Source organism: Acetobacter estunensis (assembly GCF_011516945.1).
GTDB classification, from domain to species: Bacteria; Pseudomonadota; Alphaproteobacteria; order Acetobacterales; family Acetobacteraceae; genus Acetobacter; species Acetobacter estunensis.
The window spans coordinates 1-57,109 of record NZ_WOTH01000008.1 but is presented as its reverse complement, the minus strand read 5'-3'; the positions used below and the strand labels follow the sequence as shown (position 1 = coordinate 57,109).

General features: G+C 59.6%; 54 protein-coding genes, 1 pseudogene and 1 riboswitch (1 of these 56 cut by a window edge). Of the genes and pseudogenes, 22 read left to right on the top strand and 33 right to left on the bottom strand.

The window, feature by feature from the left end; translation table 11 throughout:
• Window positions 1-162, bottom strand: the 5' end (the start) of a protein-coding gene (locus GOB87_RS05840) for a Ppx/GppA family phosphatase (protein WP_166313741.1). 1,347 nt of this gene lie to the left of the window's left edge; the window shows 162 of its 1,509 coding nt (coding positions 1-162); its start codon is at window positions 160-162; the stop codon falls past the left edge of the window.
• Between the two features lie 221 nt (window positions 163-383).
• Between GOB87_RS05840 and GOB87_RS05835 the strand changes: the two genes are divergently transcribed.
• The gene (locus tag GOB87_RS05835; protein WP_206752343.1) at window positions 384-581 is read left to right on the top strand and encodes an NAD(P)-binding domain-containing protein; all 198 of its coding nucleotides are present in this window, start codon (window positions 384-386) and stop codon (window positions 579-581) included.
• 163 nt (window positions 582-744) lie between these two features.
• On the opposite strand, the gene fghA is transcribed toward GOB87_RS05835, so the two are convergent.
• The 3 genes from fghA to GOB87_RS05820 all read right to left on the bottom strand — a co-directional run bounded on the left by fghA (window position 745) and on the right by GOB87_RS05820 (window position 3,312).
• On the bottom strand, window positions 745-1,593 hold the full coding sequence (fghA, locus tag GOB87_RS05830; RefSeq protein ID WP_166313737.1) for an S-formylglutathione hydrolase: 849 nt from the start codon (window positions 1,591-1,593) through the stop codon (window positions 745-747).
• 29 nt (window positions 1,594-1,622) lie between these two features.
• Entirely contained in the window at window positions 1,623-2,735 is a 1,113-nt protein-coding gene (locus tag GOB87_RS05825) for an S-(hydroxymethyl)glutathione dehydrogenase/class III alcohol dehydrogenase (protein WP_166313735.1), read from the bottom strand.
• A 226-nt stretch (window positions 2,736-2,961) separates the two neighbouring features.
• Window positions 2,962-3,312: a RidA family protein gene (locus GOB87_RS05820; RefSeq protein WP_166313733.1), complete on the bottom strand. Its 351-nt coding sequence runs from the start codon at window positions 3,310-3,312 to the stop codon at window positions 2,962-2,964.
• A 681-nt stretch (window positions 3,313-3,993) separates the two neighbouring features.
• Between GOB87_RS05820 and GOB87_RS05815 the strand changes: the two genes are divergently transcribed.
• The gene (locus tag GOB87_RS05815) at window positions 3,994-5,646 is read left to right on the top strand and encodes a carbohydrate porin (protein WP_166313731.1); all 1,653 of its coding nucleotides are present in this window, start codon (window positions 3,994-3,996) and stop codon (window positions 5,644-5,646) included.
• Window positions 5,647-5,691: 45 nt separating this feature from the next.
• Here the strand turns inward: GOB87_RS05815 and nadC are convergent, their stop codons facing one another.
• The 4 genes from nadC to GOB87_RS05795 all read right to left on the bottom strand — a co-directional run bounded on the left by nadC (window position 5,692) and on the right by GOB87_RS05795 (window position 9,534).
• A complete protein-coding gene (nadC, locus tag GOB87_RS05810) occupies window positions 5,692-6,552 on the bottom strand; it encodes a carboxylating nicotinate-nucleotide diphosphorylase (RefSeq protein WP_166313729.1) in 861 nt (286 codons plus the stop codon).
• A 21-nt stretch (window positions 6,553-6,573) separates the two neighbouring features.
• A complete protein-coding gene (gene nadA / locus GOB87_RS05805; protein ID WP_166313727.1) occupies window positions 6,574-7,554 on the bottom strand; it encodes a quinolinate synthase NadA in 981 nt (326 codons plus the stop codon).
• A 92-nt stretch (window positions 7,555-7,646) separates the two neighbouring features.
• Entirely contained in the window at window positions 7,647-8,567 is a 921-nt protein-coding gene (locus tag GOB87_RS05800; protein WP_166313725.1) for an NUDIX hydrolase, read from the bottom strand.
• A gap of 193 nt (window positions 8,568-8,760) precedes the next feature.
• Entirely contained in the window at window positions 8,761-9,534 is a 774-nt protein-coding gene (locus GOB87_RS05795; RefSeq protein WP_166313723.1) for an SDR family oxidoreductase, read from the bottom strand.
• Between the two features lie 114 nt (window positions 9,535-9,648).
• Between GOB87_RS05795 and GOB87_RS05790 the strand changes: the two genes are divergently transcribed.
• The gene (locus tag GOB87_RS05790; RefSeq protein ID WP_166313721.1) at window positions 9,649-10,566 is read left to right on the top strand and encodes a LysR family transcriptional regulator; all 918 of its coding nucleotides are present in this window, start codon (window positions 9,649-9,651) and stop codon (window positions 10,564-10,566) included.
• Here the strand turns inward: GOB87_RS05790 and GOB87_RS05785 are convergent.
• A complete protein-coding gene (locus tag GOB87_RS05785) occupies window positions 10,526-12,331 on the bottom strand; it encodes a putative bifunctional diguanylate cyclase/phosphodiesterase (protein WP_166313719.1) in 1,806 nt (601 codons plus the stop codon). The genes GOB87_RS05790 and GOB87_RS05785 overlap by 41 nt on opposite strands.
• A 71-nt stretch (window positions 12,332-12,402) precedes the next feature.
• The gene (locus GOB87_RS05780; RefSeq protein WP_166313717.1) at window positions 12,403-13,071 is read right to left on the bottom strand and encodes a glutathione S-transferase family protein; all 669 of its coding nucleotides are present in this window, start codon (window positions 13,069-13,071) and stop codon (window positions 12,403-12,405) included.
• A 130-nt stretch (window positions 13,072-13,201) separates the two neighbouring features.
• Between GOB87_RS05780 and GOB87_RS05775 the strand changes: the two genes are divergently transcribed.
• The 5 genes from GOB87_RS05775 to GOB87_RS05755 all read left to right on the top strand — a co-directional run bounded on the left by GOB87_RS05775 (window position 13,202) and on the right by GOB87_RS05755 (window position 19,081).
• Window positions 13,202-15,349, top strand: a complete 2,148-nt coding sequence (locus tag GOB87_RS05775; RefSeq protein ID WP_166313715.1) for an FUSC family protein — start codon at window positions 13,202-13,204, stop codon at window positions 15,347-15,349.
• Window positions 15,350-15,464: 115 nt separating this feature from the next.
• Window positions 15,465-16,847: a GGDEF domain-containing protein gene (locus GOB87_RS05770; protein ID WP_166313713.1), complete on the top strand. Its 1,383-nt coding sequence runs from the start codon at window positions 15,465-15,467 to the stop codon at window positions 16,845-16,847.
• A 90-nt stretch (window positions 16,848-16,937) separates the two neighbouring features.
• Complete coding sequence (panB, locus tag GOB87_RS05765) at window positions 16,938-17,783, top strand: 3-methyl-2-oxobutanoate hydroxymethyltransferase (protein WP_166313833.1); 846 nt, start codon at window positions 16,938-16,940, stop codon at window positions 17,781-17,783.
• Window positions 17,784-17,787: 4 nt separating this feature from the next.
• Window positions 17,788-18,624 carry a pantoate--beta-alanine ligase gene (gene panC / locus GOB87_RS05760; protein WP_166313711.1) on the top strand — a complete coding sequence of 279 codons (837 nt, stop codon included), beginning with the start codon at window positions 17,788-17,790 and terminating at the stop codon, window positions 18,622-18,624.
• A gap of 133 nt (window positions 18,625-18,757) precedes the next feature.
• Window positions 18,758-19,081, top strand: coding sequence for an EF-hand domain-containing protein (locus GOB87_RS05755; protein WP_166313709.1), 324 nt, complete (start codon window positions 18,758-18,760; stop codon window positions 19,079-19,081).
• A 17-nt stretch (window positions 19,082-19,098) separates the two neighbouring features.
• On the opposite strand, the gene GOB87_RS05750 is transcribed toward GOB87_RS05755, so the two are convergent.
• Both GOB87_RS05750 and GOB87_RS05745 read right to left on the bottom strand, forming a co-directional pair.
• Entirely contained in the window at window positions 19,099-19,980 is an 882-nt protein-coding gene (locus GOB87_RS05750) for an SDR family oxidoreductase (protein WP_166313707.1), read from the bottom strand.
• A 5-nt stretch (window positions 19,981-19,985) separates the two neighbouring features.
• Window positions 19,986-21,509: a 3-demethylubiquinone-9 3-methyltransferase gene (locus GOB87_RS05745; protein WP_166313705.1), complete on the bottom strand. Its 1,524-nt coding sequence runs from the start codon at window positions 21,507-21,509 to the stop codon at window positions 19,986-19,988.
• A 267-nt stretch (window positions 21,510-21,776) separates the two neighbouring features.
• Here GOB87_RS05745 and rplM point away from each other — a divergent pair, with 267 nt between their 5' ends.
• From rplM to GOB87_RS05720, 5 genes are all read left to right on the top strand, one after another.
• Complete coding sequence (rplM, locus tag GOB87_RS05740; protein ID WP_166313703.1) at window positions 21,777-22,256, top strand: 50S ribosomal protein L13; 480 nt, start codon at window positions 21,777-21,779, stop codon at window positions 22,254-22,256.
• A gap of 5 nt (window positions 22,257-22,261) precedes the next feature.
• Window positions 22,262-22,753: a 30S ribosomal protein S9 gene (gene rpsI / locus GOB87_RS05735; RefSeq protein WP_166313701.1), complete on the top strand. Its 492-nt coding sequence runs from the start codon at window positions 22,262-22,264 to the stop codon at window positions 22,751-22,753.
• A gap of 87 nt (window positions 22,754-22,840) precedes the next feature.
• Complete coding sequence (locus GOB87_RS05730) at window positions 22,841-24,043, top strand: BaiN/RdsA family NAD(P)/FAD-dependent oxidoreductase (protein ID WP_166313699.1); 1,203 nt, start codon at window positions 22,841-22,843, stop codon at window positions 24,041-24,043.
• A 60-nt stretch (window positions 24,044-24,103) separates the two neighbouring features.
• A complete protein-coding gene (locus GOB87_RS05725; protein ID WP_166313697.1) occupies window positions 24,104-24,370 on the top strand; it encodes a hypothetical protein in 267 nt (88 codons plus the stop codon).
• A gap of 140 nt (window positions 24,371-24,510) precedes the next feature.
• On the top strand, window positions 24,511-24,921 hold the full coding sequence (locus GOB87_RS05720) for a hypothetical protein (RefSeq protein WP_166313695.1): 411 nt from the start codon (window positions 24,511-24,513) through the stop codon (window positions 24,919-24,921).
• Between the two features lie 207 nt (window positions 24,922-25,128).
• Here GOB87_RS05720 and GOB87_RS05715 read toward each other — a convergent pair whose 3' ends face one another.
• Both GOB87_RS05715 and GOB87_RS17110 read right to left on the bottom strand, forming a co-directional pair.
• Window positions 25,129-26,277, bottom strand: a complete 1,149-nt coding sequence (locus tag GOB87_RS05715) for a hypothetical protein (RefSeq protein ID WP_242006185.1) — start codon at window positions 26,275-26,277, stop codon at window positions 25,129-25,131.
• Between the two features lie 96 nt (window positions 26,278-26,373).
• Window positions 26,374-26,466, bottom strand: a pseudogene (locus GOB87_RS17110) (zinc-ribbon domain-containing protein); the annotation flags it as partial.
• Window positions 26,467-26,694: 228 nt separating this feature from the next.
• Here GOB87_RS17110 and GOB87_RS05710 point away from each other — a divergent pair.
• The 3 genes from GOB87_RS05710 to GOB87_RS05700 are packed head-to-tail and all read left to right on the top strand — an operon-like array spanning window position 26,695 to window position 28,902.
• A complete protein-coding gene (locus GOB87_RS05710; RefSeq protein WP_166313691.1) occupies window positions 26,695-27,369 on the top strand; it encodes a cell division ATP-binding protein FtsE in 675 nt (224 codons plus the stop codon).
• Complete coding sequence (locus GOB87_RS05705) at window positions 27,362-28,312, top strand: cell division protein FtsX (RefSeq protein WP_166313689.1); 951 nt, start codon at window positions 27,362-27,364, stop codon at window positions 28,310-28,312. Before GOB87_RS05710 ends, GOB87_RS05705 begins: the two co-directional genes overlap by 8 nt.
• Before the next feature lie 38 nt (window positions 28,313-28,350).
• Complete coding sequence (locus GOB87_RS05700) at window positions 28,351-28,902, top strand: YdcF family protein (RefSeq protein ID WP_166313687.1); 552 nt, start codon at window positions 28,351-28,353, stop codon at window positions 28,900-28,902.
• Window positions 28,903-28,907: 5 nt separating this feature from the next.
• Here the strand turns inward: GOB87_RS05700 and GOB87_RS05695 are convergent, their stop codons facing one another.
• The 3 genes from GOB87_RS05695 to GOB87_RS05685 all read right to left on the bottom strand — a co-directional run bounded on the left by GOB87_RS05695 (window position 28,908) and on the right by GOB87_RS05685 (window position 31,025).
• Window positions 28,908-29,690, bottom strand: coding sequence for an acetoin reductase (locus tag GOB87_RS05695; RefSeq protein ID WP_166313685.1), 783 nt, complete (start codon window positions 29,688-29,690; stop codon window positions 28,908-28,910).
• A 78-nt stretch (window positions 29,691-29,768) separates the two neighbouring features.
• A complete protein-coding gene (locus GOB87_RS05690) occupies window positions 29,769-30,299 on the bottom strand; it encodes a hypothetical protein (RefSeq protein ID WP_166313683.1) in 531 nt (176 codons plus the stop codon).
• 6 nt (window positions 30,300-30,305) lie between these two features.
• Window positions 30,306-31,025 carry a class I SAM-dependent methyltransferase gene (locus GOB87_RS05685; RefSeq protein WP_242006184.1) on the bottom strand — a complete coding sequence of 240 codons (720 nt, stop codon included), beginning with the start codon at window positions 31,023-31,025 and terminating at the stop codon, window positions 30,306-30,308.
• A gap of 45 nt (window positions 31,026-31,070) precedes the next feature.
• Between GOB87_RS05685 and gloB the strand changes: the two genes are divergently transcribed.
• A complete protein-coding gene (gloB, locus tag GOB87_RS05680) occupies window positions 31,071-31,799 on the top strand; it encodes a hydroxyacylglutathione hydrolase (protein WP_166313679.1) in 729 nt (242 codons plus the stop codon).
• Between the two features lie 2 nt (window positions 31,800-31,801).
• Here gloB and GOB87_RS05675 read toward each other — a convergent pair whose 3' ends face one another.
• Together GOB87_RS05675 and GOB87_RS05670 are read right to left on the bottom strand one after the other, a co-directional pair.
• Window positions 31,802-32,857 (bottom strand): DUF2125 domain-containing protein, encoded by a 1,056-nt coding sequence (locus GOB87_RS05675; RefSeq protein WP_166313677.1) that lies wholly within the window; start codon window positions 32,855-32,857, stop codon window positions 31,802-31,804.
• Window positions 32,858-33,276: 419 nt separating this feature from the next.
• A complete protein-coding gene (locus GOB87_RS05670; RefSeq protein WP_166313675.1) occupies window positions 33,277-33,981 on the bottom strand; it encodes a lysophospholipid acyltransferase family protein in 705 nt (234 codons plus the stop codon).
• Window positions 33,982-34,130: 149 nt separating this feature from the next.
• Between GOB87_RS05670 and GOB87_RS05665 the strand changes: the two genes are divergently transcribed.
• Together GOB87_RS05665 and GOB87_RS05660 are read left to right on the top strand one after the other, a co-directional pair.
• A complete protein-coding gene (locus GOB87_RS05665; RefSeq protein WP_166313673.1) occupies window positions 34,131-34,826 on the top strand; it encodes a phosphatidylserine decarboxylase in 696 nt (231 codons plus the stop codon).
• Between the two features lie 32 nt (window positions 34,827-34,858).
• Complete coding sequence (locus GOB87_RS05660; protein WP_166313671.1) at window positions 34,859-35,734, top strand: CDP-alcohol phosphatidyltransferase family protein; 876 nt, start codon at window positions 34,859-34,861, stop codon at window positions 35,732-35,734.
• 9 nt (window positions 35,735-35,743) lie between these two features.
• Here the strand turns inward: GOB87_RS05660 and GOB87_RS05655 are convergent, their stop codons facing one another.
• The 7 genes from GOB87_RS05655 to parC form a co-directional block, all read right to left on the bottom strand.
• Window positions 35,744-36,244 carry an NADH-quinone oxidoreductase subunit B family protein gene (locus GOB87_RS05655; RefSeq protein WP_166313669.1) on the bottom strand — a complete coding sequence of 167 codons (501 nt, stop codon included), beginning with the start codon at window positions 36,242-36,244 and terminating at the stop codon, window positions 35,744-35,746.
• Window positions 36,245-36,295: 51 nt separating this feature from the next.
• Window positions 36,296-37,921 carry an NADH-quinone oxidoreductase subunit D-related protein gene (locus GOB87_RS05650; RefSeq protein ID WP_166313667.1) on the bottom strand — a complete coding sequence of 542 codons (1,626 nt, stop codon included), beginning with the start codon at window positions 37,919-37,921 and terminating at the stop codon, window positions 36,296-36,298.
• Entirely contained in the window at window positions 37,918-39,057 is a 1,140-nt protein-coding gene (locus GOB87_RS05645; protein ID WP_166313665.1) for a hypothetical protein, read from the bottom strand. The genes GOB87_RS05650 and GOB87_RS05645 overlap by 4 nt, the downstream gene beginning before the upstream one ends.
• Before the next feature lie 5 nt (window positions 39,058-39,062).
• The gene (locus GOB87_RS05640) at window positions 39,063-39,680 is read right to left on the bottom strand and encodes a hypothetical protein (protein ID WP_166313663.1); all 618 of its coding nucleotides are present in this window, start codon (window positions 39,678-39,680) and stop codon (window positions 39,063-39,065) included.
• On the bottom strand, window positions 39,677-40,672 hold the full coding sequence (locus tag GOB87_RS05635; RefSeq protein ID WP_166313661.1) for a hypothetical protein: 996 nt from the start codon (window positions 40,670-40,672) through the stop codon (window positions 39,677-39,679). Before GOB87_RS05635 ends, GOB87_RS05640 begins: the two co-directional genes overlap by 4 nt.
• On the bottom strand, window positions 40,660-42,309 hold the full coding sequence (locus tag GOB87_RS05630) for a hypothetical protein (protein WP_166313659.1): 1,650 nt from the start codon (window positions 42,307-42,309) through the stop codon (window positions 40,660-40,662). The genes GOB87_RS05635 and GOB87_RS05630 overlap by 13 nt, the downstream gene beginning before the upstream one ends.
• Window positions 42,310-42,478: 169 nt before the next feature.
• Entirely contained in the window at window positions 42,479-44,698 is a 2,220-nt protein-coding gene (gene parC, locus GOB87_RS05625) for a DNA topoisomerase IV subunit A (protein WP_166313657.1), read from the bottom strand.
• A 46-nt stretch (window positions 44,699-44,744) separates the two neighbouring features.
• On the opposite strand from parC, the gene GOB87_RS05620 reads away from it, so the two are divergent.
• The gene (locus GOB87_RS05620; RefSeq protein WP_242006183.1) at window positions 44,745-45,197 is read left to right on the top strand and encodes a hypothetical protein; all 453 of its coding nucleotides are present in this window, start codon (window positions 44,745-44,747) and stop codon (window positions 45,195-45,197) included.
• Window positions 45,198-45,227: 30 nt separating this feature from the next.
• Here GOB87_RS05620 and GOB87_RS05615 read toward each other — a convergent pair whose 3' ends face one another.
• Complete coding sequence (locus tag GOB87_RS05615; protein ID WP_166313655.1) at window positions 45,228-46,112, bottom strand: LysR family transcriptional regulator; 885 nt, start codon at window positions 46,110-46,112, stop codon at window positions 45,228-45,230.
• 98 nt (window positions 46,113-46,210) lie between these two features.
• Between GOB87_RS05615 and GOB87_RS05610 the strand changes: the two genes are divergently transcribed.
• Complete coding sequence (locus tag GOB87_RS05610; RefSeq protein ID WP_166313653.1) at window positions 46,211-47,290, top strand: YeiH family protein; 1,080 nt, start codon at window positions 46,211-46,213, stop codon at window positions 47,288-47,290.
• Window positions 47,291-47,488: 198 nt separating this feature from the next.
• The gene (locus GOB87_RS05605) at window positions 47,489-48,238 is read left to right on the top strand and encodes a 2-keto-4-pentenoate hydratase (protein ID WP_166313651.1); all 750 of its coding nucleotides are present in this window, start codon (window positions 47,489-47,491) and stop codon (window positions 48,236-48,238) included.
• Here GOB87_RS05605 and recO read toward each other — a convergent pair.
• From recO to dnaE, 6 genes are all read right to left on the bottom strand, one after another.
• A complete protein-coding gene (gene recO / locus GOB87_RS05600) occupies window positions 48,221-48,988 on the bottom strand; it encodes a DNA repair protein RecO (protein ID WP_166313829.1) in 768 nt (255 codons plus the stop codon). The genes GOB87_RS05605 and recO overlap by 18 nt on opposite strands.
• 39 nt (window positions 48,989-49,027) lie before the next feature.
• Window positions 49,028-49,933, bottom strand: a complete 906-nt coding sequence (gene tsf / locus GOB87_RS05595; protein WP_166313649.1) for a translation elongation factor Ts — start codon at window positions 49,931-49,933, stop codon at window positions 49,028-49,030.
• Between the two features lie 123 nt (window positions 49,934-50,056).
• On the bottom strand, window positions 50,057-50,854 hold the full coding sequence (rpsB, locus tag GOB87_RS05590; protein WP_166313647.1) for a 30S ribosomal protein S2: 798 nt from the start codon (window positions 50,852-50,854) through the stop codon (window positions 50,057-50,059).
• A gap of 208 nt (window positions 50,855-51,062) precedes the next feature.
• Window positions 51,063-52,199: a Rieske 2Fe-2S domain-containing protein gene (locus tag GOB87_RS05585; RefSeq protein ID WP_373320754.1), complete on the bottom strand. Its 1,137-nt coding sequence runs from the start codon at window positions 52,197-52,199 to the stop codon at window positions 51,063-51,065.
• Window positions 52,200-52,430: 231 nt separating this feature from the next.
• Window positions 52,431-52,709, bottom strand: a complete 279-nt coding sequence (locus GOB87_RS05580; RefSeq protein WP_166313645.1) for a hypothetical protein — start codon at window positions 52,707-52,709, stop codon at window positions 52,431-52,433.
• 74 nt (window positions 52,710-52,783) lie between these two features.
• The gene (gene dnaE / locus GOB87_RS05575) at window positions 52,784-56,203 is read right to left on the bottom strand and encodes a DNA polymerase III subunit alpha (protein WP_166313643.1); all 3,420 of its coding nucleotides are present in this window, start codon (window positions 56,201-56,203) and stop codon (window positions 52,784-52,786) included.
• A 283-nt stretch (window positions 56,204-56,486) separates the two neighbouring features.
• Window positions 56,487-56,696, top strand: a riboswitch (cobalamin riboswitch).
• Window positions 56,697-57,109: the final 413 nt, after the last annotated feature.

The following is a 57,109-nucleotide window of genomic DNA, read 5'->3' as shown; positions in this document are numbered from 1 at the left end:
GTTCAGACGACCGGTGGCCGTCAGCCCACGTCCCAGCCGCAGGACGGCCTTTTCATTGAAAATGGGTACCGGATTGCGGGATATCCCATCGAACACAACCATTCGGACGGAATTGGAACCCAGATCGACAACGGCAGAACGGGCCGGAACGTCAGCCTGCATGCAGGTTCTCCTCGGGACGGATCAATCCTGATGCACGTGGAGAATGGTGCATCCGGCGACAACCATTCCGTTTCACGCCCACCCGGAGCAATCGTGGTCCCGCCCCTATAGCGGATCGAAACCGGGAAGCCCACCGACATTCCACACTCAAGTCCGCAGCCCTGTCACTTCATGTCGTAAGAGCCTACGAGCGTATCCTACACAGAGGAGATAAACAGGCTATGCACGTTATACTTGGCGCCACTGGTCATGTTGGCAGCATGGTCGCTACTGCCCTTCTGCAAGCGGATCGCAAGGTTGGCGTCATAACGCGCGACCCGACCAAAGCTGCGGCATGGCGCGAAGGTCTTTACACACCTATTCAGACATCCCGTTGCCGTGCAGGACATGCCCAGAAAGTCGTGGCTCGGACACTATAGGCAGACGGGCTTTTCAGAAGAAGTTGCCCGTTCCTATGCCCGCATGACTGGTCTTTTTATAGACGGACGCTATGAACAACCTGCCCATCCCTGCAAAGGCCAGAACAGTCTTGCCGCCTATTTCCAGAACTCTTTTGCAAACTACTGAAGACTTTGCGGCAGCCTACTTTTTCAACAACTCAGCATGATGGTTCATATGGTCTTCAATAAAAGACTGAATGAACCAGTACGAATGATCGTACCCCGCCTGCCGCCGCAGAGTGAGCTTCTGTCCCGCCGCCTTGGCCGCTTCTTCCAGATGATGCGGCTGAAGTTCCCGTTCGAGAAACTGATCGGCCTCACCCTGATCGACAAGAATGGTGGTCGGATGAACGTGACCCGCCCGCAAAAGTTCTGTAGCATCATAGGCCGCCCAACTTGCGCGATCCGATCCGAGATAAGCTGTAAACGCCTTTTCTCCCCACGGCACGGCACTCGGATGAACGATGGGCGCGAACGCTGAAACGGACTTCCATTTCTCAGGCTCACGCAAGGCATGAACAAGCGCGCCGTGCCCCCCCATGGAATGTCCCATGATCCCCTGGCGCGCCTCATCTACCGCGAAATGACGTCCCACCAACTTGGGCAGTTCCGAGCCAACGAACGTCCCCATGCGGTAATGCGCCCGCCATGGCGCTTGCGTTGCATCGAGATAGAAACCCGCTCCGACACCCAGATCCCAGCCATCCGTCTCGCCCGGCACATTGGCGCCACGAGGTGACGTGTCACATGCCACCAACGCGATTCCATGTTGCGCGGCGAACCGCACGGCGTTGGCCTTGATGAGGAATGTTTCCTGCGTGCAGGTCAGACCCGCCAGCAGATAGAGTACGGGCACCGGCTTTTCCTTCGATGCCCCATGAGGAATGAACGCCCCGAAGGTCGTCGGAAGCCCAAGAGCCTCCGACTGTACCGTGTAGAACCCGAGTTCGCCGCCGCAGCATATATGCCGCGATGCTATGGTGAGGCTCATGCGTTCCTCCTCTTGCTGCATCCTGCCGCTCAGTATTCCACGACGGTGCGGATGCTCTCGCCTCGGGACATCATATCGAAGCCCTCGTTGATTCGCTCGAGCGGCAGCTTGTGCGTGATCAGATCATCGATATTGATCCGGTTTTCCATGTACCAGTCAACGATCTTGGGCACATCCGTGCGTCCGCGCGCGCCACCGAAAGCCGAGCCGATCCATCGACGTCCCGTCACAAGCTGGAACGGCCGCGTGCTGATTTCCTGCCCCGCTCCGGCAACCCCGATGACAGTGGAGACGCCCCAACCACGATGGGCACATTCAAGCGCCTGACGCATCAGAGTCGTGTTGCCAACACACTCAAATGTGTAGTCTGCGCCACCGTCCGTCAGTTCGATGATACGTCCCACCACGTCACCATCCGGCAAATCCTTGGGGTTGACGAAATGCGTCATGCCGAACTTGCGCGCCATTTCCTCACGCGCCGGGTTGATATCGACGCCAATGATTTTCTCCGCGCCCACGAGCTTCGCACCCTGAATGACATTCAGACCGATGCCACCCAAACCGAACACCGCGACCGTGGAGTTCGGCTCAACCTTGGCCGTGAAGATCACCGCGCCAATACCTGTGGTGACGCCGCAACCGATGTAGCAAACCTTGTCGAACGGCGCGTCCTCACGGATTTTCGCGAGCGCGATCTCGGGCAGGACCGTGAAGTTCGAGAATGTAGAGCAGCCCATATAGTGATGGATCGGCTGCCCCTTGAAGGAGAAGCGCGATGTGCCATCGGGCATCAGCCCCTTACCCTGCGTGGCGCGGATGGAGGTGCAAAGATTGGTTTTCCGCGACAGGCAGGACTTACACTCCCGGCATTCGGGCGTGTAGAGCGGGATGACGTGATCGCCGGGCTTGAGATGCTTCACGCCCGCGCCGACTTCACGCACGATGCCCGCACCTTCATGACCAAGAATGGCAGGGAACAGCCCCTCAGGGTCCGCGCCGGAAAGTGTGAATTTGTCAGTGTGACACAGGCCGGTCGCCTTGATCTCGACGAGAACCTCTCCCTCGCGGGGGCCTTCAAGCTGGACGCGCTCGATTTCCAGAGGTTTGCCGGCCTCGAACGCTACCGCCGCAATCGTCTCCATCTCGTCTTTCCCTCACATGAAAAGTGCGTTCTCCTGAGGGGACAACGCCACACATCCCATGACCACTGACAGGAAATGACAAAAGATTCTTGTCGTTTTCCGTCACCCACCCGGCATGGCAACGCCGTGCCCCGCCGTTAAATCTTTCTGAAACGACGACGCACGGAAAATAGTTCTCCGATCAGGCTGTCTCCGCCTCCATGCAGGAGGCAGAGACAGCCACGGATCACTTCGTGGTGATCAGCATGATCTCGACGAGCATGCGCGGATCGGCCATTTTTGCCTCCACACAGGCACGAGCCGGTGCGCCGTTTTCCGGAAGCCACGCGCTCCAGACTTCATTCAGCGCCCCACGGTCGTCGATGTTCTTCAGCCAGATCTGGGCCTGAAGAATGCGGGTCTTCTCCGTGCCGTGTTCCTCAAGAAGTTCATCGAACTGGGCGAGAATGTCCTTTGTCTGCCCGGTTACATCCAAGGACAGATCGCGGGCCACCATGCCCTGCGTAAATACGAAACCATGATATTCCACGGCCTTCGAAAGCACCGGATTGGGTTCGGTGCGGATGATCTTGCTCATGCGTTCGGCTCTCTCACTGTGTTGCGACCGATGGACTCTCTACCAAACTTGGCGTCGTCCTCCCATGGGGAAGCTTAACAAGGTATGAGCGCACACCAAAGCGCCGACAAAATATTCTGGATCTGGAAAAACAACAGCACCCTATACTCTTTCATGAAAATACAATTGAAACAAAAAATACAAACTCTCCCCAATCATGCAGACAGCCTTATTACATATTTGCATTTCAAATATACATCATATTTAAAATGCAAATTTTAATTTTCATAAACGCAATTGCATTGAAAACTAAACGTAAATGAATTTACGTATAAAATTTCCAAAACAAACACCATTATTTTTTCAATATACGTAATTTTTTATGAAATTAATACATGAAACTTTATACTGAAATGCAAATTTCATCAAATTTCTTGACGCGATATGTGCTCAAGGATTACACAATCAAATGCCTTCATTTCAAGAGACCGAAAAAAGCCTCAGGTCAGCACACGCTCTGTGCGTAACGATACATCGCACCATCTATCTTCCGGACCGCAACGACGATAGACAATTTTCTGTTCTGCCTGCAGGAAGGAACAGACCAGACCACCAGAGTCCGGACGAACCAAAGAAGATGAATAAAAACAATAACAATACTCTTCCGATGTACGATTTTTCCACGGCAAGGACACGGCACTGATGAAGAGCTTTTCTTTTCGTGACGCGTCTCCAAGCCTTGACGGCATACGACGCTCCCGAGCGGCTTCTGTCCTGCCACCCGGCTTGCGGACCACTACCTGCGCTACGCTTTTCGCGCTGGCCTGTATTGGTGGCAGCGAACAGGCACAGGCCGCCGCATCAGAGACCGATGATGGCGTCGTGCATCTCGCTCCCGCACCCGGAGCACCACAGGCCGCCAAGGGCACACACATCAACAAGACATCTCCCCGGCGCTCCAGCGATTCGGACGATGAATATGTGTCGGAACCGGCCATGCTGGATGAAGAGCAGCCGATTGAGCCGCTCTATCACGCCATTCCCGGATTTCTTGAGTCGCCTTATGGACCGCCTTCCTTCGGCTCGCCCTATGGCACACATCACCTTCTGGGTGACTGGGGTGGCATTCAGCCATGGCTGCAGAAACGCGGGCTGTATCTGGCGATCAATGACTACGAAAGTCTCTCCGGTAACCCGATTGGCGGCAAGACGCATGCCGTAACGGATGCTGGTCAGACCGGCGTGACGCTCGATGTTGACTGGCACAAGCTCCTTGACGGCGGTGAATGGTCGAAAAACCTGTGGCTGCACATGCTGGCCGTAAATGGGCACGGACGGAATCTCAGTGCACTCATGGGCGACAATGCCAATCAGGTGCAGCAGATCTATGGTGCACGTGGCAATGTGGTGGCGCATCTGGTCTGGATGTATTTTGAAAAGTCGTGGCTGGACAACCGGATCGACTGGTCCGTGGGCGTCATGCCCCCCGGGACGTTCTTCAACAACTCACCCTGGGGTTGCGCCTTCATGAATGTGTGGATGTGCGGCAACACCACTCCGACGAAATATGTTGCCGGTGGCCGTGACTGGCCATCAGGCAATATCGGCACCGTGCTGCGCGTGATGCCCCGTCGCGATTTCTACATCATGGGCGGTCTTTTTGCCGTGTCGCCACATTCCTACAACGGTGGCATTTCCGGCTGGGCACTGGCGCAGGATGGGCTGGGCAAGTTGTCCGGTCATCTTGAATTTGGATGGATTCCCGAGTTTGGTCCCAATCACCTGATTGGCCACTACAAGGTTGGCGCGCTGTACGACAACTCGAAATACAATGACCTGTATTCCGATATTCATGGACACCCATGGGTCGTCACCGGCCTGCCCGCCCGTAAGCAGAGCGGCCAGACCTCCATGTGGGCGATGGTCGATCAGATGTTCATCCGTCACGGCGAAGGCCCGATGAACGGCCTGATGCTCGGCTTGCAGTACAGTTACGCCTCAGGCCAAACGTCCGCTATGAAGCAACGCTTTGCCGTGTCTGTTCTCGACACCGGTTATTACTGGAACCGGCCTCATGACATGTTTGGCTTCACCTTCCAGTGGGCGGATTTCAGTAAGTCGGCCATCCGTCAGCAGAGAGCTTCTCTCGCTTACGACCTGCCATTTCAGGGAGCCAATTTTGGCGTGCCTTACGGTGTGCAGTCACACGAGAACATCTACGAGTTCTTCTACACAGCCCAGATCGTGCCGGGTCTCTCGATCCAGCCGGACTTCCAATACATAAACAGGCTTGGTGGAACGAAGGTGTTCAAGGACGCTGCCGTCTTCAGCATGGCTTTCAGCGCCACCCTCTGATCTTTTCCCTATTTCCACTTTATTCTTTATGGAAATAGGGAAATTTCAACTTTCCACGATATCCAGACCAATATCCAGCGCCGTCACGTTCTGCGTGAGCCAACCCAGCGAGATCACATCCACACCTGTTTCCGTCACTGCGCGGACTGTGTGAGGCGTGATCCCGCCGGACGCTTCCGTGATGGCCCGCCCACCGATCAGTTGCACGGCTTCGCGAAGGTGTTCGACCGTCATGTTGTCGAGCAGAAACGCATCCACGCCACCATGCGCCAAAGCCACTTCAAGCTGCTCCAGCGTGTCCACCTCCAATTCCACCTTCATCAGATGTCCCGCGCGCAGACGAGCAGCATTCACTGCCGCGACGACGCTGCCGCCACACAAGGCGATGTGGTTGTCCTTGATGAGAATGGCATCATCCAGCCGATAGCGGTGATTGGAGCCGCCTCCTGCCAACACAGCATATTTCTGTGCCGCGCGCAGTCCGGGCAAAGTCTTTCGCGTGCAGCACACCTGCACACCTGTCCCTTCCACCAGATCGACAATGCTGCGCGTGGTCGATGCAATTCCACTGAGATGGCATAAAAGGTTAAGCGCCGTGCGCTCACCGCCCAGAACCGCGCGAGCCGGTCCCTGCACGATCGCCAGCACATCCCCCGCCTCGATCCTGTCACCATCTTTGATCCCGATCTCAAAACGCACGAAGGGATTGAGCAACACAAATGCCAGACGAGCGGCAGACAGCCCAGCAACCATTCCCGCCTGCCGGGCGACAAACCGCGCTTCCACGGCCCTGTCAGCGCATCCCAACGCCTCTGTCGTGACGTCCCCGCCGATGCCAAAATCCTCCAGCAACGCACGACGAACGATCGGCTCCCACATGACATCGGGAAGATAAGGCACTCTCATCTCCGTTCTCCTTCCCTGCATTCAGACAGCCAGCATTCGCTCGACAGATCGACGGGCTGGTGCTTGCAATTCAGCCGGGATCAGGACCTCGGTCTGAAGTGTCTCCAGCGCCGCGCGGATACGGGAAAGCGTGATGCGTTTCATGTGCGGACACAGATTGCACGGACGCACAAAGCGCGTTTCCGGATAGAGCGCGCTCAGATTGTCGCTCATGGAACATTCTGTTACCAATAGGACTTTTTCCGGACGCTTCTCCGCCACATATGCAATCATCTGCGCGGTCGATCCTGAGAAATCCGCTTCCGCCACCACCTCAGGAGGGCATTCGGGGTGCGCGATGACTCTCACCCCGCGATGAAGGCGACGATATTGCCGGATTTCATCCGGTGTGAAGCGCTCATGCACTTCACAACGCGCGGGCCAAGTAATCATCTCGATCCCTGTCTCGGCCTCGATATTACGGGCCAGAAATTCATCGGGAATCATAATCACACGCGGGACACCGAGACTTTCCACAACTCTGCGCGCATTTCCAGACGTGCAGCAGATGTCACTTTCGGCTTTCACCGCCGCCGTACTGTTGACATACGTCACGACGGGCACGCCGGGCCACGCCGCTTTCAATGCCCGCACATTCTCCGCTGTGATGCCTTCGGCCAGCGAACACCCCGCCCGCGCATCGGGAATGAGGACAGTCCTGTCCGGGTTGAGCAGCTTCACTGTCTCGGCCATGAAGTGGACACCCGCCATGACAATGACCTCGGCATCCAGCCCCCTCGCCTCCCGCGCCAGAGCGAGACTGTCACCACGAATATCCGCCACACCATGGAATATTTCCGGCGTCTGGTAATTATGCGCGAGGATCACGGCATTACGCTCACGCTTGAGACGCAGGATCGCCTCGACCTCCTCGGCAAACATCCGCTCCCAGTCCGCACGGGCCATCAGGCCGGCAACCGGTGCAAAGAGTGTGTCCCGCGATGGCAGTTCGAGCGTGGCCATAAGTGAAGTCCTCTATATGCTCATTTTGAGCATATAGAGGACACGCAACCGAATACAAGCCACTCTCACCCCACGTCCGCGTGAGGCTCCCTTCAGATCAATGAGGGCAAAGGCAGACGCGCTCCCGTCAGGTAGCACTCCTGTACATGATCGCGCCGGAAACGATACAATCGCGCGGGCCGACCGTGACCATTGGAATCCAGCGAGTCCGTTTCCTCCACCAGTTGCTGCCCCAGCAGCAACCGCCGGAAGTTCTGTTTGTGCATCGGACGTCCCGCCAGTGCCTCCACGGCCTGCTGCACGGCAAAAAGCGTGAACCGTTCGGGAAGAAGATCGAACACGGCAGGCGTGTAGCGTATTTTTGCCCGAATACGCGAAAGCGCCGTGGCGAGGATACGCCGCTGATCGTGCTCCATAGCTCTACCGATCGCATTCTCCCCCACTCCGTCAGGTGATTCCGGCACAAGCCCCGCCTGCCACATCAGTTCATAGCGCTGGAGTACGAGTTCGTCGTTCCATTCATGCCCTTCCAGACCGAACGCCACAGCGCATCGCGTCCTCTGCGTGGCATCGTTCAATGCCCACGCCATCATGCGACGCGCGATGCTGCCCACCTGATGTGCCTCCCCCTCCTTCCGTCGATCTTCCCATGGAAAATATTCATATATGGACAGCCAGTTTCGCGGATCGACAGAGGGATGCAGCAACGCCAGATAGGAAATCCGCACAAGCCGCGTGATGTCCCCGACGGAAAGTGTATCGGCAAATGTGTAGAGTTGCTCCGTATGACCCAGCCGATAACCGGTCAGGCTCTCCACCCAATGTCGCATACCGCGCTGAAGGGAAGCATGATCCGTTCGCAACGATCCAGACGGAAGCGCCTCTCCCGCGCGCACAGTCAGAACGCCGGGGGTGAGTTCGCCTTCTCCTATTGCTTCCAGATCGAATACCACCGCCACAAGCTCCGCATTGCACAGGCTTGGGGCTTCTGGAGCGAGGCACTTGCTGCTCATCTGCGCGTTGCGTCCAACCGGTTGGAACGCGTGATCTGCTTCACAGGTAACACAACGGCAAAACCGGTCACATCGACACGAAATCCATCACACTCATGGAAAGAAAGATGCGTGACGGTCGGCTCTCGGGTCATTCATAGGTCCTGATGAAAACGGATCTGGCCCGGACGGATCGGACCAGATCGAAATGACTTTATTTCGTTGTATAGCCGCCATTCACCAGAATCGTCTGCCCCGTCATCCACCAACCTTCGGACACGAGCAGACGCACAAACGGCACCACATCCTCAATATCCGTCAGCCCCGTCTTGCTGAATGCCGAAAGTGCGGCAGCCGTCTTGTGATAGGCCACGGCCTCCGGCGCTTCCTGACCGTAAAAGAACGGCGTGTCCATCGGTCCCGGACCAATGGCGTTCACAGAAATGCCACGCGCACCGAACTCCTTGGATGCAGCGCGAGTAAAATGTTCGACGGCCGCCTTTGATCCAGCATAAGTCGAGTAAAACGGCGTATAGGCACCGAGCAGCGACGTGACCAGCGTCAGCAGCTTGCCATTGTCGTTGAGATGACGGCCCGCTTCCTTGATGAAGAAAAACGCAGCTTTTGCGTTCACATCCATCATGCTGTCGAACTCAGCTTCCTCAGTTTCGAGGATCGGCTTTTTCAGCACCTTGCCCACGGTGTTGATGGCGATATCGGGTTTACCAACAGACGCAATGCACTCTTCGAACAGTTTCGCGTTTGCTGCGGCCGTTGTCAGGTCTCCCTGAAAGGCTGCGGCCTTCACACCCTGTTTTGTAAGTTCTGCAACAAGAGCCTTCGCGTCAGGAGCCGTCGCATCGCTGTTGTAATGAATAGCAATCCCCGCCACGCCATGCGCCGCAAGATCACGTGCGATCACTCCCCCAAGGTTCTTAGCACCACCTGCGATAAGAGCCGTTTTTCCTTTCAGACTATGATCCACCATGTGCCGTCTCCCTGATTGATCTGGATAACCGCACCCTAGCGTTCGACAACTCTCGAAAAATCATCCATTTCTTGACAACATTGGTCGTGAATTACGAACAATTGGAGCATTGCCATGGACCGGATTGATCTTTTTCGCGTGTTCCTGCGTGTGGCGGAAACCTCCAGCTTTTCACAGGCGGCCATATCCCTGAACCTGCCCCGTTCCTCCGTTTCCACCGCCATACAGGAACTGGAAGCACGGGTGGGCGCGCGGCTTTTTGCCCGTACAACGCGCAAGGTTGCCCTCACAACGGATGGGCGACTGTTTCACGGTCATGCGCTCCGTGTCGTGAGCGATATGGAGGAAGCCGAAGGGCTGTTTCGGCACACCCCTGAAGACGCACGGGGTTTGATACGGGTGGACATGCCCGGACGCATCGGACGCCTGATCGTGGCCCCGGCCCTCCCCGGCTTTCTCGACCGCCATCCGGGGATCGATGTCATGCTCGGCGTGACCGACCGGGCGATGGATCTGGTTGAAAAAGGGGTAGACTGCGCCCTGCGCGTCGGCGCTCTTGCCGATTCACGGCTGATCGGACGCCTGATCGGACGACTTGAGATCATCAACGTCGCCAGTCCGTCCTATCTTGCACGGCACGGAACGCCAATGTCTCCACAGGATCTGAGCGAGCATTTCGCCGTGCCTTATGCTTCCCCCACCACCGGGCGCATCGAAGACTGGGAATGGGAAGAAGATGGCGCGGTGCGCACACAAACCTTACGCAGTCGCGTAAGGGTCAACAGTGCGGAAGCCCAGATTGCCTGCTGCGTGGCGGGATTGGGCCTGATCCAGATTCCCGCCTACGATGTAAGACCACAGCTTGAACGTGGTGAACTTGTGGAAATACTTCCCGATTGGCGGGCCGAGTCACTTCCGCTCACCCTGCTCTATCCTGAACGACGCCATGCCTCCGTACGACTGCGGGTTTTCACGGACTGGCTGGTGCCACTTATTGCCCACCATATTCGGCACCCACCTCCCTTCGTTTAGGAAGGAGCCCCCGCTTCGTCGCGCGCGACTGCCTAAAATCCTGCAATACGAGGCAAGCCTGCCTCACGGCCTCAGGCACCCGCGCCGCCGGCACAGGACGCGCAAACAAAAAGCCCTGACATTCCGTGCAACCCAGATCGTCCAGCACTCTCAACTGATCGACCGTTTCCACCCCTTCCGCCACAACAGAAAGATGAATCCCCTGCGCAAGACCGATAAGGCCAGAGGTAATGGCCAGATCGCGCGCATCGTCCTTGATATTGGCAATAAAACTACGATCGATCTTGATATGGCTCAGCGGCAGTTCGCGCAGGTGGCTGATGGAAGCGTAGCCGGTTCCAAAATCATCGAAAGCGACGGGAAAGCCAGCCCGCGCGATTCGGTCTATCTCCCGACGAACACGGTCCGAGCGACCTGCGCCCAGAAAGATGGTCTCCGTGATTTCAATCTTCACTTTCTCACGCGCCACCGCATATTCGCGGGTCAGTCGGCATAACTCGTCAGCCAGTCCGTCCGCGCCGAAATCCGCCACACAGAGATTAAGCGCCACACCGCCGTCGTAGAGACCATTTTCTGACCATTCGGCCAGATCCCGCACCACCGTTTCCCGCACCAGACGCCCCAGTTCCACGCCCATCTGAAAATCGCTGAACACATCGGAAAAAGCCACGGGCGTCAGCAACCCCAATTGCGGATGATGCCAGCGCAATAGTGCCTCACAGAACGTGACGCATCCTTTCGTAAGATCGATGACGGGTTGGTAATACAACTCGAACTCACCGCGCTCGATCGCCAGCCGCGCCTGCCCCATCAGCATCTGATGCTGGCGGGCACGGCTTCTCAGGCTAGGAGTAAACGCCACGATCCGTTCGCCACCCTCCTGCTTGGCTTGAAGAAGCGCAAGATCGGCGTCCTTGAGAGACTGCTGCACGGCCGCAACCGTGCGGTTGATGTGGGTGTAACCGATACCAGCCGAAACGGAGACACCGGTTTCCCCAATCAGCACCGGACGCTCAATCAGGGCGAGCATTCGCTTGAGGCAGGCTTCGATTTTCCCCGGCGGACAGGAGTCCTCAAGAATGACTGCGAACTCATCCCCGCCCAGCCGTCCAATAATCGCATCCTGACCCGCAAACTGCCTCAGCCGTTCCACGATCTCGACCAGAACCGTATCTCCGGCATCATGGCCGTAAATGTCATTGACCTCCTTGAAACCGTCGAGGTCGATCATCACCATCGTCCGCTCGCTCCCCGAGACGGTGATCTGGCGCGTTTCCTCCATCAAGCTTTCGGCAAACCCGATACGATTCAGCGCGTCCACAAGTGGATCACGTCGAGCGAGTTGCTTCATTTTGTTGCGCGCATCCACCAAAGGCGTCACATCGAAACGATAGGCGATATAGGACTGGATACGGCCCGCCTCATCCATGCGTGGAATGATGGTGGTCGCCACCCAGTAAAGCGCGCCACTTTTTGCGCGATTGCAGATCTTGCCGCGCCAGATCTGACCGTGGCTGATCGTGTTGTAGAGGCTCCGGAAAAAGGCCGGGCTATGGTAACCGGAGTTGAGGATGCGGTGGGTATTGCCGATCAACTCGTGCCGATTATACCCGCTGATATGGCAAAACCGGTCGTTCACGTGCGTGATGACGCCCTTGGCATCCGTGATAGCCACGATGAGCACTTCATCAATGGCTGACCAGAGAAAATCTATGTCCTGTGCTTCCGTATCGCCGTCAGGAATACGAACCGTTTGCTCACGCATGGCAACGTCTATCCCTTAGATGCAGAACAGGCTTAACTGATAGTATTTCGTTAAGAAAAGATGGGCCAAGCTTATGAAATATTTTCAAAATCCTCCACAAGCCATGCGGTCGGTTCTTCCGCTGCCGCGTCATACCATTCCCGCACAAGAGGATGCCGCCTGATCGCCTGTGCATAGGCCTGCGCCTTGGGCGAAAGCGCGACGCCATAACTCAGGAACCGTGCCACCACAGGAGCGAACGCGACATCCGCGTTGGTCAGATCCCACCCGAAGAAGTAATCGCCCTCTCCTCCGAACAGATCCCGCGTTTCCACCCATAATGCATCGATCCGCGCGATGTCTTTTGCCGCGGCATCGGAAATCCCACCTGCCAGTGGCCGGTTTTCGCGTCCGAGATTCATCGGCATGGAAGAACGGACACCCTGAAAACCCGCATGCATCTCCGCTGAGATAGACCGTGCATGAGCGCGTTCAACCGGGTCGGTCGGCCAGAGCGCGGGTTCGATCTCCGCGCAGTATTCCGCAATGGCCATGCTGTCCCACACGCGGACGTTCCAATGCTCCAGATACGGCACCTTGCCACTGGGTGAGAGCGCGGAAATGCGGGTTGCGCTGTCGGCCTTGCGCAATGGAACAACTTCTTCCGTCACATCAAGACCTGCCAGACGCACGGAAAGCCAGCCCCGCAGGGACCACGAGGAATAACGCCGGTTTCCAAGCACCAGCCGACCATCGGGCATGGAATTCTCCCTGAAAATAATGGGGCACTCTAACGGAACGAGGTGAGCACCCCAAGCCTACCCGAAAGACATTTCACATTTGTGTGACAGAACATGTAGAGATGCGTCAAAAGCCGTGGCATGAGGAGCCATGCCTTTGCTGCCAACGCATCTTTTCCATCGCTGTTTCAGATGCCTGAGCATCGATCCCGCCTCCATGCGCTGGCTGTTCGCTCCCCGTCTCGCGGCGCTGGGCTTCTCCCTGCGCACGACCCTGGCGTCTCTTCTGGCACTGGCCATCGCCTTCTGGATGGAACTGGGGCAGCCGCAATGGGCCGCAATGACCGCATGGATCGTGGCTCAGGGCACACGTGGCGAAAGCATTTCCAAGGGCTACTGGCGCGTGATCGGCACGCTGGCTGGAATCACATCCGCCGTGGCACTCGTGGCCATGACGCCGCAGCAACCTTGGCTGTTCTTTCCGCTTCTGGCCACGTGGGTCGGGCTATGCACGGCCTGTGGCACACTGGTTCATAATTTCCGCAGCTACGCTTTCGTCCTGACAGCCTACACCTGCGCCATCGTCGCCATTTCGGCAGTGGATGCGCAGGATCAGGTGTTCGACATCGCCGTCGCACGCGGCACTTACATCCTGCTTGGCGTCATGTGCGAAATGGTGGTGGCGATGATTTTCGTGCCGAATGTGCCTGAGAGGGCGCGTAAGGCCATCCACGAACAACTCGACCGTATCATTGCCCAGTCGGTGGAAGCCGTGCGCGATATCCTGATGGGACGCTCTCCTCCGGAAAGTGACATCCATCAAATCCTTTCCATGGCGATTGCTCTGAATGACCGCATGGAATTCAGCGCCATCGAGACTGGGCGAGGTGAACCGGCGGTCCGCAATGCCCGCGGTACCCTTGGACAGATCGCCCGCTTCACGTCGCGTGGCGTCGGCATGCGCAGTCGTCTCGTGGCCACTGGCCATGTGCCTCAGGGTTTGTCCGCCTCCCTGCTGAATGCCGTAACCGACATGCTGGGCCGCCTGCCCGCCTGCCTTTCCGATCCCGCTTCCCTTATACGGCTACGGCAGGACGTGAGCGCCTTGAAACTGCGCTGCCATGCCGACGTGGAACGCACTCTGACAATCGAAAGCGCACTGATCGTACCACAGGAGAACCTGTCACCGGTGCTCCGTGACCGGGTTATCCTGCAAGGAACGGGGCTGCTTCTGGACGAACTGGCTCATCTTCTTGCCTGTTATGTGGGCGACCCGGTTGAAGCGATCGTCTCCGCCCAATCCCGGCTGGTGCGCCCGCCCAACTGGCGCGCAACATGGGCCAACGGCGTGCGATCCGGGCTTGCCGTGCTCGTCGGGGCCATGATCTGGGAGATCACGGCTTGGCCACAGGGCGCGATGTTCGACATGTTTGTCGCCGTGGTGTGCGCCCGGTTTGCGTCCTTCAGCAACACGGTACTGGCCAGCCGGACATTTCTCTATGGCGCGGTGTGGGCAGTGGCTCTCTCCATTGTCCCTGTCTTTCTCGTCATGCCCATCACTTCCGACTATCCGGTGCTCTGCCTTGCTATCAGCATCCCGATGGTGATCGGCGGTCTTGCCAACCGCAACCCGGCGACGGCCGCCATGGCTGCCTCCTTCGTCAATTTCTTTCCTTATATGATCGGCCCCGAAAACCACGGACGCATCGACGAGATCCAGTGGCTCAACACCAGCCTTCCCCTGCTGTGCGGCCTGGGTTTTGGCGTTCTGATTTTCCGGCATGTCCTGCCCTTCAGCCTATCGTCCTTTCTCTCGGCATTCGTTCATTCCAGCAAACGGATGCTGAATCGCATCAGTCGTTCCGACATGCGCGTCGAAGAACCGGTGTGGGTCGGCCTGCTGGTGGAAAATATGGAAATTCTCATTGCAAATGGAGGCCGCATTGCCGGGCAACTGATGAACGACCTGCTGCGCGGTGCTTTTTCCCTGATGACACTGGGCCGCAATCTCATGCAGGCGCGCCGTATGACGGCCGATCCTGATCTTCCGGCCGATGCGCGGGCCACAATGGAGACGATGTTCGCAACCCTGGCGCGTCATCCGGCCGCGATGGATGACATGCGGGCAACCGTAACCCACGCTCTGAGTCGCCTGATGACGCTGGAAAGAGAAGAACCCGATGCCGCACGTGCGAAGATCACCATGATTATCGGCTGCCTGATGATCGTCGCGACCGAACTGGGGCACTCCAACACGCTGATCGACTATCGCAAGGCGATTGAAGACGCCGTCACCTGACAACCTCTCTGCATAAAACTTTTTTTAACATGCCTCTCCAATACTCCTAATGACGAGATGCGTACATTTGCCTCGAATGCGGCACCTCATTTTGTAGCGGAAACAGGAGAACAGAGTGGACGGGGCTGCCCATCAGCCAATATGTGACGCGCCTTCCTGTGCGATCACCGAATGGAGCACCATTCTCCGGCAGATTGAGCCTTCTCTCCGTCTGGAAATCTCCCATCTTATCAGGGAATACGCAGAGCATTGTGCGGAAGCGTTCTACACCGCTCTTCTCGATGACGAGGCGGCCTCCGCCTTTCTCTCCACTCAGATTGTCCGAGACCAGCTCGGCCACGCCCTGAAGATGTGGCTGACGGCGCTTTTTTCGCTTCATCCTCCTGATCCGGCCGCTCTGATCGCGCTTCAGAAACGGGTGGGGGCGGTGCATGCCCGCATCCGTGTGCCCATGCGTCTGGTCCTGCATGGCGCACGCATCCTGAAGGACATGTTGCGTCCCCTGCTGTTCGAGAAGTTCACCTTGCAGACCGACCTGCTCGCTGTCGTGCGGCATGTGGACAACATGATCGACATGGCGATGGAGATCATGGGGGGAGAATTTGTGGAGGATTTCCGCAAGGAAATCGCCACGGACGAAGCCTGTCGGCTCGTCACACTCGGCCAGGATCTGGCAGTGGAGAAAGAAGCCCAGAGAGCCGCGTTGCTCGATTGGGGACACAAGATCCTTCTGTCGATCTGCTGCGCTCATCCCCCACCACTGCCCACTCTTGGAAAATCAGGTTTCGGGCTTTGGCTGGCCCACAAGGGCACGCCTCTTTTTGGAAAAATGCCGGGGTTTTCTAAGGTTCACGAATTGATCGACCAACTCGATCATCACCTTCTGCCCCGGATCGAAAAGCTTTTTCCCGTCCCTCCAGCAGAAATCCAGAATCTGCAGGAAATCCAACAGGAAATCGGTTTTCTCCTGAACAATATGTTCACGGAAAATGAACTGATAGCCGGCGGACGCGACCCCCTCACTTCCACCCTCAGTCGTCGCTTTCTTCCCAGCATTCTTTCGCGCGAAGTCACGCTCGCGCTGAGAAACAATCTTCCCCTGACCGTGCTGCTGGTGGATATTGATCACTTTCGCCTCATCAATGACCGCTTCGGTCATGCTCAGGGTGATTCGATCCTGCGTAGCGTGTCGGAAATCATCAGCGGACTATGTCGTCCCGGAGACTTCGTTTTCCGACATGGGGGAGAGGAATTTCTTGTCGTGCTCGTGGAAACGGACGAGCGCGAAGCGAGCAGCGTGGCAGAACACATCCGCAGCGAAGTTTTCCACAAACCCTTGATGGGGGCAACGAAAGTCACGGTTTCCATCGGCCTCGCAACTTTCGATGGTCACCCCGATTATGAACATCTGATTCATGAAGCGGATGCCGCGCTGGCGCAGGCCAAGCAGGAAGGACGCAATCGCTGCGTCATGAATGCCGAGCGAACACGAACCTGAGACTTCGTCCGCATTTGGCGTTCCGCCACGAGTGAGTCACAACATCCTCCCTGAACACTGTCCAAATAGGACAAGCTTGTGGAGATGCGTGTGCGGATCACGGTTGCGGATGTCGGGAAGATGAAAAACGATGGCGAACGCATCGCCATGGTGACAGTCTATGATTATTCATCTGCCTTGATTGCAGAGCGTGCAGGCGTTCCACTGCTTCTGGTCGGTGACTCTCTCGGCATGGTCATGCTCGGCCACGACACGACGCTGCCTGTCACGCTTGATGATATGATCCATCACGCCAGCGCCGTCATGCGGGCAAGCCGACAGGCTCTGGTCATCGCGGATCTACCATTTCTGAGCTACGCAACAATTGAGGATGCCGTGCAATCCGCCCAGCGTCTCATGCAGGAAAGTGGTGTGCAAGCCGTCAAGCTGGAAGGTGGCGCCTGCGCCGTCCCACAGATACGTCGTCTTGTCGAATTCGGTGTTCCCGTCATGGGGCATCTCGGTCTGACGCCACAGTCCCAACATCAGATCGGTCTGCGTGTGCAGGGGCGTCGGGCAGCAGAGGCTCGCAAACTTCTGGAAGATGCGCTTGCCCTACAGGAAGCTGGCGCATTCGCACTTGTGCTGGAAGTCGTCCCGGCACCACTGGCAAAAGCGGTGTCCGAACGGCTCGACATTCCCGTGATCGGCATTGGCGCGGGTGTTGAATGCGATGGGCAGGTGCAGGTCTGGCACGATGTCCTTGGACTGTTTGAAGGCCGCTCTCCCCGTCACGCCAAGCGGTTTGCGGAAATCGGTGCTGCGATGGAAGACGCCATCCGCACTTATGTGAATGAAGTCCGAAGCGGCACCTTTCCCACGGACAAACAAAGCGCGAAAATGGACGAGGACGAACTGACCGCAGCCCTGACCGCCCTTCCTCCCAAGAAGGGCTGACATCATGCAGGTATATTCCTCCATTGCCGAATTGCGCGCTGGGCGTCGTTCCTTCACGGAAAAACTTGGCTTCGTGCCCACCATGGGCTTTCTGCACGAAGGTCACCTGAGTCTCGTTCGCCGAGCGCGCACGGAATGCCACACGGTTGCTGTAAGCATTTTCGTCAATCCCACGCAATTTGCAGTTGATGAAGATCTGGACCGTTATCCTCGTGCGTTGGAACGCGATCTGGATCTGCTTCAGAAAGAAGGCGTGGCGTTCGTCTTCACCCCAACGCCACAAGAAATGTATCCGCCCGGTTTTGCCACGAGCATCGATGTGGGGCCGGTGGCGCAACCACTGGAGGGCGCGTTACGGCCCGGTCATTTTGCCGGCGTGGCGACGGTCGTGAGCAAACTCTTCAACATCGTGCAGCCGACCCATGCATATTTCGGACAAAAAGACGCCCAGCAATGCGCCGTTATTCGGCGCATGGTGCGCGATCTGGATATCCCGGTGGAGATCGTGATCGGCGATATCGTCCGCAGTGCGAACGGCCTCGCCCTTTCCAGCCGCAATGCTTATCTGAATGAGACGGAACGGTCGCGCGCCGTCATGCTATCGGCCGCCCTCAGCGCCGCCTCCACTGAGATCGCCGCAGGCGAGCGTGACCCAGTTCGCCTGCGGGCCATAATCCGCGACACACTTGCCCGCGAGCCGGCTCTTGTCGTTGACTATGTCAGTATTGCCGACCCTTTGACGATGCAGGAACTCGATCACCTCATTGATGGAGCTGTCATCTCCCTTGCCGTACGGGTGGGCGCCACAAGGCTGCTGGACAACTATGTCGTCCAGTTCTGAGTCTGTCCCCAACACCCTTGCAGGAAAATGAAACCTGCCATGCCTTGGGGGATGGAAGCCGGAAATGCGACCATGCGTTTACGACAGTCATCGAAGAAGGGAAAAAGCCTTGTTTCCATGCGGACTCCGGATCATGTCCCGGTCGTTTCTCGCATCTGCGGTGGTCGGCAGTCTGTTGAGCGGCTGCTCCGCAGCGCCGAAACCCGGCAGCTCTGAAGAACTAGCGGAACGCCAGAGCACCTTCGAGAAAGTGGACGCGAACCACGACGGACATATCTCATGGGATGAGTTTCGTGTGGGCGTCACGGCCATTCTCGAAAAGGAAAACAGTTGGCGGGCCGCCGGATTTCGCACCATGTTTCCCGGTCAGCAACAAAGCATTCTGCGCTCCAATTTCGACAAGATGGATACAGGCCACAAAGGCTATCTGGTCTTCAGCGAATGGAAGGATGAGTAACCCGGCGGAGGCGGGATTCATCTCCTGAGGAACAACTGGCCCAGCCCTGTTTCCAATGATCGGGGCACCACATTCAGTTGATTGATCATCGGCCAGATGTCGAAATTTTTGTCCTCCAGCAAGCGTCGTATCTCACCCGGTCCAACGGAGGGGCATTTCGGTAACCACGCTGTTGCGACCGCCGCTGCCATGAGCACACTACCGGGAAGAGCCAGCACGAACCGGGACGGCATACCTGCGGCACGCGCCACCAGCGCTACAAAATCGCGGTACGCCACGGCCACCGGCCCCGCGATGACCACTGCGTGCGGTCCTACCCATTGCCGGTCGATAGCTGCCAGAAGACTGGCCGTCACATCGTCCTGATGGATGGGCTGAACGAGCGCCCGTCCACCTGCAGGCAGCGGAACGACAGGCAGGCGACTCAGGAGAGCCGCCAGTCGCTGCACGTTATCCTCGCCCTGCGCTCCATAAATCATGGTGGGATGAAGAATGACGCCGTCGCGCCCCGATGCGAAAAGAGCGCGCTCTCCTTTCAGCACACCGTTTCCGTGAGCGTCCGGCCAGTGTGTGAATTTGCGCGTGCTCCCAAGACAGATGAGACGCGCAGCCTTGGGAGCCGCTGCCACCAAGGCCGGGATATTGCGGGCATGGGCCGTACAGACAATGACAGTGGCATCCGCCAATACCGACGCAAGAGCCGAGACAGGATCGGTCAAATCGGCAATCCGAGGAGCCTCCTCAAACTCGGATCCAACCGATGCATCGGGAAAAGCCGCGGCATATCGCGCACCATTGCGAATGACCGGCACAACATGCGTGCCACGTGTCGTCAGGGCGCGGCAAAGCGCCGCCCCCGAACGTCCACTGGCTCCAATGACGTGAACAACGTCCGGCACCTGATTCAGTGCTCCGCTCCAGCGGGTGGGGCTGGTGGATCAGCAGGGGCAAGCACTTCCGGATCGACCGGCTCATCCGTCGTCATGTTCGGGTCGTCGGGTTCCGTATCCGGGAGTGGACGGCTGTTCGCCCCGACGGGCGCCCGAAGCGACAGGCCAAATTTTCCGGCGATTTCCGGATGAAATGGAAGGGCTTTCAGTTCAAGCAGCGAACTCACAGGCAAGGCCGTAGAAGGCGCCAGTGTGGCGGTCAGCGGACCAGCGGAAGGGTCGTTCAGATAATGGGCAAGCTGCACGCCTGCACCATTCGCTGCCGCACCAGCGGGTGCCAGAGAGCGGCTCAGCAAAGCGACATACGCATCGGGGTCCATGCCCTGCTTGACCGCCGCGTTGCTTAACAGACGTGGCACGAGACCGGCATCACGCCACGACATATCCAGATGAGTGAACTGCTCAAGTGGCGGCAACCAACTGAGGTTCCGTGCGCCTGAAGTGAAATCGCCCGCAAGATCCAGCCGTCCCCAGTCGTGCACATGAACATCAAGCTGGGTGACATGCGTGACGGCCTGTTCGTAGTCGATGATGGCGTTCGCAACGACCGCGCCATCCACCCGGTCATGCGTGAAAAGCTGGAGAAAAGAGAGAACCGGCCACAAACGCACATGATCGAGACTGATCGTCATCCGCGCCTTCTGGTTCGCGATGGATTGATAGGCATGTCCTTTCCCCACAGCCATCAGCGGCTGTAGCGCAGGGTCCGTGGCCACCGTCTGCCCCTTGAGCAGCACGCCTTCCATTCTAAAGGATCGCGTGCCATCGCGGGGAGTCGACACATGCCCCGCCAGTTCATCCGCGAAAACCGACGCCAGATCGACACCGTCGAGAAAAGCTTCGGAGACGGCCAGTTCGCGTGTCAGAGGAGCTTCGCTTCGGGCCGTAAGCCCATGTCCGCTCACACGGGCAAAACGACCGCCACCATACTGGTCAAGATCCAGCTTCTTCGCAGCCATGGCCACCTGCCGCACGGGCAACCCAAGACTCGCATCGTGCAATTCCCCATGATCGAGCACCAACCCCGCAAGCTGATCGTCCGAAGGCGCGGGAAGCGTCAGGCCGTCGAGAGACATCCGGTGGGCTTCGAACTGCCCGTGTGGACTGCCTACGCGCAAGGTATAAGCCACCACATGATCGCAATGCAGAGGACTGTTGGCCGCCGAAGGCGAAACACCGGTTCCTCTGTCCGGTCCCAGTGTCGCGCCCACAATTTCCAGCGCGGCCGCTGAAATAGTCAGATCGCCTTCCTGAAGAACAACGTCCGTCAGACGCGCGCCGTGGCTTGCGGGCTGGGCCGTGGCCTTGCCCCATGTCAGCGTGACATCGGACGGCAGGTGGGCGCGTGCATCCTCGAGCGCTTCCACCAATTCATGATTGGCCTGACGGTGGAACCAGATCCACCCTCCCGTGCCCAAGGCTGTCGCCATGGCAAGAGCTGTAGCGGTGGCGATCGTGCGCGGTGATGGACGAGTCATGGGGTGCGTTCGGCTCTCTCAGGTCTGCCATGTGGTGCCACACCTAACAGGATGCGGGGAGCAGGACATCAGGAAAAGCTCCGCGTCTTTCGGTAGAGTGCTACAACAGCACGGTATCATGTTACCCACACCCAAAAGTCACGGAAAACATGGGAAAAATCACATTCCCGTCCTTTCATGACGCATGATTGTGCTTGACGCGTCCCTTCCGCCTGCGCATAAGGCGCCACGCGAACCGCTCAAGATTTTCGAACGGACACACGACACATGAAGACCACCCTCTCGCTCAAACCTGCGGAGGTGACGAAGAACTGGATCCTGATCGACGCCGAAGGCCTCGTTCTGGGACGTCTCGCCACCATCGTTGCGAACCGCCTGCGCGGCAAGCACAAGCCACAGTTCACCCCGCACGTTGATTGCGGCGACCATGTCGTCATCATCAACGCCGAGAAGATCAAGCTGACCGGCAACAAGGTCGGACAGAAGCTCTTCCACTATCACACCGGTTATCCCGGCGGCATCAAGACGCGCACCATCACGCAGCGTCTGACGGGCAAGAATCCCGGTCAGGTCGTGGAGAAGGCAGTCGAGCGCATGATCACGCGCGGCCCGCTCCAGCGTCAGCAGATGCGCAATCTGCACGTCTATGCCGGCAGCGAGCATCCGCACGACGGCCAGAAGCCGGTGACGCTCGATATCGCGGCTCTGAACCGCAAGAATACCGCTGCTGCCAAGGGTGAGGTCTGATTTCCATGTCTGAAACGATCGAACGTACCGGCACCCTCGCCGACCTCAAGGACGTCGCGCCACAGGTCGTCGCGTCTGAGGCCCCCGTCTATGAAGTAAAGCGCGACGCACAGGGCCGCTCCTATGCGACCGGTCGTCGTAAGGACGCCGTGGCCCGCGTGTGGATCAAGCCCGGCAAGGGTGACATCACGGTGAACGGTCGCCCGGTGGGCACCTACTTCGCCCGTCCGGTCCTGCGCATGCTGCTCACGCAGCCCTTCCTCGTGAGCGACCGCTACAACCAGTTCGACGTCATCTGCACGGTGACGGGCGGTGGTCTGTCCGGTCAGGCCGGTGCGGTCCGTCACGGCATCAGCCGTGCGCTGACGCACTACGAGCCGGGACTGCGCAGCATTCTCAAGGCTGCCGGTTTCCTCACGCGCGACTCCCGTCAGGTTGAGCGTAAGAAATACGGTAAGGCCAAGGCCCGTCGTTCGTTCCAGTTCAGCAAGCGCTGAGCCGGGACAACCCTTCCCTTTGTGGAACGGGTGCAAAAGCCGTCAGCCTTCGGGCTGGCGGCTTTTTTCATGGGAGAACGGATTGCCATGAAACAGGAAAAATTCGATGCCATCGTCATAGGCGCCGGTGCTGCCGGTCTGATGACGGCATTTACTGCCGGCCAGCAGGGCGCACGGGTTCTCGTTCTGGACCACAACAACGAACCGGGACGGAAAATCCTCATTTCAGGCGGAGGACGATGCAACTTCACCAATCGACACGTCGCGGCTGACCGTTTCCTGTCCACCAACCGACATTTCGCCCGCTCTGCCCTCGCCCGTTGCACAGCGCGTGATTTCCTCGCTCTCGTGAAGCGCCACCGTATTGCGTGGCATGAAAAAACGCTGGGGCAACTGTTCTGCGACGGTTCTGCCCGCGAGATTCTGGCCATGCTGCTGGAGGAGTGTCGTGCCGGTCACGTCACGATCCGCCTGTCCGAAACCATTCGTGACGTGCGACACGCCGATGGTTACGAAGTGCGCACTGACACAGCGACCTTTGCGTCCGAAACGCTCGTGCTGGCTTGCGGGGGGCTGTCCATCCCCAAACTTGGCGCAACAGGGCTGGCACATGACCTCGCACGCCAATTCGCCATTCCCGTCGTGCGTCCGGAACCCGGCCTTGTCCCATTACAAGCAGGTGCGGACGATCTGGAATGGATGCAATCACTCGCTGGGGTCTCCCTCCCCGTTCGTGCCCGATGCGGCAAGATCGGCTTCGATGAAGCGATACTGTTCACGCATCGCGGCCTGTCAGGACCAGCGATTCTCCAGATTTCGTCTTTCTGGAAGGAAGGGCTGCCTCTCGGCATAGACCTCCTCCCCGGCAGGGATGTCCTCACCCTCCTGAAAGACGCGCGCTCCGCTCGTCCCCGCGCACACGCCACGAGTATTCTGGGAGAATGGTTGCCACGCAGACTGGCCGAAACCATGGGACCACGTCTTCTCGGGCCGAAACCGGCGGCGGAATGGCCCGATAGAATACTGCGTCCCGCAGCACAGGCTCTCCAGAACTGGTCATTCAAACCCGCACGCACCGAGGGTTACGCCAAAGCGGAAGTCACAATTGGTGGGATCGACACGCGCGCGCTTTCTTCCCGCACGATGGAGGCCAGCACCGTTCCCGGCCTGTATGCGGTGGGTGAGGCTGTCGACGTCACGGGCTGGCTTGGCGGTTACAATTTCCATTGGGCATGGGCAAGCGGACATGCGGCAGGTGTCGCCATTGCGGAACGGACTTGCATCTCATAGCCGCTCGGGGCGTTATGGCACCGCAAAACAACCGATTATAGCCACGAGGTTGATCGCCAGATGACCACCACTTTCAAGGCGGCTCCGACCGCAAGGCGTCGCACGGCCAAGATTTTTGCCGTGCTCGCCACTCTTGGCATGGCGGCTTGTACGGGACAGGCCGGAACGCCAATTGCTCCGGGCTCCTATCCGCCGGGCACGCCACTGGGAGGCACCTGTAAAGCCGGTCTCTACACCTGCCAGTTACCGCTAGCCTCACCCGTTGGTGCGCCATGCAGTTGCCCCGGCCTTGGGGCTGCGTCCTATGGACAGGTTTACGTCAAGTAAAGTCTCTCCTGCGGCTTCCCATGCCGGATTTGCCTTTCGACTCCTTCGGCGCTACCTCCGGCATGGGACACGCGATACGGCTCCGATGATCCTGTCATCGAATAGACCGGATGCGGCATGAAGAAAGAGAGACGACCCGCATGAACTTCAGCGACGATAGCAGCCGTCCAGCCCGAGCGCCCCTTGCACGGAGCAGACGAGGCACAGGCAGCGCAGCATCGTCTCTCGCTCGGATTGGCATCTGGTCCGTTCTGTATTTCCTGTTCTACCTTGCTCAGCAGATCGCTGAACTTCTGGCGCCACTCCTGCTCATTGCCGGCATCGGGTGGAAGGCGCTTCCCCATGTCATGAATGCAGTGTCTTCAAGCGCCGGAAAAGTGGATGCGCAGGCGCATGACGTCATGTCGCATGTCTCGGATGCCATTCCCGATCAGATCATGTTCGGCACGCATCAGCTAACACCTGATGGCCTCATTACCGATGGTATTCTGCTGATGGCTCTGGCCGCTCTTGGCGCAACCCTCTCCGCCATCGCCGCCCGTTCCATGTAATCACTGCTTGAGAAGCTGTTTCAGCAATCTGCAATCACAGGGTAGACAAGGGGTTTCCTTTGATAAGGTGGCTTTGAAGGATCCGATATGGGAATATCGGGACAAAAAGCCAACGTATTCAGAGGCAGAATGCCCCCTCAGGTCAACCTGACAGGCTTTTAAAACAGTTGCTCAAAGAATGCTTGAAACGGGCTTTCTTTCAGCCCGTCAGAGCAGACGCAACGCGGGCCAAACATGGCTCAGCGCATCGAACCAATGAACGGCAGCGGCAACCACGAGAACGGCAGTCGCGCCACTCGCAATCCATGCCTTCTTCCAGAAAGCCTGACTTTCCAGAAACGAACCCCGTTCCGACTTTGTAGCCTCTGTTGTCGCCGTGCGCTGCAAGACATCCTTACGCAGACGCTCCGCCATATCCACTGCCGGCTCGACATGCCGAGCCGGTTCAACCTGCTCATCTTCGGAAGCAGATTGCGCAGCGACCTGTTCGCCGTGGTCCTCTCCCACATCCCAGATGGGCGCATGTTCGTCCTCTGGCTTTGTGACTGACGCCATTTCCTCGTCAGCTTCCGCCCGTTCCACACGATCCCATGCCGGAACCCATGATGCGCTTTCAGCCGGGGCCGGAGTTGGCTCTGCCTGAACGGAAGTCGGTTTTTCCGCTTCCGCCGCACCTGCTCCCTGTCCGCGTGCAGAACGCAGACGCGCGACAACATCGTCAATCTCGTCCGGCTGATGACTGTCCCGCTCGAAAGGAGCCGCCGCCTCTACATGGGACGAAGTCTCATCTTCCGCTCCAAGGGCCGAATGGTGCTCCACCTCTTCAAGATGCTCCAACCGCTCCGTCTCGGCCGCCAGAGTGTCCTGAAAGGCACCCTGCGTTCCGTTCTTCTCATCGGAGTGCAGGGCATGCGTATCGAGCGCTGCTTCTTCCCACATCGGGGAATGCCCGCTTGCGACCGTCTGCGCGGGTGCATAGTGGGAGGAAACGCTATGTTCCTCTTCCACGGCGTCACTCTGCGCTGCATGACGGGCAATGGCCTGATCCAGAAAACTGAACGGACGGTCGTCCTCTTCTTCTTCCGGTTCTGGAGCAGGCGCTGGCTTGGGCGCCACAGTTCGTAGAATTGGCGGCAGCGATGGCTCCGTCTTTTCTTCCTGAGGCCCGTCCTGATGCGAAGAAACACCGAAAACCGGCTCAGCCTCCTCGTCTTTGCTGTCAGACGCCTTGCCGTCATCAGGAGAAGAAACAGCCGGCTCAGCAATGGAAGAGGAAACGGGGCTTTCCGCCGCCTCTCCCGCAGGGGACGCAGCCTCTTTTTCCGGGGCGGGTGCCGCTCGGTTTTCCGAAGACACAGGAACTGCTGAGGGTCCCGCAGGCACCGACTCCACAGAAGCCGATTCGGAGCTGGCCTTTGCCTCATCGCGCAGGGCGGGCACGAGCCAGCTCGTCCCGCAACTGGCGCATTTCAATGTTCTGTCTTTTGTCAGATACGAGGCAGGAACATTGTATTTAATGCCGCAGGACGGGCAGACAATCAGCATCGGTTTCCTCTCTGGTGCTCTTGCGAGCTCTCCACCCGGCGCATGTCCGGTCCCTTGCCCGGTGGATATGTACCGAAATTTCTTCCCATTTTCTAAACGCGATCACAAGGACGCGAAAGGGGCGGAACCGTTACATGATGATCGACATCACTCATCCGCTCACGTTATGAGGGCAGCCGTGACAGCATCCCGCTCCTTCCTTCCGCGCACAGCTTTTCGGCCGCCCGCATGATACGGCTGGAAAAAGTGACATGGCAGCATGGACCATCGGCGGGACGGGAACGCGAAACCCTCGCCAATATCAGCTTTGCCGTGCCGCAGGGCGGTTTCCGGTGGCTCCTCGGTCCATCGGGCGCCGGCAAATCCTCTCTGCTCCGCCTTCTGCATCTTGAAGCGCTTCCACGATCGGGCACATGCGAACTGCTCGGCACATCCATTACACCGCATGTGAAACGCTCCGCTCTCGCGCGCCTGCGCCAACGGATCAGCATGGTGCATCAGGACTATCGCCTCATGCCCACCCTCTCCATCGCTGACAATGTGGGGCTCCCGCTGCGCCTTCAGAAACGCGATGAAGATGAAGTCGCACAGGAAGTCAGCACCCTGCTGACATGGATGGGACTGGGCGCACGCCAGTCTTCCTGTCCCGCCGAACTCTCGGGCGGCGAGCAGCAACGCACGGCCATCGCCCGCGCCGTGGTTTCCCGACCGGCCATCATTCTGGCCGACGAACCCACAAATGCGCTGGACGAGGCGCAGGCCGTGCGCGTACTCACCATGCTGCGAGAACTGACCGCCATGGGAACGACCGTGATCGTGGCCACGCATAACGATGCTCTGGTGCGCCGTTATCCGGCACCCGCGCTGCATCTCGAACACGGAAAGCTCATCGGCGATGAGTAGCCGCAAACAGGCGCGCGACGGTCTGGCTCTCGCGCATGCCCTGCCCGACCGCAGTCTGATTGCCATGGTGGCCGCCATGAGCCTTCTGGCCGCCCTCACCTTTGCCGGTGCATTCGGCGCGCGCGAGTTGTCCGCCCGCTGGGCGCGCGGCGCGGCCAATCTCATGACCGTACAGGTGCCCGATCCCGAAAAACCGGCGATTGTCCCATCAGACAGCGCGGCCGCATCGCGCGCCGACGCCGTTCTCTCACTGTTGCAGACACTGCCATCCCTGCGACGGGCGCACAGGCTGGACACACAGGAACTCGACCGACTTCTGGCACCCTGGCTCGGCAATACCGGCACGTCCGCCCTGCCGCTTCCCGCCGTGGTCGAAGTCGATCTCACGTCCGGCGCAACATTGCCGGACACATTCGTGACGACCGTGCAGAGCGAGGCGCCCGGCACGCTGATCGAACGCAACGACGACTGGCGCGAACAGCTCCATGCCATTGCCCGCAGCCTGCTTGTCTGCGCGGCACTCGCCATCACGCTGGTCGGAGGCATTGCCGCCGCCGTTATCGGCATGGCCACCCGGCTCGGGCTGGGCGCGCGACGCGATAGTCTTATCATCCTGCACGGACTTGGCGCCCCGGATGGTTACGTGGCCGGGAGGTTTGCCCGCCGGGTCGCCCTACTGGCTTTCGGTGGCGGCGCCTTAGGGACGATTCTGGCTGTTCTCCCCATCGCCGTCGTCTCCAGGCTGATGGCGCCCCTTTCCGGCGCAGCGGTGAGCCATGAAACATGGCCGTCTCTTCTGAGGGATTCCCTCCACAGCCTGACAATCGGCGGAACCTCCACAGACCTTCTGATCGGACTAGGCTGCATCCCCCTGATCATGACCATTCTGGGATGGGGCACGGCCCAGACCATTGTTCGCATCTGGCTGCGGCGTCTCCCGTGAGACGCGGTGCCTCTCTGGGAAAAGCTGCCTGCCTGCTGATGGTTGGACTCTCGACGGCTGTGGTCTGCGGCTTTGTCTGGTTCGTGATGGATGCGCAGAAAGCCATCAGCCCCATTATGAAAGCAGATGGCATTGTGGCCCTGACAGGCGGCAACGGTCGGGTGGAGACGGCGCTACGTCTCCTCAAGGACGGTCACGGACACCTGCTGCTGATTTCCGGCGTCGATCCGCACACGACGTTGCGCGATATCGCGCCCGGTATCCCATCGGCGTTGCTCGATCGCGTGACACTGGGCCAACAGGCCACCTCCACTGCGGGCAACGGCGCGGAAACCGCCGCATGGGCACGCCATAACGGATTGCACAGCCTGATCGTGGTCACGGCGGGCTACCACATGCGCCGCGCCATGCTGATGATCCACCGTGCTGCACCCGAGATCCGACTGGAAGCGCTCCCCGTCCAGCCGCCCGCGATGCAGCGCCCCTATACCCGCGCGACGTTGCGCTTGCTTGTGCTGGAATACGGCAAGTTCCTGCTCGCCCTCATCGGACCGAGTTGGGCATTTCGTCACACCGTGGACGCTGGCTGAACACGTCAGCGATAGACGAGGCCGCCATCGATCAGAATGGACTGTCCTGTCACATAGTCCGAGTCCGGCCCTGCCAGCCATGAAACGAGACCGGCAACGTCATCCGGTGTCTCGGCGCGTCCAAGCGCGATCCCCTTGACGAAACGGTCATAGGTCTCTCCCTTCGCCACGCCCGTCAACCGGGCAAATTCGGCGTCGATCTCCACCCACATGTCGGTGCCGACCACACCGGGGCAATAAGCGTTCACGGTGATTCCGTGGCTGGCATATTCCTTGGCCGCCGCCTGTGTCAGCCCGCGCACGGCGAACTTGGTCGAGGAATAGACCCCCAACATGGCGTATCCTTCATGCCCGGCAATGGAGCAGGCATTGATGATCTTGCCCTTGTGCCCGCGCTTCTGGAACCGGGCCGCCGCAAGCTGGATGCCCCACAGCGTGCCCTGAACATTGATGCGGTAGATGCGCTCCACTTCCTCCGGCATTACATCCGCCAATGGCTTGATCTGCGCGATACCGGCGTTGTTCACCATCACATTGAAACCGCCCAAAGCGCTCTCGGCATGATCTATCGCTGCTGCGACCTGCTCGCGGTCCCCGATATCGGCCACAAAGGTGGTGGCTTTGCGGCCCAGCGCCTCGATTTCCGCCGCGACATCCGCCAGGCGGTCTTCGCGGATGTCCACCAGAGCAATGTCCGCGCCATCACGCGCCAGTCTCAGGGCGATGCCCCGCCCGATCCCCTGCCCAGATCCCGTGACGAGGGCTACTTTCCCAGAAATGTCCGCCATAAGCTGCACCTTTTCGATCAGCGACAACCGACGCGCAACGTCTAAAGGCGTGAGAGAGTTCCGCTTGAGAAATGGCGGTCAGCAGGAATCGCCAACGCCCAGCAAGGCTGCGGTGCAGATCTCCCGCACAAGGCTGAGCGCCATACCGTCTTCGCGACACACGAACGCCAGCACACTGATGACGGGGGCACGGGCGGAAGAGGGCGGCGGTGCCTCCTCAGTCCAGAGAACACGGCAGTCCAGCGTGCGGCGATGAATGCCCATCTGCCTTACGACACGCCCAAACGGTTCACGGGTCTTTTCCAGACGCGCGTTCATCTGCGGAGACAGACGTGAGGGAGCATACCAATTATCGGCATGGCACAAAGACAGTCCCTGACAGGTCAGATCCACCCGACGATGCCGCAGGCGTTCGCCCGCTGGAAAAGCGCCCAGAAAGGCTTCAGGCACAGGCAGTTGGGGAACTGGCTCGACACAGGCCTGAATATGGGCCGGCGGTGTGACCAATCCCTGCTGCTCACACCATTTTTCCAACGTCCACGTGACACTGGTGGTTACACGCAGCGCGGCGGCGAGTTCCTCGACCCGTTGTCGCAACAGTTCCGTCATGGTGTATCAACCGGCCCCGACAACCTGTCGTGCCGGTTGTGCGCGAACACTCTCGCGTGTCAGCGGCAGGCCACCCCACAGATCCTTCACGGCCTCCACGATCACCACGCCCCCGCAGGCCGGCAACACCGCGCTCCCTGCCCGCTCAAGCAGATCACCGACCTTCCGACGATGAAGCGATGGAAACGGCGGCGGATAAAGTGCGGTGCCGCTCCGTTCGACATGGAACATGCACTGCGCGAGTTGCCGCCAGAGCTGACGCTGCGAGAACGGACGCCCCTGCCCAAAGGGAGTCGTGTCGCTCAGGGCCCAGACGCCGCGTCGGTTGGGCACGACCAGCAACAGTTTGCCGTCATCGCGCAAAACTCTCCAGACGGCCCGCAAAAGTTCTCCACCGGCATGCGAAGTCTCCAGCGCGTGAATCATCAGAACACGATCGAAAGACAGATCGGGAAAAGGCAAAGCGGTTTCCGACACCACACATTCGCGCCCGTAGCGTTGGTGCAACCCGAGGGCGGCACCGGACAGGCCCAGCCGTGCCGACACGGCAAGCGACGTGCGAGCGTCCCAGAGCGGAAGAAAGGGGGCGGCATGGCCGATGCCAAGCAGACGCTGGCCCGCGAGTTCTGGCCACGCCGCAAGAAGATGACGACCGAGCAGACGTCCCGTGTCCGTCCCCACCGGCGCATTGTAAAAAGCTTCGACCGTCCGAACTTCGTCTCTCATGAAACGTACACTACCATGAAGCCCTTGAGGAAGGAGCCACGTTTCATGCCCATTACCGTTCATGCCATTGCGGCTCTTTCAGACAACTACGTCTGGCTCATCCAAGATGAGGCCACGGGAACGACTGCCGTGGTCGATCCGGGGGAAGCCACGCCGGTTCAGTCCGCCATTGATGAGCATGGCGGACGTCTCGATCTGATCCTGCTCACCCATCATCACGCCGACCATACAGGCGGCACCATCTCCCTGCGGAAACGCTACGGTGCGCAGGTGATCGGCAATGCCGCCGACGCGGCGCGGCTGCCTCCTCTCGATCATGCCGTAAATCCCGGCGACCGCATCATGTTGGGTGAAAGCTGCGCCACCGTGATCGACACACCGGGCCATACATTGGGGCACATCGCCTATTATTTCGACGATCCGCCATCCCTGTTCTGTGGAGACACGCTGTTCAGCCTTGGGTGCGGTCGTCTGTTTGAAGGAACGGCGGCACAGATGTTCGCGAGTTTCCGGGCATTCGACCACCTACCCGATCGAACCCGCGTCTATTGCGGCCATGAATATACCGCCTCCAACGCCCGGTTCGCCCTTTCCGTCGATCCCGAGAATATCGCCCTTGGCGAACGCGCCCGGGAAGTGGAACGGCTTCGCGCCGAGGGAGTGCCGACCGTGCCCTCTACTCTTGGCAGCGAACGTGACTGCAATCCCTTTCTGCGTGCGCCGGATGTGGCCACCCTCGCACGACTTCGAAAAGCCAAGGATCACGCCCGTTGAGCCTATGGCTGTCGTGAGCGGGCAATCAATCCCGACACGGCGGAGAGAGGCAGTGTTCCCACCCACCATCGTCCTTCCCTCAAACGCAGGGGCAGGTCGACAAGAGGTTCTTTTCCTGACTTTGCTTTCGTGTCTCCACCGTTCGGAACCGGAGAAGCATCGTGCCGCGCGATGCGTCCCAGTACAGCGGCTGCTTCGCCCACTTCTGGAGACACTGCTCCGCTGGCCGCCATGTTCTGTGTCGCCACATCCACGCCACGCAGCACGAGATCGAAATCACCGGTCGGAACAGGCCACCCGGTCATCCGTCCCGACAGAGCAGCCGATGCCACTCCCAGTTTTCCCTGCGCGAGATGCAGAAGAAAAGTCTCTCTTCCCGTCGTTACCGGCAATGAGAAAGCCGCCTCTACTCCGCGCAACGTATCGCCCAGCCCCGGCCATGAGACGGGCAGCCGGAGCGCCTCCAGCCCGATATCGACCGCCAGTCCGCCTCTGTCCTGAGGCCTATTGTGGAGCCTGACTCTCACACCCTCCGCAACCAACATAGCCGGCAGGCTGCGCGTGGGGACCAACGCCGGAAGCGCCGCGAGATCCGTCGTCACCTGCGGCATCGTCAACGCAAGGCTTCGCACCACTCCTTCAGAGGATAGCTGAGCGACAAGACGTGTTCGCTCACTCACCAAACGAAGTGCCAGCACAGTCTCTTCCCTGCGGTTTACCACGAGAGCCTGCCGCTTTCCCGGGAACATCATGACATCATGGGAAAAAAAATGCGGACGACGCACAGCAAGAGCGTCCGCGCCGTAGAACACCCGGAAATCGCCCACTGTTGCGGACACCCGGAAATCCACAAACTCGACCGTCGCCACAAACAAGGCCCAGCGAGGCCGGACAACACGCCACGACACTGACCATCCATGCTGCGCCAGATCGTGACGAGAGGCTTCAAGTCCCCCCAGGATCGCTCGGTTGCCTGCCTGGCGCGCAAGGACGCCACCACCTCCCACAAGAATAACCAGCGCCACGATCAGACCGATTCGAGAGGAGCGACCCGTCACGACGTTCCGAAGCTTTCGAATTCATGCGCCGCATCACCTAAAGCGCCCAACCCTCTGGACCGATGATGGAATCTGATGGGTAATTCACCGCTCTCCATCGCAACACTTCTCAATCTGTCCACAGCCTGTCCCCAGAGGAGTCCACTCTTTTTATACAGTCTTCAGACAATCGGAGCAGATAGGTCAGAAAGTCGGATTCTTATACAAACGACTGAGAAAAACCGCAGTCTTCCGCCAATTCCCAAGAAAACCTGTCCATCCCGTAATAATTTATCTTGACTTCTATAAACGCAAGAAACGCCGAGGATATTTCCTCTTTTCCTTCATATCGTTCCACGACGGATTCTTGCCCCACAGAGTTATCCACAACCCTGTGCCAAACGTTAACGCCTCCCTCGTTCGAGGGTCATAAAAGGTTTTTATTGCGCGAGTTGTGGCTCAGCCGCCCGCCATGCATCCTCTATCGCCCGCAACATGGTCCCTCGCGCCCCGGCCTCGATAGGGTCGCACACATGCACCGTGATCGTGCCGGACCTCTTGAGAAAACCACGGTTCGGCCAGCACAACCCGGAATTCGTAGCCACCGGATAAACAGGCAGCTTCGCATGACGGGCCATCGCGACAATTCCCGGTTTGAGGGGCACCCGTTCACCCGGCGCAAGCCGCGTCCCTTCCGGGAAGATGATAAGTTGCCGTCCTTCGGAAGCTGCCCGCTCCGTAGCATCCAGCAGACTGCGCAACGCCTTGCTGCCCCCTGTGCGCGCCACCGGAATCATACCCGTCAATTTGAGCATCGGCCCCACCAGCGGCACACGCTGCAACTCTTCTTTCATCACGTAGGTCGGCTTGGACACGAGGTTCATCCAGACCAACGTGTCGAAGGCCGACTGATGCTGGGACGCAAGGATGAAAGGACGATCCTTGGGCAATTTATCCAGTCCCGTCACCCGTGTCCGGATGCCACAGAAATACCGTCCTCCCGCCAGATACAGCCGCGCCCAGAGCTTGGCGTAGGGCATTGCGAAACGCGGCGCGAAGAGACGCAGAGGAATCGCGGCCCACCCCATCAGGACCGAAATGGCGACGATCCAGACGCGGAACAGGGCAGAGCGCAGCACTCTCATGGCGTGACCTTCCGTTGAAACAGGGTGGCGGTTTCCGGGCATAAAAGCTGCGGATGGAGACCAGAAAAGCCTCGCTCGTGCAAGTCGCGGTCCACCTGTCTCCATGATGAGACTTGATTCCCGAGGGCCAAGCGTTCAGGAACGGTTCCATGTCACTGATCGGATCTCTCAGGCTCGTCCTGTCCCGCCCTCACCGTGAGGCACGCCCTTTCCTGCTCGCATCGGGAGCGGCCACGGTCGCTGCGCGCTATCTCGGCTGGCGGCTGAACTGTCCGGTTCTCAAACGCGCAGGCACACTCAGCGGCGCGTTTTTTGGCTTCTGCCTCTATTTCTTTCGCGATCCCAAGCGCGTGCCTCCGCCGCGTGAGGGACTGGTCGTCGCCCCCGCAGACGGGCATATCGTCTCCATCCAGAAGGTTGCCCCTCCTGCCGAACTTGGCATGGGCGACACACCTGTCTGGCGCGTGGCGACGTTCCTCTCGGTGCTGGATGTCCATGTCAACCGCATGCCGGTGGCTGGCACCGTAACGCGCATTGCCTATCACGAGGGCAAGTTCCTCAACGCCAGTCTCGACAAGGCTTCTACGGATAACGAGCGCAACGCGCTGAGCATCACCCTGCCGGATGGGCGCATGGTCGCCGTCGTGCAGATCGCTGGACTGGTGGCGCGCCGCATCGTGTGTTCCGTGAAGGAAGGCGACCGTCTGGAAGCCGGCGAGCGTTTCGGCATCATTCGCTTTGGCTCACGCACGGATGTGTATCTGCCGCCGGGCGTTGAGCCGCTGGTCGCGGTCGGGCAGACCATGGTGGGCGGCGAGACCGTCGTGGCACAGCTTGACGCCTGATCCCTTCGGCGGACGATCGGAAGTCACCCGCGATGAGTGAGACCACCTCCCGCCGCAAACGCGGTCGCCTGCGGCGCCGTGCGCCTCATACGCGGGTTCGTGGCCCGTCGTTCAATCGCCTGATTCCCAATCTACTGACCATGCTTGGGCTGTGCAGCGGCCTCACAGGCATGCGCTTCGCGCTGGATGGGCGTTTCCAGAGCGCTGCGATAGCGCTTCTCGTCTCGGCGGTGATCGACGGGCTGGATGGGCGTATCGCGCGCCTCCTGCGCGGCTCCACGCGATTTGGCGCAGAGTTCGACAGTCTGTCGGATTTTGTCTGCTTCGGTGTGGCACCTTCTTTCGTGCTCTATCTCTGGGCACTCAAGGATGCGGGGCGTTACGCCTTTCTTCCCTGCCTCCTTTTTACGGTGTGCATGGCGTTACGGCTCGCCCGCTTCAACGCCAATCTCGATGGCGCGGAAGATCGTCCGAAATACGCCAGCAACTTCTTCACCGGTGTTCCCGCTCCGGCTGGCGCCGGTCTGGCCCTGTTTCCACTGTTTCTGGGACTGGAGTTCAACAAGCTGGGTTTCACGCAGCTTTATGAACTGACGCGCCTGCCTTGGCTTCCGGCCCTCACCCTCACAAGCACGGCGTTTCTTCTGGTCTCCACCCTGCCTGTCTGGTCGTTCAAGAATTTCAAGATCCCGGCCCGCTATGTCCTGCCGATGATGCTCGGCTCGGGCATTTATGTCGTGGCGCTGGTGGCCGATCCGTGGGGCGTTCTTGCGGCCATGGGCGTAGTGTATGTCGCCCTACTTCCTCTCAGCCGCATGAGCTTTCACCGTCTGCGTCACGCGGCCGAATCCCTGCGCGAGGAAGAAGAAGAGGAAGACATCGCTCCCTCCTCCCTGCCGCAGCACTGAGGCGAGACTTCATTCTTCGGTGGCAGCAACCGGTCGGACGACGGATGCAGGCGAAAGCAGGCTGACGATGCCCTCCAGAACGGCGTGCGGCGTGGGCGGGCAGCCGGGAATGGCGCAATCGACCGATGCGTGCGATTCCAACCCGCCCAGCATGGCGTAGTTTTTTCCAAACGGGCCACCATCGAGAGCGCATGCCCCGACCGCCAGCAACCCCTTGGGCTGCGGCATCGCCTCCCATGCGGCCTGAACGACCGGCATCATCATACGGGAATAAGCGCCCGTAACCAGCAGCATATCGGCCGTCCGAGGCGTATCGGCAAAGCTCACTCCAGCTTCGGCAAGACCGTAATTGCCGTGAATGAGAGCTTCCACTTCCAGTCCACAGGCTTCGCAGCCACCACTGTCCACATGGAACAGCACCAGCGGCGAACGTGAGATGACAGGCGGCAATGCGGGTCCGGCAGGCGCCACGAGCGATGTGAACAGAGCACGGATCAGGACGGTGGACACGGGCAACCTCCTCGACGGTGCGGAGAGCGCACTTGGCTCTTCGCGGTGATATTACAGATCAGCCGCCGCAGCCGAAACGCCGAAAGAGCATTTGACCACATCAAATTCTTCCCAACGCGCCCCTGACAACGCTTTTTCAAGCGTCATGCTCAGAATTGCGGCCGGATCGGCCACGAAAACCTGCGCGATCCGTCCCTCCTGCATCGTCACACAGTGACAGACCGGACCGGATGGTCCCTCTACCGCGCCATATCCAGCCGCCCTTTCAAGGACGGCTGGAACCGGGGCGCACACTTCACCGGGCCCCTCATCCTTGCGGCCTTCCAGTTCACGCGCGAACGCCGCAAGCAAACGTAGACTTTCGGCAATGTCGTCAAACCGGATCAGGGATCGCGCCAGAGCGTCTCCTTGCGTCCGAACCGGCGTGCGCAGCGACACCGCGCCATAGGCATCGTAAGACTCGCGCAGATCCAGACCGCGTCCACACGCACGTCCCACCGGCCCTCCCAGAGTGAGGGTTTCCGCCTCTTCTCGCGATACGTGCCCCGCGCCGCTCAACACCTCCATCAAACCGGCTGATGCCAGCCACAGGGCGCGTATTTCGGGAAACTCACGCTCATCAAACGCCGCGATCTCGTCTGCCAGACGCGCCATCGCTGCCGGCAGTCCAAGCTCCGCCCCCTCCGCAGGCCGGCCCGACAGCAGCACCCCGCCGGGGATGATGGTGTCCACCAACAGCCGTTTGCCCAGAACGCTGGCGCATAAGCGCGCCAATGTCTCACGCGCTCGATAAAGACGCCCCATCACCAGATCGGCACGCGCAGCCTGTGCTGTCCGCGCCAGCCACGTCAGATGCGTGTGGATGCGCTCGATCTCCGCCAGCACGGCCCGCATACACTGGGCAGTCGGCGGGACCATCACACCCAGCGCATGCTCCACCGCCATACAAAGCGTCCACTGATGCGCAACCGTGGCCGTCGCGCTGATGCGTCCTGCCAGTTCAACAGCCGCAGCAGGCGTCATGCCCACCATTCGGGCCGTCACTCCGCGATGCGCAAATCCTCCTGCTGTCTCCACCGTACGAATACGACCGCCCACGACGCCCAACCTGTGATGAACCGGTCCCTCCATCCCACCCGTAGCCGGGCCATATGGCAGAATCATTCCCCTGTCAGTCACAGTTGGGTCGGGCGCCTCGAACACGAACGAAGCAGCCCCTTCCGATGAAGGAACCGCCCGGGCGGACAGAGGAGCGTTGGCACTCCATGCGCCATGATCGACCAGAGGCCGGACATCGACGGCTTCCATGGCTTCCACTCCCCATAGGTCATGGATCATGCGCTCGAAGGGCGACGCTGCACTCCGCACGGAGGACAACCCACGATAACGCGGGCCATCGGGCACGAGACTGGCCATCAAGGGACGCAATCGGCTGTCCCCACCCGGAATGTTTTCACTGAACAGCGCATGGATGCGGACGCCATCACACCACAGCCCCATGAAGGTGATGGGATCGTCACGCAGCCGTTCTACCAGTTCGTACCAGCCATCCTCATCCAGTTCGAATCGCCACGGCGTGGATGTTTTCTCTCCGCTACGGATGAGGCGTCGCACTGACGGTCGCCCGTCCTCCCTCACGGGCAGAATCCCGCCAAACAGAATGGGAGGCAGACTCATCCCGATGTCTCCGAACCCATACGGGCGTGAAAGGATGGCAGGAACCGCAAGACCGGCTTCCAGGCTGGCGTCAGGGCAAGCACCAGCACCAGTCCGACTGTTGGCCATATGGCCGAGAGAACCATCACGATCAGCAAGGTAGTGCCAAGCACAGGCAGACCTAGAAGGCACGCCACCTTCCACTGTCCCCGCCCCTTCATGTCGCGCCACGGTCCGGCCAGCAGCGGCCCGAACAGAACCAGATCGACCAAAAGAGCCTCACCGATCCCCACCGCGATGGCTGCCAGACCTATGCTGACGAGAGTAAGGCTCGCCGCCTTCTCCCCAGAGACCACGCGCAGGCGAAGGGACGCTGTCGCGACCGTCAGAAAACCCGCCACAATCATTAAAAAGGAAAACGCTTGGGCCGCCTCCATCGACTGAGGGGCTGCGGTCAATAATGAACCCGTGATCAGTGCGGCCGCGGCAAGACGCAAAGCTTCTCCGCTGTTTACACTTTCAAGCATTGGACTGGAACGCGAAGGCAGGCAGGCAGGCCAGAGGCCGCTTACCAGCATCATGCCAAATCCCGTCAGCAGTCCCGAAACTGTGGGATTGGGATGCAGCAACCCGGTCAACGCCAACACTGTGCCCGTCACATTCCGACGCAGCATATTCCATCCCACGAGCGCGCAGCCCGCCCCGGTGTCCAGCAGGATGACAGCCAGAACAGGTGCTGAAAGCAGCATCGCCGCGCGGGCCACGGGCGCAGACAGCATCAACGCCAGCACAAGCAGGCCGGTCGTCCAGAACGGCACGGCATCGCGTGACAGGAGCGCCCGCGCATCCTCCCGTCGGGGCGGCGCAAAGCAGCGCGACACCAGAGAGGCGTGCAGCACCACCGCTCCCGTCACCGCAAGCGAGGATTCCGTCATCCATCCCTGTTGCGTCGCGAAGCCATGTATCTCCAGCCACCACGCACAGGGAATATCGAACACCATCAGGACAAGACCCACCAGCGACAGATTGGGGGCAAGCTGGGACTGACGCTGCGCGCTCTCACCGCCTTCCCCGGCCCGTCCCACCAGCGCCGCCACGACCGTGCCCGCAAGAAACGGCCATGCAAGACTGCAAAACAGAAGAATATTGGCGGCCATGAGCATCAGGTCATCTTTCCCGAATGCGGCACCTGTTGTCTTTCCCGCAGAAGCGACAACCGCCGCGCAAGCCAGGTTCCAGCGCCCGCCACCAGAAGGACACATGCACCGACCAGCCACGCCATAGAGGGATCGGGAGTATTCACAGCACTCAATAGTACGCCATCGCAGGCCGTCAGCACCCCGGCAAGCTGGCGGCGAATGCCGGAACGAAGCGCCATTGTGGCAAGCCCGGCAAACGTCACGCCAAGCGCCACCGTCACAGCGGGAACGCTGACGGGCCTCACGAATTCAGGCAGCGAACCGGCAAAAAACGAAACATCCCCGACGGGCACTGTAAGATTGGCGGCAACGAGCAGAAGAAGCGCCAGAATCAAGGCGCCCGCCTTTCGGGAAGGCGTTGCATCTTCCTCATAACCTGCCAGCAAGCCGACAGGGACTGTGGCGATAATAAGCGCCACGACGGCGGCAAAGACCACGGGCCAAGCCAGAGAGAACAGTCCTCCCTGACGCACGAAAACAATCGAGAGCGCCGTCAGTAGACCCACGAACGGCACTGCGGAAAGTCCTGCGATCAGTGCAAGAAGTGCCGCGAATGGCAATAGCGCGAGGGCGAGGGTCATGGCGGGCTTCCTCGCCCATTCATCGGGACGCGAGCCTCCGGCTGAACAGCAGAGGCCACTCCCAGACGTGTAGCCGTCATGAGCTGGAAACCGACAAGCGCGAGCAAAAGGGCAGCCGCCGCCCGCAGCCGCATCGCGGTGACAGGGGTGATCACAATCGCGCGGCCAGCAGCCAGCAGCAGCGAGAAGGCAGAAACTCTCCCCACCCAACACAGCAACGCCAGAGCAAGGCCACCAAACGACAGCGCTCCCTCATGAAAAGCCAGAAGCCCTGCCGGCCACATCAGATCCGTCGCCAAAGTGATCCACGCCAGAGTCATCACGTCCTCTGCCAGCATCAGCAGCGCCGCATCCGCTCCCAAACCTTCCAGCCCTCGCTCTTCGCGGTCTCGGACTGCGAACATAAGGATCACGCCCCCCGCAAGCACGAGCGGCGCATCCTTTCCAAACGGATTGCCTCCAGCGGCTTCTGCCAGAACAGAAGCGAGGGCGGTCGTGGCACCAGAACTGAACAGGAGCGCAACCAGCAGCAGGAGCGCAGGCAGAAGCATCACCTCTCCCACCACGCGACCAAAAGCCCATAATGTGTCCGCCGCTGGACGATCAAGTGCGGAAAGTCGTGTGGCAAGTCGTGCAAATGCCAGAAGAAGACCGACCAGCACCGCGTCCGACCACGGAGCGGTTACAAGATTGACGGTAAAGGCTGGAAGCAGCAGCGATGCCGTGAGAGCCGCCCCCAGCGCGACCGGTGCTGCGATCCGGGCCACCATTTCCCGTGACAGCGGCGGCAGATCACCCTGAGGCAGGGAAACCGGCTGCGACCAGAACCGTCCCAGCATGAAAACATGGCGCAGAATGGGCGGCGCAGGCTGACCGCTCAAGCGCGCTCCGAACGACGCACGCAATCCCGCACAGAGCGGCGCGAGGCAGACCACGAGCAGCAGTTGAAGCAGGGTCAGAAGAACGCTCCAGAAGAGGGTCATGACCACCATGCCGCCAGACAGAGCACGACGGCCACCAGCGCCAGAACGATGCCGGATGCCTGTGTGCCGTCTCCCCATATGCGTCGTATCCTTCGCCACAAATGACGGGAACCGGGCATCCATCGCCCCTCTTTCCGCCATTTTGGCAAGCGCTCAAGCCGAAACACTGTCCGCAAAATGGAGACAACGAGGTCTGCCCCCGGCCAGAGAAGCGGCTCTCCAAAAGGTGAGACAGGAGAGCACACAACCAGCCCCCCCAGCCAAGGCGATGCCGCTTCCTTCTCATGGCTGCCAAACGGTGACGGACGAACGGCTGTCGTGTGGGCAAGCCGCGTCTCATGACGTACCTGCACCAACCTCACAGCCCCGATCAGGACAAAAAGCAGCGTCATGAAGCCTGATGGAAGCAGGAAGGACAATCCGTCCGGCGCTCCCAGTGCGAAGATGGAGGGCTTTTCCTTACCTTCTACCGATGCGGCCGCAAGCCAACGAACGAGGCCGGGCACAAGAGAGAGAAAGAAAGAGCAGCCTGCGGCCAGAGCCACAGGCATCAACGCAAACCATGATGCATCGGGACAGACGGCCATACGCGAACGTCTCGCTCCCCCCATCAGAACCAGCATGCCCAGTCGCAGCACCACGAGAGCCACCAGCGCCACCACAAGACCTAGCGCCAGCAGGAAAGCCAGCGACGGAAGGGCCGCCGTGAATCCATCGGGCAGAAGACCGAGGGCACTTTCGACCAGCATCCACAGCACGACAAAACCACCCGTGGGCGGCAGAAGCAGCAGACCCGCGAGCGTGACGGCGAACATGGCCGCCAGCCGTGGCGCAAGACCGATCATTCCCCCCATGGCGTTCAGACGGTCGGACCCGGCGCCCTCACGCACCAGCGCCGAGGCCGCGAGAAAGGCGGCGGCTGCGGGCCACAACACCACGAAGTCAAGGATCAGAGCGGTTTGGGCCGCATGCGCTGTCAGGGTCGAACCGCTGTCATGGGCCAGCCCGAACAGCGCCAATGTCATGGCCCCTATCAACGCTGGAAGCATGGCCAATCCGGTGACAGCCTGCCCAAACTCCGGCGTTGCAAGGGCGCGCCAGAGCCGAAGGGCCGCCAGCCCAATGCCCAGCGCAAGCAGAACGAACGCGGCGCCAGACTGACCAAGTGGCGCGGTCACCACCTGCGTGCGGATCAGCAGCAACAGGCCGCAGCCCGCATCCATCAATGGCGCGAGAGTAAACTCCGGCGCCGCGCGGGCTTCGGAAAGCAGGCAGGCCAATGTGGCGATGAGCATCAACCCATCGCCTTTTCCACTCACACTCGCGCCACAGGCCGCCGCAAAGAAGAACGCCCGCACCATCCCCCGCGCACCGCCCCTCCGATCGGAAAGCGTCAGCAGCAACGCGCAGCAACCGCTGCCCATCAGAACGAAAGGCTGATCGGCCAAAGCTGCGAGACAGGCCGCACCGCAGGACAGCGAAATCCGTCGTCCCGGCACCGCTGGATTTTCCGCGCACAGACCGGTCATGGCGAAAGCAAAGAAGAAAATCGCCTGAACTGTATTGAACGCCAGCCCCGGCAACTGCGAACGCGCCGGACTGCCGCTCCACGGCAAAAGTCCCAGCGCCAGCAGGGCACCCAGCAACCATGCGCCCTGAGCAATCTGTGTCTGCCGATCAGGCGGCAGGTGCGTCCAGCGTCCGGGCAGCAGAGGCAGGCCGCACGCGACAAGGATCGGCAGAAGAAGGGCGAATATCAGGATGACACAACGTCCCGGCTGGCAGTCAGCTCGTTATGGCGCACGACCCGCATGCTCAGGCTTTGCGCAGCGCCCATGGTGGAGCCGCCTTGCCAGAGGCGGCGCGCTTGCCAACCCAAGCTTCCAGATCGGCCATGGACCGGGGGCGCACAGCACCCGGCCAGATCAGACCCTGCGCCTGCGTAAAGACGACGGCCTGCTTCAACCCAAGTTTCTTTCCACCATCGGGGTATTTCTGGAGCGCCACACCCAATCCGCGCGCCATGACGGGAAGCTGCTCAAGCGGGAAGATCAGAAGCCGCCTGTCTCCTCCCAGCACCGCCACATAATCCCCTTCCGCCGGAATACATAGCTTCGCGCTCTCGTCTCCCTTGAGGTTGAGAACCTGCTTGCCGCTGCGCTTCTCCGCCGCGAAATCGGAATCCGCCACGATCATGCCGCGTCCCACATCGGACGCGACGAGCCGCTTTCCCTCCGGCTCAATGACGAAAACCGACAGAATGTCTTCCTCATTGGCCAGATCCATGAGCAGGCGCACGGGCTGCCCATCTCCACGACCGCGCGGAAGATCGGCCGCATTGATCGTGAAGGCGCGTCCATCGGTGGCGAAGAAGCACAGCCGGTCCGTGCTCTGGCAAGGCAGCGCCATACGCAGGGAATCGCTCTCCTTGAACTTCAGGCCGGCGGTGTCGATGCCGTGCCCCTTCATCGCGCGAACCCACCCTTTCTCGGAAAGCACCATCGTCAGGGGCTCACGCTCGACCAACGTGGCGGCGGACAAATCGATCTGCGGAGGCGGCGCACCCAGCGTGCTGCGGCGCGTGCCCAATGGACCGCCACCAAACGCCTTGCCAATTTCCTTCACTTCGCTCGCAATTCGCTTCCAACGCAGAGCCTCATCACTCAGAAGCGCCCGCAATTCATCACGTTCCACTGAGAGCACCGTGTGTTCCTTGCGGATTTCGAGTTCCTCAAGTTTACGCAGACTGCGCAGCCGCATGTTCAGAACGGCCTCGGCCTGCACATCGGACAGGGCGAAGGTCTGCATGAGGCTTGCCTTGGCATCATCCTCTTCACGGATGATGCGGATCACTTCATCAAGGTTGAGATAGACCGCAAGGAACCCTTCGAGGATTTCCAGCCGTCGCTCCACTGCCGTCAGTCTGTGAACACTCCGGCGCTCCAGCACGATCTTGCGGTGATCGAGCCACGCCAGCAGTACGTCGCGCAAATTGAGCACGCCCGGCGTCCTGTCGGGACCGATGACGTTCATGTTCAGAGAGAAACGGCTCTCAAGCTGCGTCGCCTTGAACAGCGTCTCCATGAGCACTTCCGGCTCAACGGCGCGGGATCGGGGCTCAAGGATCAAACGGATGTCAGTGGAGCTTTCATCGCGAATGTCCGCCAGCAACGGCAGCTTCTTCTGCACCAGAAGGTCCGCAATCTGCTCGATCAGCCGCGCCTTCTGCACCTGATACGGAATTTCGGTGACCACCACCTGCCATGTGCCGAAACGACCGGGTTCCGTCGTCCACCGCGCCCGGATGCGAAAACCTCCGCGCCCGGTCTCGTAAGCCCTGAGAATGGCATCGGCATCTTCAACAATAATGCCGCCGGTTGGAAAATCCGGACCCGGCATATGGCGCAGCAGGTCCGGGATGGACGTGTTCCGATCACGGATCAGAAGAGCGGCCGCCGCACAGATTTCACCCGCATTGTGCGGCGGAATGGACGTCGCCATGCCCACGGCGATGCCTGCGGCACCGTTGGCCAGAAGATTCGGGAAGGCGGCAGGCAACACGACAGGCTCGGCGTCTTCACCATCATAGGTCGGGCGGAAATCGACGGCATCGTCATTGATGCCTTCCAGCAGCGCCTGCGCCACCTTCGTCAAGCGGGATTCGGTGTAACGCATCGCAGCCGCGTTATCGCCGTCCACGGAACCGAAATTGCCCTGTCCCTCTACGAGAGGAAAGCGGACGGCGAAGTCCTGAGCCAGACGCACGAGTGCTTCATAAACCGAAGCATCGCCGTGAGGATGGTATTTACCGATCACGTCACCGACGACACGTGCACACTTTTTAAACCCGGACGTCGGATCAAGGCGGAGCTGGTGCATGGCATAAACAAGACGTCTGTGCACCGGTTTCAGACCGTCCCGCACATCCGGCAACGAGCGGGACATGATGGTGGACAGTGCGTATGCCAGATACCGCTCGCTCAATGCATCCGTGAGCCGCGTGTCCTCGATATGGCCTTCGAACGTGTCACTCATGTCCCGTGTCCTCCGTCGTGTGCACCCAATAACGGAGAGACACGCTTTGGCCAACGTCCCGACCCGCGTTCGATGCGGATTGCCACTCCGCCTCGCCCCGCTTGCCATCCTCATTGGCACGCTGTCGGCCTGCTCCCCGGCCGACCGCTTTCTCAAAGCGGGCGATCAGTTGGCCATGAGCGGCTTCACCGCGCACTATGCCAACACCACGGCCCGTTACGAAATGATGAACCTGCTGCCTGCGGGCGTAATGACCTATCGCCCGACCACATCCGGCCCGGTCTACCTCTATGCTGACCGTATCGGCTGCGGCTGTGTCTACATGGGCAGTCAGTCCGCGTTTATAGACTACACCCGCCACACGCTCGAACCCGTTCCCTCCCAGCCCGCCATGACGGCTGAAATCAACCAGCATCCCGGTTGGGACTGGAGCGTGTGGTCCGCCAATGCCGATCCGGGCCCGAACCAGCCCAAGCATGTCATCGGAGCCGAATGGTAAGAAACGCCACAGGAGCGCCTCTCCTGCAGCCTATCGTCCCGCCTGATATTCTTTCATCAGCTCGAGAAATGCATCGGTCGCCTTGCTGCAATAACGCTCCTTGTGCCGCAGACCGAAGAAAACGCGCGGTCCAAATTCGAGTGGCGCAGCGTGCAGCCGTCCTGCCGCCAAGGCTGGCTGGACCACCAGCGCAGACAGGGCGGCAATGCCTGCGCCCGATTCGACGGCTGTGCGCACCGCCTCGTTCGATGGCAGCACAAGGACATCGTGCAGATCATCCGGATCGACACCGATTTTACGCAAGCTTTCATCAAGTGTGGACCGGGTGCCAGACCCCGGTTCACGCGTGACCCAATGCGCCTTCTGTAACCACGCCGCGTCAATCTCTCTCTTCCCGAACGGTTCCGAACCGACCAGCAGCAGGCGATCCTCCCCAACCGGCCAGTGAGCCAATGTTGGGTCATCCACCTTTCCTTCCACAAATCCCAGATCGGCTTCGCCAGCATGCACTTTCGCAGCCGCCTGCTGCGTGTTGCCGATGGACAGTTCCATTCCCAGCAAAGGATAGCGCCTACGAAAGAGCGCGAAAATGGGCGGAAGCCAGTAGGCTGCAATGGTCTGGCTGGCCACGACCCGCAAAGTTCCACGCCGCAGGCCACCCAACTCGTCCAGCACGTTTTCGGCGGCTGAAGCCCGCGCCAGCACAGCCCGCGCTTCGTCCAGAAACAGTCGGCCCGCCTCGCTCAGGCTGATACCGCGTCCAACACGATGGAACAGCCGGATGCCATGCCGTTCCTCAAGTGCTGAAATGGCCGCCGAAACTGCGGATTGCGTGATGTTCAGTGCACGGGCCGCAGCCGTCATATGCTCGCGCCCGGCCACCGCCACGAAAATGCGAAGCTGTTCAAGGGTCATGCTTCCAATCAATCACAAAATACGATCAGAATGACTATTACAATGCGTTGGAGTGATTGATTGCAAGCACCTAGATCAATGGACGGGAGGACACCGTCATGGTCTCACAGGTCCAGCACGCATCGCTCGCGCACCACCACGCAGGAATTTGTCGGTTACGCGCCCTCGGCCCCGGCCTGGCTCTATGTCTGGCTGTCACAGCCATGGCCTATGCTTTGCAAGCCGGAGAACAGGTGGTTTTCGGCAAGGCATGGCTGGAAGCCCTCGTTTTGGCCATTCTGCTGGGGGCCGTTCTGCGAACACTGTGGAACCCAAGCCTGAAATGGCATGCGGGCATCGCTTTCGGCGCGAAAGGCCTTTTGGAAATCTCGGTTGTCCTGCTGGGCGCCTCGGTCAGCGCCAGAACGCTTCAAGCGATCAATCCCGTTCTTCTTGCAGGCATTGTTAGCGTCGTAGCGCTTGTCATCCCCCTGAGCTTCGGCATCGGTCGCCTGATCGGTCTGCCATGGCGCATGGCCATGCTGGTGGCGTGCGGCAATTCCATTTGCGGAAACTCCGCCATCGCGGCCGTGGCTCCCATCATCAACGCGGACAGTGAGGATGTCGCGGCTTCCATCGCCTTTACGGCCATTCTGGGTGTTGCGGTCGTGCTGGGCCTGCCTGTAGTCGGCCTGATGCTCCATATGGACGATGCCGCGTTCGGTACATTCTCCGGTCTCACCGTCTATGCCGTTCCTCAGGTCTTCGCGGCCGCAGCCCCTTTCGGCGCAACGGCTGTCCAGACGGGCATGCTGGTGAAACTGGTGCGGGTGCTGATGCTTGGCCCGGTCTGCGTCGCGCTCTCTCTTGCAACCCCGCATCTCACTACGGTTGAGGACGCGATCACTACGCCTAAGGGCCGACAAACCCGACTATCCCATCTCGTGCCGTGGTTTATCGTCGGATTTCTTGGGCTGGCAGCCTGCCGCTCCCTTGGGTTCATTCCCGAAACGATGGCAGGGGCAGCAAGCAATCTGGCGACATTCCTGACGGTAGTGTCGATGGCGGCACTGGGTCTGGGCGTGGATATACGCACCGTCATGAAAGCGGGTGGGCCCGTTACAGGAGCCGTAATTCTCTCACTGCTCACACTCGCGGCCATAAGTCTGATGTTGCTGCACCTTATCGGGCTGACCTGACGGCATGAGTTGCAAAATCGGCCGGAAAGAACATTCGCCCGCTCAATGGAGACCGTCATCAAATCAAAAGCCGTCTCTTTGCAGTTCTGTCCCCATGCTTGATACTCTTTTTCGCGTCAGGTTCGAAAAGACAAACACTCCGGCGGTCGTTCATGATGCGGACACATTCTTCTCATCGAAGAACAAAGGATTCTTTCCATGACATCCGCGACTGCCTCTCTTGCCGCCCATCTGCTTTCCGTCCGCAAGGGTGTGTCGGCTCCTCTGACACAGGTTCCCACAGATCTCGTGCCAACAATGGTGACAGAGGCTTATGCGGTCCAAAACAGCGTGGCAGCCGCACTCGGTCCCGTGCGCGGATGGAAAGTGGGGGCCAGCAGCCCGGAGGCCGAACCTTCCGCCGCCCCACTTCACGAGGACACTCTCTTTCCCGATGGCGCCATCATTCCCGCCGACTTCCTGCGCCATCGCGGTGTGGAAACGGAAATAGCATGGCGCTTTGCCCATGATGTGGGAGACACCATCACGCGCGAGACAGTGCTCAATGCTATCGGCAGCGTGCATCCCGTCATTGAGATTGTGGACACACGGTATGAGCGCCCGGCCTCTCAACCTTCTCTCGCGCATATGGCCGATCAGCAAAGCCATGGCGCGCTGGTCGTTGGAGCAGCTTTTTCTCACTGGAAAACATTCGATCCCGCCTCGGAGCACTTTGTGCTGCGCATTGATCATCGTCAGACGGCCGAGCGTATCGGTGGCAACGCTGCAGGCGACCCCCTACGACTTCTTGTCTGGCTGGCGCGACATGCCGCCGAGCGCGGGTTGCCGATCACAGCCGGCACGATTGTGACGACCGGCTCTCTTTCCGGCGCAACTTTTGTGCCGCACCGAACGCATGTTTCCGCGTGCTTCGACACGTTGGGAAGCGTTTCAGCCTTCCTCGCCTAAGGAAACCGTCGGGATCAAAGCTCGCACCATGTCGGCAAGTCGAACACGTGCGGCTGGCAAGGGGCGGTGAACGGGGCCGAAAACGTCCCGCATCAGGAAATGGCCCGTAAGGCGCAGACCGTCGTCCCAGTCCTGCGGCGTTCCATTGACCGACGGGTCCAACAGGAAATGAGGCAACGGCAGAAGACGGGATGCCCATTTCCCCGCGCCGGCACGTGAGACCGCGCGACCAGTACGGGGGGATACATACACCAGATCCTCCGTGTCGCCCGTCACGGCACAACAGGAAAGATCGAGCGCAAACCCCAGATCGCGCAGAAAAATGATCTCCCAGCCCACAAGGGTGGCAATCTCGGCACCCTGCCCTGCCTCACCTTCCGTTCCCAGCATGGACAGAAAACCTGCCGTATCCTGACAAAGACCCGGATAGGGTTCGGCTTCGGGAAGAGCCGCATCCGTAACCGCACAAACGGATGCAAGACAGGCGAGGCTTGCCCGAAAATTCATTGCACGAGCGGCATTCGCTGCTGCGAGTTCGCCAGAGACCAGCCCAAGCTGGCCTTCCGAACGCATCCAGCACGTCACCTGCACAAGATTACCCATCTGCCAGATGCCTGCGCTGCGACGGCCGCCACCGCCCTTTACCAATCCATGCACAACGCCCTGCGCCGGTGCGAACAGATGCACGAGGGCATCCGTTTCGGAAAAAGGAGTGCTGGAAAGAACAAGGGCGGGTGCCTCCCAGTTCAGGGATGCCCCGCCCTCGCGCATCGTCAACGACGCCTGACCTTAGCTGCCAGCAACCTTGGCAACTTCAGCGGCGAAATCGTTCTCTTCCTTCTCGATGCCTTCACCGAGCTGGAAGCGATCGAACGCAACAAGCTTCACGCCAGCCTTGTCGAGAACGGCTTTCACGCGGCTCTCGCCGTCATGGACCCACACCTGCTCCAGAAGAACGACTTCCTCATAGAACTTGCGAATACGCCCCTCGATCATCTTCTCGACAATGGCTTCCGGCTTGCCCGAAGCCAGAGCCTGCTCACGCAGCACCGAACGCTCGCGCTCAATCGACTCCGGATCGACGCTGCTGATGTCCAGAGCACTCGGACGGGTCGCGGCGACATGCATGCCAACCTGACGGCCAAGAGCCTCGATCGCATCGCTCTCGGAAGGGGCTTCGATAGCGGCCAGAACGCCGATCTTACCCAGACCGGGCTTCAGCGCGCCGTGGATGTACGTTGCAACCACACCTGACGGCACTTCCAAAACGCGCGCCCGACGGATCGACATGTTCTCGCCGATGGTGGCAATCAGGTGCGTCAGTTCGTCAGCCACCGTACGGCCAGACGCTACGACAGCGGCCTTCAGCTTTTCCAGATCGTCACCAGCTTTCAGAGCAGCTTTCGCCACTTCTTCCACAAAGTTCTGGAATGCTTCGTTGCGGGCCACGAAGTCAGTCTCGGCATTCACCTCGACCATCGCCGCACGCTTGCCTTCGGAGACAACGCCAATCAAACCTTCCGCCGTCACGCGACCGGACTTCTTGGCCGCAGCCGAAAGGCCCTTCTTGCGCAGCCAGTCAACGGCCGCCTCAATGTCACCAGCGGCCTCGTTGAGGGCCTTCTTGCAGTCCATCATGCCCGCGCCGGTCTGCTCACGCAGTTCCTTGACGAGTGCAGCAGTGATTTCCGCCATGATCTTATCTCCACAATAGCAGCAAGCACGTCACCACGACGGGCAACGTGCCTGCATCAATTCTGCGGGGTCGCCTCATCCCGCCCATGAGAGGACAGGAGAGGAGAAACGTCCCGTATGTCTTCAGCCAGCCTCAGCCGGAGCGACGGCCTGCTCGGCAACCGCCTTTTCTTCCATCAGTTCGGTGACGGGAAGCTCTTCCGCCGCACCGATGTCCTGACCGGAAGCACCCAGCTCAGCCGAGATACCGTCAAGCACGGCACCGGAGACAAGGTTGCAATACAGCTCGATTGCACGGATAGCGTCATCGTTGCCCGGGATCGGGTAGGTCACGCCCTCAGGGTTCGAGTTGCTGTCGAGTACGGCCACAACCGGAATACCGAGCTTGTTGGCTTCCTCGATTGCAAGCTTCTCTTTCGTCGTGTCGATGACGAACAGGATGTCGGGCAGACCGCCCATCTCCTTGATACCACCCAGCGAACGCTCAAGCTTGTCCTTGTCGCGGGTGATGTCGAGGATTTCCTTCTTCGTCAGACCCTGCGTCTCACCAGCAAGGATGTCCTCGATGCGACGCAGACGCTTGATCGAACCGGTAATGGTCTTCCAGTTCGTCAGCATGCCGCCGAGCCAACGATGATTGACGTAATACTGACCGCAACGCTGCGCGGATTCAGCCACCAGATCGGACGCCGCGCGCTTCGTGCCCACGAACAGGACGCGACCGCCGCTTGCCACCGTGTCACGGATGACCTTCAAGGCGCGATCAAGCAGAACGACCGTCTGTTGCAAGTCAATGATGTGAACTTGGTTGCGCACGCCGAACAGATACGGCGCCATGCGCGGGTTCCAGCGACGGGTGTGATGGCCGAAGTGGACACCGGCTTCGAGAAGCTGGCGCAGGGTGAAATCAGGCATCGCCATGATGCAGAATCCTTGTGTTCCGGTTGTTCCTCCGCAGCGCACCAGATCCGGTCATGCCGGACACCAGGACGGACGCTGCGTGTGAAGTTCCGCGCCACCTGACGCGAACGGGGCGTATATGCCGCCTTTGCCCTCGAAAGGCAAGAAATACGCCCGCGCAGATATGATGACAGGCTCCGGGCGGCGGTTGCTGCCCGGAATAGAGCGTTTACGCCTGTTCAGGCACACCCGAACGGCGCAAAAGCTCCCGAAGATTACGGACCACAGGGAAGACCTCCACATTGTGGTCTCCTCCAAGCTCGCGCCACGCCTCCTGCTCCATCTCCACGATTTCCTTGTCTTCCATGAAGATACGGTTCGTGAAGATGCCCAACACGGGCCACGCCAGATCAAGGAGGAACTTCATCTTCGGCCGCCGCACGGAGAGAAGACCATAAGCCTGCGTTTCTTCCTGATGCTCCCCGAGCGGCACATAGGCCACCCACAGATCCATCATAAGATCCCCGTCCTTGTCGCGTATCTGGAGCGTCTGGTACGGATAGGTCGTGCGGATCGTCACGACCTCATCAATCGGCTGATCCTTCACGTCGATGGTCTTGTCGTGACGTCCGAACAGCAGACGTTCCGCCAGAGGCTGCTCGCCACCCTTGCGGGCGAAGCTGTAGCTGGCCTCCACAAAGTTCTCACCCTTGTCCTGACCAAGGAAGCGGGCAGTGATCTGCCCCATCTGCTTGCGGTGCAGGAACTGATGATTCATGTCCATCAGGTTTTCGTGCATGAAGCTGTAGTGGCATTTCACGTGCGGATCGAAGCGCCGCGTCTTGAACTCCTCGGTGTTGTTCACCTGACACGGAACGGGCACAGGTATTTTCTCGGCGAGAGCCGGGTCACCGGGGAAAATGAAGACCAGCCCGCCGCTTTCCTTGCAGGGATAGGTCTTCACGCCGCGCCCCACACCGGGCTTATTGAGATAAGGCACCGTCACGCAGCACCCTTTCCGGTCAAACGACCAGCCGTGGTAGCAGCATTTTACCACATCGCCTTCGACCTTGCCCTTGCTCAGCGGCACCTGCCGATGTGCGCAACGGTCTTCCAGAGCATAGATCGGTGCACCGTTATCGGGACGGACGATGACGATCGGATCTGCCCCGTAGCGTGTTCCGAACGGTTTGCCTGCTTTGACCTTGTTCGACCAAGCGACCGGGTACCAGAAATTCGGATCGAGATCGACGCGGCGCAGATCCGGCTCCGTCGAGGTGTGGAGTTCGCGCGTAACCGCAGACTCATCGCGGCGAACCGGCTTTTCCGTCGGAGCAGAGGCCTGCCGCTCCACGTCCATCTGCATCACCATTTCCGCATCTCCCGTTTCCAGATCATTGCAACGTGACCTTACACGGGCAGGAACAGCGGATCACATTCCTCGCGTCCAGCCCCGGTACCGATCAGTCCATCGTTATGACAGAAGAAGATCGACCGGTGGCCTACCGATTGCAAGTCCCGCGCTCTGCATGGCAGCGCGACCTGCCCCGACTGTTTTCTTGATCCATCTCAAGAACACGAAAAGGCGATGCTTCCGTCAGCTCGCTTTGAAACCGAACAACGAATACTGCTGCATCATATGCGCCGTCGGGTATTGCTTGATCACCTCTCCCGCCGTGTTGTAGGTTTCCACCACAACGATGCCCAGACCGGGATCGATATGCGACGCCGGATTGACGGGCGGGAGATTACTGGCCGCCGTTGGCGTCGAAGCGGAAACAGCCACGTTGGCGCTTCCATTCGATGATGAACTGTCTTGGACCGTCATGCGCTCCGACGTCCGTGTCGTTTCCATACCAGCAGCCGCGATCTGCATCTGCCCTCTCCCAACCTTATGAGGCTACTGTCAGGCATGCCATAAACCTTAACCTTATGCAACCATAAGTTGCATCAAATAGAATCTATTCGCGTAACGCCTGCGACTGTCTTGAGCGCCTGTCCCACGACAGGACTGATCCGGTATCTCCCCGGCAACCGCACTTCCACCTCCTGCGTCTCGGCAATGCCGGGCAGAAGGACGACCGAACCACGTCCTCCTTCCTGACGCGCCAGAATCGCCTTGATACCGGCAATAGCCTCCGCGCTGTCCAGCCAGACCCGCATCTCCCCACCTGCGCGTGAGGCTTCTTCTTCCAGATCCACCAGGTCGCTGGCCGTGATCCGGAGCGCTTCCCCATTCAGCTTGAGATCGGCTGTCACCAGAACAGCCCGCCCCGCCACAAGCAGTTCACGCACACGCCCCAGAACCTCGGAGAACAGTGTCACCTCACAACTGCCACTGGCATCCGAGAGATTGACCCATGCCATCTTACTGCCCGTGCGTGTCGGACGCTCCTTGCGATCCACCACGCAACCCGCGATCTTCACACGCGTCACGCCCCCTTCCGCCGCCGTTAACAGGCGTGACATCGGCACGACACCCATCCTTCGCATTGCCGCCTTATAGGAATCCAGCGGATGCGCGGTCATGTGAAAGCCGATAGCCTCGGCTTCATAAGACAGTTTTTCGAACTCGGGCCATGGCGGGCAGTTTGGCAGTCGCAGCGGCTCAGGCTCCGTCGGGCCACCGAACAGCCCCGCCTGCCCGCTTGCCGCTTCCTGCGCGCGCGTATGCGCACTTCGCAGGATCGTCTCGATAGCCCCGAACACGCGCGCACGATTGGGATCGAGTGAATCGAACGCTCCGGCACGCGCCAGATTTTCAAGCTGCATCTTGTTGAGGTTTTTCGGATCGATCCGCGCTGCGAAATCTGCCAGATCGCGGAAGGGTTTTCCTCCCCGCGCCGCCGCCAACACCTGCATGGCGGCAAAGCCGACTTTCTTCACCGCCGCCAGTGCATAACGAATACCGTAGGAGCCATCGTCCTGCTTCTCAACCGTGAAATCCGCATCCGAACGATTGATGTCAGGCGGCAGCACGCGAATACCAAGTCGTTCCGCTTCCTGCCGCAGGGCCGCCAGCTTTTCCGTGCGTTCGCGTGCCAGCGACATGCAGCCCGCCAGAAACGCGACGGGATAGTTCGCCTTCATCCACGCCGTTTGATACGACACCAGCGCGTAAGCCGCCGCGTGGGATTTATTGAAGCCATAGTCAGCGAACTTCGCCATGAGGTCAAAGACCTCGCCCGCCTTCTCTTTCGGAATCCCGCGCCCTGTAGCACCTTCGGTGAAGATTTCGCGCTGCTTGTCCATCTCAGCGCGAATTTTCTTACCCATCGCGCGCCGCAACAGATCGGCGCCACCAAGGCTGTAGCCCGCCATCTTCTGGGCGATCTGCATGACCTGTTCCTGATAGACCATGATGCCATAGGTCTCTTCAAGAATGTCACGGATCTCTTCGTGCGGCGGCTCCCAGGCTTCCCCGTGCTTACGCCGGCAATAATCGGGAATGTTCGCCATCGGTCCCGGACGATACAGCGCCACGGCGGCGATCAGATCTTCCAGCCGCGATGGCCGCATCTGCTTGAGCACGTCACGCATGCCCGCGCCTTCGAACTGGAACACGCCCGCCGTGTCACCACGTCCCAGCATTTCATAGGTCAATTTGTCATCAAGCGGTATTTTTGAAAGATCGACTTCTATGCCAAGATCTTTCAAGAACCGGACACCACGCTGAAGGATGGTGAGCGTGGTCAGGCCGAGAAAGTCGAACTTCACAAGCCCCGCCTGCTCAACATATTTCATGTTGAACTGCGTCACCAGCATATCGCTCTTCGGATCGCGATAAAGCGGGACAAGATCGACAAGTTGCCGATCTCCAATCACCACACCGGCGGCGTGCGTAGACGCGTGGCGATACAGCCCCTCAAGCTGCTGCCCAATTTCCATGAGACGCCGCAGCGCCTCATCGTTATCGCGCATTTCCTGCAGTTTCGGCTCGCCCGCAATGGCGTCCTTGAGCGTGACAGGTTTGGCTGGATTGTTTGGGATCAACTCGGCCACGCGATTGACCATGCCGTAAGGTAGCCCCAGAACACGCCCCACATCGCGCACCGCCGCGCGCGCCTGCAATTTTCCGAACGTGATGATCTGCGCCACCCGATCCGCGCCATATTCGCGCCGGACATAGGCAATCACTTCGTCACGTCGATCCTGACAGAAATCGATATCGAAATCCGGCATTGAGACACGTTCCGGGTTCAGGAAGCGCTCGAACAGCAGATTGAAAGGGATAGGATCAATGTCCGTAATGGTCAGCGCATAGGCCACGAGCGAACCGGCACCCGAACCGCGCCCCGGCCCTACCGGGATGTCATGCGCCTTCGCCCACTGGATAAAGTCTGCAACGATCAGGAAGTAGCCCGGAAACCCCATGCTGGAGATGATGTCGAGTTCAAACTCCAGTCGCTCGGAGTACGTCTTGCGCGTCTCTTCGTCCGCGTTGATCGCGTCCAGACGCCTGACCAGCCCCTCTCGAGCCATACCTCGAACGGTTTCATCCTCCGTCTGCCCCTCACGCACCTTTGGGCACATTGGCAGCAACGGCTTGCGTGTTTCCACCTTGATCGCGCAGCTTTGCGCAATGGCCAGCGTGTTGTCGCAAGCATCCGGCAGGTCCGCAAACAGGGCACGCATATCGGCGGCCGGCTTGAACCAGCACTCCGACGAAACGCGCCAGCGGTCTTTTTCCGCCATGGTCCGCCCCTGCGCGATGCAGATCAGCGCATCATGCGCCTCATGCATCTCGGGACGTGGAAAGAAACATTCATTGGTCGCAACAATTGGCAGATGCATTCGGTCTGCAAGTGCAAGCACGCCCGGTTCGACCGCCTCTTCGATCGGCACGCCGAAACGGTTGAGTTCCACCACAAGATTATCGCCGAAAGCCTCGTGCAATCGCGCCAGCCATGCCTGCGCCATGTCCTGCTGGCCTTCCGCCAGCATCTGATAGAGTGGCCCCCGCGTGCCACCAGTCAGCAGGAACAATCCCTGACTACGCTCACACAGAAGATCGAGATTGATGGAGGGATCGCTCGTATCGCCTTCCAGAAATCCCGCCGAAGACAGAAACTGGAGATTGGCCAATCCCTGCTCATCGCGCGCCAGCAGCACAATCGGCTCAGAAGTGGCAGAGGGTCGATCATCACGTGGGGGCAGCCCGATCTGGCACCCGATGATGGGCTGCACACCCTTCCCCGAGCAGTACTGCGAAAACTCCAGTCCACCGAACAGGTTGCCCGTATCCGTAATCGCGACGGCGGGCATATCCATCCCGCGGGCAAGCCCCACCAACTCCGGGATTCGGATGGCGCCCTGACTAAGGGAATAGGCGGAATGGACGCGGAGATGGACGAAATCGGCGTAGGACATTTCATAAGTCTAGCACGACTGAAGGCCAGTGGCAGGCGCCTTTCATCCATCTGCATCGTCATGGAAATGTTATAGTGTTACATACAGGTGGAGGGTTCTAAAAACCCCGATTTCGGATCTTCCAGACACAACAATATCAATGAGTTATCATTTTAAATTGGCTGTAAAAGAGGGTTTTTCGAACCCTCCAGGTCACACCTGTCAGCAAACCCTGCATGGCTGAGGAGAAACACGTTCGATATTCCCTTGTGGATATTGCGAGTGATGCGCTGGAACGGCATGGTCCGCTCCAATTGTCGATAGTCCCGCGCAAGCGGGTGAAAAGGGAATGCCGTGCGTCTGTCCGCAGACAAGTCGGCAACTGTTCCCGCAACTGTAAATGGTAGGTCGCGTCTTCCACGTCTTTTGACACCACTGGCACTGACTGCCGGGAAGGTCGGGGATGCGATGATGATCCACAAGTCAGGAGACCTGCTGTCGTCGTTTTAACCTGCCCCGATCGGGATGTGTCGGCGGCTGGAGTGATAATATGCCTTTCTTTTTCATACAAAGCTGCCTTGAGGCGATGCCGGAAAGTCAAAGATTCGCGCGGCGCACCAACTGACGCAGCGAACTTTCTCTTCGCTCCTGACCACATGGGCTAATGCCAAAAACAGACACATTCTGTCGATTGCAGCCACATGACAGTTTCAGGACGTGCTCCATTGCAAATGCTTTTCGGATTTCGCACTCCATGCACACTCTACCTACCTATTTGTCTCAAACCCGCTCCCCTTTCCTGAAACCACGCTTTTTCCTCCTCACAGGCCTATGCACATCGGCCCTGTTTCTGGGCTGGAGCAGTGCGGCGCGCGCGGACGGTCTCCCACAATCGCAGATCGCACAGGACCGGGCACGCCTTGGAAA

Excerpts from the sequence above, each read along its gene's own strand:
- GOB87_RS05730 (WP_166313699.1), top strand. The coding sequence starts at position 22,841 with ATGAAACAGGAAAAATTCGATGCCATCGTCATAGGCGCCGGTGCTGCC.
- GOB87_RS05650 (WP_166313667.1), bottom strand. The coding sequence starts at position 37,921 with ATGAGTCTGCCTCCCATTCTGTTTGGCGGGATTCTGCCCGTGAGGGAG.
- GOB87_RS05605 (WP_166313651.1), top strand. The coding sequence starts at position 47,489 with ATGACATCCGCGACTGCCTCTCTTGCCGCCCATCTGCTTTCCGTCCGC.
- GOB87_RS05695 (WP_166313685.1), bottom strand. The coding sequence starts at position 29,690 with ATGGCGGACATTTCTGGGAAAGTAGCCCTCGTCACGGGATCTGGGCAG.
- nadA (WP_166313727.1), bottom strand. The coding sequence starts at position 7,554 with ATGGCCACGCTCGAACTGCCATCGCGGGACACACTCTTTGCACCGGTT.
- tsf (WP_166313649.1), bottom strand. The coding sequence starts at position 49,933 with ATGGCGGAAATCACTGCTGCACTCGTCAAGGAACTGCGTGAGCAGACC.
- GOB87_RS05780 (WP_166313717.1), bottom strand. The coding sequence starts at position 13,071 with ATGCCCGATGGTCGGCTGGTGCTTGGAAACCGGCGTTATTCCTCGTGG.
- GOB87_RS05635 (WP_166313661.1), bottom strand. The coding sequence starts at position 40,672 with ATGGTGGTCATGACCCTCTTCTGGAGCGTTCTTCTGACCCTGCTTCAA.
- GOB87_RS05700 (WP_166313687.1), top strand. The coding sequence starts at position 28,351 with ATGGTTGGACTCTCGACGGCTGTGGTCTGCGGCTTTGTCTGGTTCGTG.
- GOB87_RS05640 (WP_166313663.1), bottom strand. The coding sequence starts at position 39,680 with ATGACCCTCGCCCTCGCGCTATTGCCATTCGCGGCACTTCTTGCACTG.
- dnaE (WP_166313643.1), bottom strand. The coding sequence starts at position 56,203 with ATGTCCTACGCCGATTTCGTCCATCTCCGCGTCCATTCCGCCTATTCC.
- GOB87_RS05665 (WP_166313673.1), top strand. The coding sequence starts at position 34,131 with ATGTCACTGATCGGATCTCTCAGGCTCGTCCTGTCCCGCCCTCACCGT.
- GOB87_RS05705 (WP_166313689.1), top strand. The coding sequence starts at position 27,362 with ATGAGTAGCCGCAAACAGGCGCGCGACGGTCTGGCTCTCGCGCATGCC.
- GOB87_RS05815 (WP_166313731.1), top strand. The coding sequence starts at position 3,994 with ATGAAGAGCTTTTCTTTTCGTGACGCGTCTCCAAGCCTTGACGGCATA.
- GOB87_RS05795 (WP_166313723.1), bottom strand. The coding sequence starts at position 9,534 with ATGGTGGATCATAGTCTGAAAGGAAAAACGGCTCTTATCGCAGGTGGT.
- GOB87_RS05755 (WP_166313709.1), top strand. The coding sequence starts at position 18,758 with ATGTCCCGGTCGTTTCTCGCATCTGCGGTGGTCGGCAGTCTGTTGAGC.
- panC (WP_166313711.1), top strand. The coding sequence starts at position 17,788 with ATGCAGGTATATTCCTCCATTGCCGAATTGCGCGCTGGGCGTCGTTCC.
- rpsB (WP_166313647.1), bottom strand. The coding sequence starts at position 50,854 with ATGGCGATGCCTGATTTCACCCTGCGCCAGCTTCTCGAAGCCGGTGTC.
- GOB87_RS05615 (WP_166313655.1), bottom strand. The coding sequence starts at position 46,112 with ATGACCCTTGAACAGCTTCGCATTTTCGTGGCGGTGGCCGGGCGCGAG.
- GOB87_RS05725 (WP_166313697.1), top strand. The coding sequence starts at position 24,104 with ATGACCACCACTTTCAAGGCGGCTCCGACCGCAAGGCGTCGCACGGCC.
- GOB87_RS05785 (WP_166313719.1), bottom strand. The coding sequence starts at position 12,331 with ATGCGTGAGCAAACGGTTCGTATTCCTGACGGCGATACGGAAGCACAG.
- GOB87_RS05790 (WP_166313721.1), top strand. The coding sequence starts at position 9,649 with ATGGACCGGATTGATCTTTTTCGCGTGTTCCTGCGTGTGGCGGAAACC.
- GOB87_RS05775 (WP_166313715.1), top strand. The coding sequence starts at position 13,202 with ATGCCTTTGCTGCCAACGCATCTTTTCCATCGCTGTTTCAGATGCCTG.
- GOB87_RS05745 (WP_166313705.1), bottom strand. The coding sequence starts at position 21,509 with ATGACTCGTCCATCACCGCGCACGATCGCCACCGCTACAGCTCTTGCC.
- parC (WP_166313657.1), bottom strand. The coding sequence starts at position 44,698 with ATGAGTGACACGTTCGAAGGCCATATCGAGGACACGCGGCTCACGGAT.
- rplM (WP_166313703.1), top strand. The coding sequence starts at position 21,777 with ATGAAGACCACCCTCTCGCTCAAACCTGCGGAGGTGACGAAGAACTGG.
- GOB87_RS05660 (WP_166313671.1), top strand. The coding sequence starts at position 34,859 with ATGAGTGAGACCACCTCCCGCCGCAAACGCGGTCGCCTGCGGCGCCGT.
- GOB87_RS05580 (WP_166313645.1), bottom strand. The coding sequence starts at position 52,709 with ATGCAGATCGCGGCTGCTGGTATGGAAACGACACGGACGTCGGAGCGC.
- gloB (WP_166313679.1), top strand. The coding sequence starts at position 31,071 with ATGCCCATTACCGTTCATGCCATTGCGGCTCTTTCAGACAACTACGTC.
- GOB87_RS05585 (WP_373320754.1), bottom strand. The coding sequence starts at position 52,199 with ATGCAGATGGACGTGGAGCGGCAGGCCTCTGCTCCGACGGAAAAGCCG.
- GOB87_RS05820 (WP_166313733.1), bottom strand. The coding sequence starts at position 3,312 with ATGAGCAAGATCATCCGCACCGAACCCAATCCGGTGCTTTCGAAGGCC.
- rpsI (WP_166313701.1), top strand. The coding sequence starts at position 22,262 with ATGTCTGAAACGATCGAACGTACCGGCACCCTCGCCGACCTCAAGGAC.
- GOB87_RS05645 (WP_166313665.1), bottom strand. The coding sequence starts at position 39,057 with ATGGCCGCCAATATTCTTCTGTTTTGCAGTCTTGCATGGCCGTTTCTT.
- GOB87_RS05685 (WP_242006184.1), bottom strand. The coding sequence starts at position 31,025 with ATGAGAGACGAAGTTCGGACGGTCGAAGCTTTTTACAATGCGCCGGTG.
- GOB87_RS05670 (WP_166313675.1), bottom strand. The coding sequence starts at position 33,981 with ATGAGAGTGCTGCGCTCTGCCCTGTTCCGCGTCTGGATCGTCGCCATT.
- GOB87_RS05720 (WP_166313695.1), top strand. The coding sequence starts at position 24,511 with ATGAACTTCAGCGACGATAGCAGCCGTCCAGCCCGAGCGCCCCTTGCA.
- fghA (WP_166313737.1), bottom strand. The coding sequence starts at position 1,593 with ATGAGCCTCACCATAGCATCGCGGCATATATGCTGCGGCGGCGAACTC.
- GOB87_RS05800 (WP_166313725.1), bottom strand. The coding sequence starts at position 8,567 with ATGAGCAGCAAGTGCCTCGCTCCAGAAGCCCCAAGCCTGTGCAATGCG.
- GOB87_RS05710 (WP_166313691.1), top strand. The coding sequence starts at position 26,695 with ATGATACGGCTGGAAAAAGTGACATGGCAGCATGGACCATCGGCGGGA.
- GOB87_RS05690 (WP_166313683.1), bottom strand. The coding sequence starts at position 30,299 with ATGACGGAACTGTTGCGACAACGGGTCGAGGAACTCGCCGCCGCGCTG.
- nadC (WP_166313729.1), bottom strand. The coding sequence starts at position 6,552 with ATGAGAGTGCCTTATCTTCCCGATGTCATGTGGGAGCCGATCGTTCGT.
- GOB87_RS05610 (WP_166313653.1), top strand. The coding sequence starts at position 46,211 with ATGGTCTCACAGGTCCAGCACGCATCGCTCGCGCACCACCACGCAGGA.
- GOB87_RS05835 (WP_206752343.1), top strand. The coding sequence starts at position 384 with ATGCACGTTATACTTGGCGCCACTGGTCATGTTGGCAGCATGGTCGCT.
- GOB87_RS05825 (WP_166313735.1), bottom strand. The coding sequence starts at position 2,735 with ATGGAGACGATTGCGGCGGTAGCGTTCGAGGCCGGCAAACCTCTGGAA.